This is a genomic window from Streptomyces sp. NPDC006197 (assembly GCF_040613865.1).
In the GTDB taxonomy this organism is placed as follows: domain Bacteria; phylum Actinomycetota; class Actinomycetes; order Streptomycetales; family Streptomycetaceae; genus Streptomyces.
In genome coordinates this window covers 1-46,559 of the sequence record NZ_JBEXSZ010000056.1, presented here as the reverse complement: position 1 = coordinate 46,559, position 46,559 = coordinate 1, and the positions used below count along the sequence as shown (strand labels likewise).

Below are 46,559 nucleotides of genomic sequence, written 5' to 3'. Positions count from 1 at the left end.
CAGCCAGTTGCGCCGTGACCGGCCGGTCGCATCGAGCGCTCGCACGGTGCAGCGCAGCCCGAGGGCGGCGCCGATGCAGGCCATCGCGTACGACAACGCTCCGCGTTGCCTCCCTCCTCCGCCTTGCGATCCACGGCACCAGACGCCGCTCCCTGATCCGGCCTGATCGACAAGACACCCCCTAGCCCTTCTTCAGACCCAGCACCTCCGTCGCCGCGAAGGTCTCGCCCGCCGGGCGGGACGCGTAGTGCGGGGTCAGGAGGGAGTCCAGTTCCTCGTACGTGAACGCCTCCTTGGCCGTGTCGAACTTGGCCGCGACCTTCGGCCGGTCCACGACCGCCACCATCCCGCCGTGCACGACGAGCAGCTGTCCGTTGACCCCGGCCGCCGCCGGGGACGCCAGATAGCCGACGAGCGGGGCCACGTGGTCCGGTGACAGCGGGTCGAGCTCGCCCTCCCCCGGCTCTCCGAAGCCGGCGAAGACGTCCTCGGTCATCCGGGTCCTGGCCCGGGGGCAGATCGCGTTCACCGTGACCCCGTACCGGGCGAGCGCGAGCGCCGACGAGGTGGTCAGGCCCACGATGCCGCCCTTGGCCGCCGCGTAGTTCGGCTGGCCGGCCGAGCCCGCGAGGAAGGCCTCCGAGGAGGTGTTGACGATGCGGCCGTAGACGCCGGACTCGCCCGCCTTGGAGCGGCCCCGCCAGTGGACCGCCGCGAAGTGGGTGGTGTTGAAGTGGCCCTTGAGGTGGACGCGTACGACCGAGTCCCACTCGTCCTCGCTCATCGAGAAGACCATCCGGTCGCGCAGGATGCCCGCGTTGTTGACCAGGACGTCCAGCTTCCCGAACTCGGCCACCGCCAGGTCGACCAGGGCCCGCGCCGTCTCGAAGTCGGAGACGTCGCCGAGGTGGGCGACCGCCCGGCCGCCCGCCGCGCGGATCTCCGCCGCGACCTCCTCGGCGGGCGCGGCGGAGGCCTCGCCCGAGCCGTCGCGGCCGGGCTGCCCGTAGTCGTTGACGACGACGGCAGCGCCGAGCCGGGCCAGTTCGAGGGCCTCGGCGCGGCCGAGTCCGCGCCCGGCGCCGGTGACGATCGCGCTCAGCCCCTCAAGAGGCAGTGACATGACCGGAGTCCTCTCAGATCTCGATGCAGGTACGGAGGGCCGCGCCGGTCCGCATCTGCTCCAGGGCCTCGTTGATGCCCGCCAGCGGCACCCGGTGGGTGATCAGCGACTCCAGGTCGATGCGGCCGGCCCGCCAGAGCGCGATGGCGCGCTCGTACGAGCGGAGCACGTCCCCGCCCCCGTACATGGAGGGCAGGATCCGCTTCTCGTCGAAGAACAGCTCGAACATGTTGAGCTGGAGGAAGTCGTCGAGGGCTCCCGCGCCGACGACGCAGAGGGTGCCGCCGCGCCGGGTCGTCTCGTACGCGGTGCGGGCGGTGGCGGACCTGCCGACGACCTCGAAGACGTAGTCGAAGCCCTCGCCGCCGGTGATCCGCTGCCTGGCGTCGGCGAGCGCCTCGGGGGCGACCGCCTCGGTGGCGCCGAACCTCAGGGCGGCCTCGCGCCGGGACTCGACGGGGTCGACGGCGACGATCTGGGCGGCGCCCTGAAGCCTGGCGCCCTGGATCGCGGAGATGCCGACGCCGCCGCAGCCGATGACGGCGACCGACGAACCGGCCTCCACCTTGGCGGTGTTGATGGCGGCGCCGAGGCCGGTGGTGACGCCGCAGCCGATGAGGGCGGCGATGTCGAAGGGCACGTCGTCGGGGATCGGGACGGCGCAGCCCGCGTCGACGACGACCTCCTCGGTGAAGGTGCCGGTGCCGGCGAAGCCGAAGACGTCACCGCCGGGGCGCTTGAAGTTGGGCGTGCCGGCGTTCATGAAGCCGGCCAGGCACAGCTGGGTCTGGCCGCGCCTGCAGGCGGGGCAGCTGCCGCAGGCGGGCAGCCAGCAGAGCAGGACCCGCTGGCCCCGGGTGAGCCCGGTGACGCCGTCGCCGACGTCGAGGATCTCGCCGGCGCCCTCGTGGCCGGGGACGAAGGGGGCGGGCTGCGGGAGGACGCCGCTCATGGCGGAGACGTCGGAGTGGCACAGGCCGGTGGCCCTCACCCGGATCCGCACCTTGCCGGGGCCGAAGCCCACCGCCTCGACGTCGTCGAGGACTTCGAGTTTGTCCTGGCCGATCTCGTGCAGTACGGCTGCGCGCATGGTGCGGCTCCAATCGGGCGATCAGGCGATCAAGCGGTCAGGAGTGCTCGACGAGGGTGTCGGCGAGGACCGGGGCGTCGTCGCGCTCCACGGCCGTCACCGCCACCTGGACGCGGCCGTCGCCGGCCCACATCCGGATGCGCAGGGTCTCGCCGGGGAAGACGATCCCGGCGAAGCGCGTGCGGTACGAGCGGACGCGGGTGACGTCTCCGCCGAGCAGCGTGTCCACCACCGCCTTGAGGGTCATGCCGTACGAGCAGAGGCCGTGCAGGATCGGCCGGTCGAAGCCGGCGAGCTTGGCGAACTCGGGGTCGGCGTGGAGCGGGTTCCAGTCCCCGGAGAGCCGGTAGAGCAGGGCCTGTTCCTCGCGGATCGGCCGCTCGACGTCGGCGTCGGGCGCGCGGTCCGGGAGCGGGAGGCGCTCGGAGGGGCCGCGGTCGCCGCCCCAGCCGCCCTCGCCGCGTACGAAGATCGAGGCGTCGCTGGTCCAGAGCGGGCCGTCCTCGTCGGCGGCCTCGGAGCGCAGGACGAGGACGGCGGCCTTGCCCTTGTCGTACACGGCGGCGACGCGGGAGGTGGAGACGGCCCGGCCGGCGGTGGGCAGGGGGCGGTGGAGGGTGATCGACTGGCCGCCGTGCAGGACGGCGGCGAGGTCGATGTCGATGCCGGGGGCGGAGAGCCCGCCGACGACGCCCATGCCGGCGCCCGCGACGGTGGCGAAGCTGGGCAGGACGTGGAGCCGGGACTCCAGGGTGTAGCGGAGCTCGTCGGGGTCGGTCGCCGGGACGCCGGCCCCGAGGCCCAGGTGGTAGAGCTGGACGTCCTTGTGGTCCCAGGAGATCTCGGCGCTGCGGGGTTCGGCGGCGACGGCCTTGGCGGGGTCGATGGGCATCGGGCTGCTGCTCCTCGTTCCATGGAAGACCTCGGCGCGGCCGTCCGCACCGTCGGCCGCACCGAGGCCGTGCGGGGACCGTCCCGTACGCGCCCGTTCTAGAACGCGTTCTAGGTCGGTGGACCCCATGTATAGCCGAGGCGACAGGAGTTGTGAACCCTCCTGACGGCATGTCAGAAATGCTTCGGGGCAAGGCACCCGGGACATTTGTCACGGCCGGGTCCGTACATCCGCGCCTGCCGGGCCGTGGCCCCCGCTCCGTAGCGTCGTCCCCATGAAGAACGAGACAGCGGTCGCCTTCACCGGAGTCACCCGGTCCTTCGGACCGGTCCGCGCCGTGGACGGCATCGACCTCACCATCCGGCGCGGCGAGACCGTCGCCCTGCTCGGCCGCAACGGCGCCGGCAAGTCCACCACCATCGGCCTGCTCCTCGGCCTCGACGAGCCCGACGGCGGCGAGGTGCGGCTCTTCGGCGACACCCCGGCCCGCGCCGTCGCGGCCGGCCGGACCGGCGCGATGCTGCAGGACGGCCGTCCGGTCCCCCGGGTCACCGTCCGCGAGCTCGTCACCTTCGTCGCCCGCACCTACCCCGAGCCCATGCCGGTCGCCGAGGCCCTCGCACTCGCCGGCCTCACCGAACTCGCCGACCGCCGGGTCGACCGCCTCTCCGGCGGCCAGGTCCAGCGCGTCCGCTTCGCCGTCGCCCTCGCCGGCAACCCCGAACTGGTCGTCCTCGACGAGCCCACCGCCGTCCTCGACGTCGAGGCCCGCGAGGTCTTCTGGGACTCGATGCGCGGCTACGCCCGGCGCGGCAACACCGTCCTCTTCTCCACCCACTACCTGGAGGAGGCCGACGCCCACGCCGACCGGATCGTCGTCATCGACTCCGGCCGCGTCCTCGCCGACGGCACCGGCGAGGAGCTCAAGCGCGCGGCCGGCGGCGGCTTCGTCGTCTTCGACCTGGCCGGCGGCCCCAGCGAGGGCCTGGACCTGCTCCCCGGAGTGACCTCCGTGGAGATCCGCGGCGACCGCGCCCGGCTCCGCACCGCCGACTCCGACGCGACCGTCCGCGCCCTCGCCGAACGGAAGGCGATCCGGGGCCTCGAAGTCGCCCCCGTGTCCCTCAACGACGCCTTCCTCGCCCTCACCACGCACGCCCGACCCCTGGAGACGGCCCGATGATCACCGCGTACGTACGCCTCGAAGTCCGCCGCACCCTGCGCGACACCGGCTTCGCCGTCGGCACCATCGCCGTCCCGGTGATGATGTACCTCCTCTTCACCAACCTCGGCGGCCAGAACGAAGAGGAGTGGAAGACCGCCTCCATGGTCGGCATGGCGGCGTACGGGGCGCTCGGCGCCGCCCTGTCGATCGGCACGGGCGTCGCCGAGGACAAGGGGTCCGGCTGGCTGCGGCAGCTGCGGATCACACCGATGAGCCCGCGCCAGGTCGTCACCGGCCGCGCCCTCACCGGCTCGGTGGTGGTGCTGCCCTCGATCGTCGGGGTCCTCCTCGCCGGCGGCCTCGTCAACGGCGTCCACCTGGCGGCCTGGGAGTGGGCCGTGGTCGCCCTCACCCTCTGGCTCGGCTCGCTCCCCTTCACCCTCCTCGGCATCGGCAACGGCTACCGGCTCACCGCGCAGACCACCGGGGTCGCGAACATCGCCTGCAACCTGGGCCTCGCGGTCCTCGGCGGCCTGTGGTTCCCGGTGAGCCTCTTCCCCGACTGGCTGCGCTCCCTCTCCGCGTACACCCCGACCAACCGCTTCGCCGAGCTCGGCGTCTCGGTGGCCGGCGGCCACGCCCCCGGCGCGGCTGCGCTCGCGGTCATCGCCGTCTGGGCGGCCCTGTTCGGCGCGTACGCGGCGGTCTCGTACCGTCGTTCGGCGAGGACGGCGTAGGGAGTGGGCATGGAGAAGCGGCAGCGGTGGAGAGACTGGGCGCGGGCACGCGACGAACGGGGGCCGACCGGAGCGAGCCTCCTCCCCTGGCTCCTCATGGGCCTCGGCGCCCTCTCCCACCTCCTCGGCGGGGAGGCGCCGAACCCGTGGCTCGGCGGCCTCGGGCTGCTCGCCTTCAACACCCTCTACATCGCGATCGTCTTCCGGGCCTTCGACCGCGGCCGCCGCGAGGCCCCGCTGACCTGGGTCCTCCTCGCCGCCCTCGGCGCGCTCACCTTCGCCCTCGCCATCGGCTACGGCCGGGGGTGGCTGCTCCTCTTCCCGCTCCTGGGCCTCGCGGTCGGCGCGGTGGTCCGGCGGGGCAGGCGACTGCCCCTGATCGCGTTCCCGCTGGTCGCCGCGGCCGGGGCGGTGACGCTCTGGAAGGACGACTGGAGCTCCATCGGCGTCGTGTACGGCACCTTCATCTCGGTCATGGTGACGGCGGCGATCCTCGCGCTCGACGAGACGGTCCGGGAGCTGCGGGCGACCCGGGAGGAGCTGGCCCGTACGGCCGTCGAGAAGGAACGGCTGCGGTTCTCGCGCGACCTGCACGACCTGCTCGGCCACACCCTCTCGGTGATCGTGGTGAAGTCCGAGGTCGTCCGCCGGCTCGCCCCGCACGACCTGGACGCGGCCCTGGCACAGGTCGCGGACATCGAGTCCGTGGGCCGTCAGGCGCTCACCGAGATCAGGGAGGCGGTGACCGGCTACCGCGAGGGCAGCCTCGCCACCGAACTGGACCGGGCGCGCGACGCGCTCTCCTCGGCCGGCATCGAACCGGTCGTGCGCCGCTCGGGCCCGCTCCTGGAGCCCCAGACGGAGGCCCTGCTGAGCTGGGTGGTGCGGGAGTCGGCGACCAACGCGGTACGGCACAGCGGCGCGTCCCGCTGCGAGATCGACCTCACCGGCTCCGCCGACCGGGTCCGCCTCACCGTCACGGACGACGGCCGCGGCCCCTCCGACACCGCGCCCGGCAGCGGCCTGCGCGGCCTGCGCGAGCGGGTCGCCGCGGCAGGCGGCACTCTTGACTCGGGACCGGCTCCGCGGGGCGGGTTCCGGGTCACCGCGGAGCTCCCCGTGGAGACCCCCGCACCGCACGAGGGGGAGCCCACGGAATGATCAGACTGCTGCTCGCCGAGGACCAGGGCATGATGCGCGGGGCGCTGGCCCTGCTGCTCGGGATGGAGCACGACATCGAGGTCGTCGCGCAGGTCGGACGCGGGGACGAGATCGTCGACGCGGCGCTCGTCGCGCGCCCGGACGTGGCCCTGCTCGACATCGAACTCCCGGGACGATCGGGCCTGGACGCGGCGGCGGACCTGCGGGACGAGGTCCCGGACTGCAAGGTCCTGATCCTCACCACCTTCGGCCGCCCCGGCTACCTGCGCCGGGCGATGGAGGCGGGCGCGGCGGGCTTCCTCGTGAAGGACGGTCCCGTGGAGGACCTGGCCGAGGCGGTCCGGCAGGTGCTGCGGGGCGAGACGGTGATCGACCCGGCCCTCGCGGCGGCGGCCCTCAGCGCGGGCCCGAACCCGCTGACGGCCCGTGAGCGGGACGCCCTGGCGGCCTCGGTGGACGGCGCGACGATCGCGGACATCGCCGCCACCCTCCACCTCTCGGAGTCCACCGTCCGCAACTACCTGTCCTCCGCGATCGGCAAGACGGGCACGCGCAACAGGATGGAGGCGGTGCGGGCGGCGCGTCAGCAGGGCTGGCTCTGAGCCCCGGAGTTCCGCTTCGGCAGCCACACCAGCATCAGCAGGGCCGCGCCGACGAGGATGGCCGTCGAGACGCGGAAGGCCGCCGCGTAACCGGCGGTGAGGCCGACGGGGGTCGCGGTCGGGCCCGTGACGGCGGTCGCGAGCGTGGTCAGGGCCGCGATGCCGAGGGCGCCGCCCATCGTGCGGGAGGTGTTGACGAGGCCGGAGACGAGGCCCGCGTCGCCCGGGGCGGCACTGGACGTGGCGAGGGTGGCCAGCGGGGTGGTCGCCAGGCCGATGCCGCCCATCATCAGGATCCCGGGGCCGAGGATCGTCGCCAGGAAGCCGCCGTCGACGGTCATCGTCGACTGCCAGGCGAAGCCGGCGGCCCCGACGAGCGCGCCGGTCGCCGCGAGGTTCCGGGCGCCGACGGCCGGCATCAGGCGCGGGGCCAGTTTCGAGCCCAGGACGACGCCGAGGGAGCTGGGGACGAGCGCGAGACCGGCCTGGAGCGGGGTGTAGCCGAGGACGCTCTGCGCGTACGTCGTCATGAAGAACCACATGCCGAAGGAGCTCGAACCGCACAGCAGGATCCCCACGTTGGCCGCCGACACCGCCCGCGTGCGGAAGAGCTTCAGCGGCATCAGCGGGGCCTCCGTGCGGGCCTCGACGGCCACGAAGACCGCGAGGAGCCCGAGGCCGCCGAGGAGCGCCGTCAGGGTCGCCGGGTCCGTCCAGCCGGCCGCCTCGGTCTGGACGATGCCGTACGCGAGGGTGGCGAGGCCCGCGGTGACGAGGACGGCGCCCGGCAGGTCGAGGCGGCGGCCGGCGCCGGTGCGGCTCTGGCGGATCAGGAGCAGCGCGCCCGCCAGGACGACGACGCCCACGGGGACGTTGACCAGGAGGACCCAGCGCCAGGAGAGCAGGTCGACGAGGAGCCCGCCGACGAAGCCGCCCGCCGCGCCGCCGGCCGCGCCCACCGCCGTCCAGGTGGCGATGGCCCGGGTCCTGGCGGAGCCGGCCGGGACGGCGCCGGTGACCAGGGTCAGCGTGGCCGGGGAGAGGAGGGCCGCGCCGAGGCCCTGGACCGCGCGGCCCGCGACGAGCTGCCAGCCCTCCTGGGCGAGGCCGCCGGCGACCGAGGCGGCGGTGAAGAGCCCGAGCCCGAGCAGGAACATCGCCTTGCGCCCGTAGAGGTCGGCGGCCCGCCCGCCGAGCAGCATGAACCCGGCGAAGGCGATGGCGTACGCGCTGATCACCCACTGCAGGCCGGCCGCCGAGAGCCCGAGGTCGGACCGCATCGACGGCAGTGCGACGTTCACGACGGAGACGTCGAGGACGACGAGGAACTGTCCCGCACAGGCGGTCAGGACGACCGCCCAGGGGCGGGGGGAGCGTCGGACGGCGGAGGACCCGGTCGTGGCGGCGGAGTCGGTCTGCGGCATGAGCGTGATGGTCGCAGACCGGTTGCGCCCCGTACATACGCCGTGAGTCCTACGGCTTGCGGCCCGTGCGGTGTCACGCCTTCCGCAGCAGCGTCACCACCGCCGCCCCGCCCAGGCCGATGTTGTGGGCGAGTCCGACCCGTGCCCCCGTCACCTGCCGGGCTCCCGCCTCGCCGCGCAGCTGCCAGACCAGCTCGGCGGCCTGGGCCAGGCCGGTGGCGCCGAGCGGGTGGCCCTTGGAGATGAGGCCGCCGGAGGGGTTCACGACCCAGCGCCCGCCGTACGTGGTGGCGCCGGACTCGACGAGTTTGCCGGAGGCGCCCTCCTCGCACATGCCGAGCGCCTCGTACGTCAGCAGCTCGTTGATCGAGAAGCAGTCGTGGAGTTCGACGACGTCCACGTCCTCGATGCCGAGGCCCGAGCGCTCGTACGCGAGGCGGGCGGCGGCCCGGGACATGGGGCGGCCGACGGCGTCGACGCAGGAGCCGGAGGCGAAGGAGTCCTCGGTGTCGGTGGTCATCGCCTGGCCGGCGATCTCCACGGCCCGGTCCTGGAGGCCGTGCTCCGCGACGAAACGTTCCGACACGACGACGACGGCGGCCGCGCCGTCGGAGGTGGGCGAGCACTGGAGCTTGGTGAGGGGCCGGTGGACGGTCTTCGCGGCGAGGATCTCGTCGACCGTCCGGACGTCCTGGAACTGGGCGTTGGGGTTGTTCGCCGAGTGCCGGTGGTTCTTGGCGCCGACGGCCGCGAGCTGCACCTCGGTCGTCCCGTACCGCTCCATGTGCTCCCGGGCGGCGTTGCCGAAGATCTGGGCGGTGGGCGGGGACGCCTCGAAGCCGTGGGCGGCGGCCATGATGCCGTAGTGCCGGGCGACGGGCGAGGTCGAGAAGTCTCCGGCCCCCGCCCCACCGCCCAGCGAGCCCCGGCTCATCTTCTCGAAGCCGAGGGCGAGGACGCAGTCGGCGATGCCGCCCTCGACGAACTGCCGGGCGACCATGAGGGCGGTGGAGCCGGTGGCGCAGTTGTTGTTGAGGTTGTGGACGGGGAGGCCGGTGAGGCCGAGTTCGTAGACGGCGCGCTGGCCGGCGGTGGAGGGCTGGAAGCAGTAGCCGACGGCGGCCTGCTCCACGCGCGCGTAGGGGACGCCCGCGTCGGCGAGGGCGGCGGTGCCGGCCTCGCGGGCCATGTCCCAGTACTGCCAGTCCCGGGTCTCCGGCTTCTCGAACTTGGTCATTCCGACGCCGACGACGTACGCCTTGGTGGTCATCGTGCTTCCCCCTCAGTCCCTCGGCAGGCCGAGCAGGCGCTCGGCGACGACGTTGAGCTGTACCTGGGTGGTGCCGCCCGCGATGGTGAGACAGCGGGACATGAGCAGTCCGTGGACGGCCCGCTCGCCGGGGCCCTCGCGCACGGCGCCCTCGGGGCCGAGGAGTTCGAGGGCGAGTTCGGCGAGTCTCTGCTGGTGGAGGGTCTGGACGAGTTTGCGGACGCTGGCGCCCGCGCCGGGTTCGAGTCCGGACACCTGGAGCAGGGTGGTGCGCAGGCCGATGCACGCGAGCGCGTGCGCCTCGGCGAGCAGGGCCCCGATCCGTACGCGTACGGAGCTGTCGACCCCGTCCGCCTGCGTGATGAGCGCTTCGAGGCCGGTGTCGAAGGCGACCTGGTCGGCCATGTGGACGCGCTCGTTGCCGAGGGTGTTGCGGGCGACCCGCCAGCCGTCGTTCACCTCGCCGACGACGGCGTCGGCGGGGAGGAGGACGTCGTCGAACCAGACCTCGTTGAAGAGGGAGTCCCCGGTGATCTCCTTGAGCGGCCGGACGTCGATTCCGGGGGTGTTCCGCATGTCGACGAGGAAGTAGGTGAGCCCCTGGTGCTTGGGGGCGGCGGGGTCGGTGCGGGCGAGCAGGATGCCGTGGTGGGCCCACTGGGCGGCGCTCGTCCACACCTTCTGGCCGTTGATCCGCCAGCGCCCGTCCTCGGTCCGCTCGGCGCGGGTGCGCAGGGAGGCGAGGTCGGAGCCGGCGCCGGGCTCGGAGAAGAGCTGGCACCAGAGGCGTTCGCCGCGCAGGGTCGGGCCGAGGTGCTCGGCCTGCTGCTCCGGGGTGCCATGGGCGAGCAGGGACGGCACCACCCAGGTGGCGATGCCGAGTCCGGCGACGGTGATTCCGGCCTCGTCCAGCTCCCGCTGCACGGCGAGCTGCTGGAGGGGGCCCGCGCCGAGCCCGTACGGCTCCGGGAGGTGCGGGGCCGCGTAGCCGGTGGGGGCGAGGACGCGCCGGGCGGCGGCCGGGTCGAGCCCGACGGCGGGAGCGATGGCTTCGCGGGCCGCGCGGCGGTACGCGTCGGCCTCGGGCGGCAGGTCGAGGCGGAGGCCGCGCCGGACGCCGGCGGCGGCGTGCCGGAGGGCGGCGAGCCGGTGGTGGTCGCCGGTGCCGAGGAGCTGGCGGGCGACGAGGGCGCGGCGCAGCAGCAGGTGGGCGTCGTGCTCCCAGGTGAAGCCGGTGCCGCCGAGGATCTGGATGCAGTCCTTGGCGCAGGTGTACGCGGTGTCGAGGGCGGTGGCGGCGGCGAGCGCGGCGGTGAGGGAGCGGACTCCCTCTTGACTGTCCTGGCCGGCGCGGGCGGCGTCCCAGGTGAGGGCGCGGGCCTGTTCGAGCCGGACGAGCATGTCGGCGCAGAGGTGTTTGACGCCCTGGAACCGTCCGATGGGCTGCCCGAACTGCTCGCGGGTGCGGGCGTGTTCGGCGGCGGTCTCGACGGCGCGGGCGGCGGTTCCGCAGGCGTCGGCGGCGAAGAGGACGGCGGCGAGGTCGTGGACGAGGGCGGTGTCGAGATCCAGGGCGTGTGCGGCGGGCACGTGGACGGCGCGGGCGGCGATCTCGGCGGTGGGGCGGGTCGGGTCGGCGCTCTCGTGGGGCCGGGCGGCGAGGCCGTCGGTGTCGGCGGCGAGCCAGACGGAGCCGTCGGAGGTGGCGGCGCGGAGGAGCACCAGGTCGGCCTGGGCGCCGCCGAGGACGGGGGGCGCGGTGCCGTCGAGGAGGTATCCGCTCGCGGTGCGGACGGCGGTGAGGGTGCCGGTGCCGCCGAGGGCGACGGCCCCGATCCGCTCCCCCCGCGCGAGCGTGCCCGCCGCCTCGCGCCGCCCGCACCGGTGGAGGAGTTCGGCGGCGAGTACGGAGGGCAGGTAGGGCCCGGGCAGCAGGGCCCGCGCCGCCTCCTCCACGACGACGGCGAGGTCCCCGAGGTCGCCGCCCCCGCCGCCGCACTCCTCGGGGAGGTGCGGCCCGAGGAGCCCCTGTTCGGCGGCGGCGTCCCAGTACGAGGGCCGTCCGGTGGCGGTGTCGGGGACGTCCAGGTGCTTGCGGACCTCCTCGGGGGGTACGGCGCGGGTGAGCCAGCCCCGGACGGACCGGGCGAGCTCCCGCTGTTCGTGCGTGATGGCGATGCCCATGCTGATGCCCATGCGCGGCAGACTAGAACACGTTCCATTCTGACGGAAGGTCAGAAACGAAGTCGATGACGACGCCCCTCCACTAGAGTCGGGATCTTCGGCCGGCGAAAGCCGCCCGGAGTCCCCTTGAGGATGCACCGGCCATGACGCACGCCGACGACACCCCCGCACCTCTGAGGGCGAGGGGCGTTGTCAGTGGTGTCTGCCACGCTGTCGGTACAGGTGAGCAACAGCAGAGAGCGAGCACCCCATGGGTACGTGGGACATCGGCCCCTTCGACAACGACACCGCCGCCGACTTCTCCTACCGGGTGGACGAAGCCCCGGAGGAGAAGCGGGCCGAGGTGCTGCTCGCGGCCTTCCGCGAGGTGACCGCGACGGGCGGGGAGTACCTCGACTCGGACCTCGCGGTGGAGGCCGTCGCGTCGGCGGCCCTGGTCGCGGCCCAGTGCCCGGGCGGCGCCCCCGTCACCACCTCGTACGGCCCGAAGAAGCCGCTGCCGCCGCTTCCGGCGGAGTTGCGCCCGGCGGCCGTGGAGTCCCTGGACCGGATCCTCACCGAGCCGTCCGAACTCCTGGAACTCTGGGAGGAGTCGGACGGCGAGGAATGGAAAGCGGGGATACGGAGACTGCGGGCTGTCCTCGCGGGGGCCTGACCCGTCAGTCCTCGGGCTCCGGCAGCGTGTCGTCGACGTGGTCCGGACTGTAGCCGAGTCGTTCGGCGAGCTCCCGGTAGCGGGCCCGCCGGACGTCGGTGACGGGGACGTCGTACGTCGCGAGGAGCTGGAGGAGCAGGCGGAAGCCCAGATCCGGGTCCATGGTCGTGACGACGCCCTCAAGGACCCCTGACACGGCCCGCACCTCGGCCACGTCGGTGCGCATGGCCTCGCGGACCTCCCGCAGCACGGCTTCCGCCGACTCCGCACGGGCCGGGGACACGTACGGCACGTAGCAGGGATCGACCTTCGCCAGGTGCTCCAGGCACATCCCGGCGACCCGCTCCAGCCAGGCCCGTACGTCGACGTCGAACTCGTCCTCGCCGACGACGTGCACACGCCGGGACACGGCCCGCCACAGCGCGGTGAGTTCCGCGTCGGACAGCGCGGAGTCGAGGAGCCGCCGTGCGTCCTCCAGGAGCACCGCCGCGTACGACCCCGGCACGTCCCCGTAATCGCCCTCGATGACGCGCAGGACGTTCCCCCGCACGGTTCCCAGGTGGTACCAGTCCGTCCCCCGGAAGGCGGCCGCCAGCATCTGCACGCCGAAGCGACCGATGCCGAGGTCCCGCCGACCGGGGTCGACGGGCGGCCAGCGCACCTCCAGTCCCCCGGCAACAACCTTCCACGGATAGGTCAGCCGGTCCCCGAGCGCCACCAGCCGGTCGTACGCCTCCTTCCCGAACGTCACGGAGTACGCCTTCGCCGCCCGCAGGAACAGCCGGAGGCCGAGGTCGGCGTCCACCTCCCGCACCACCCGCAGCAGCGCCGGCACGACGTCCGGCACCGCGACCGTGCGGGCGAGCCCGGCCGTGGCCGACTCGATCTCCGCCACGACCGCCGCGCACAGCTCCTCCTCCGGCACCACCGGCCGTACCTCGTCCAGGCTCTTCACCTCGTACGGATCCCGTTCCAGGACGCACGGCGGGCACACCGCGGAGACCCGGCGCAGCCATCCACGGATGTCCGTACCCTCCTCGACGGGGTCGAAGCGGCGTCGTACGACAGCCAGCCACACCGTGTGCAGTACCTCGTCCGCGAGCGTGGAGTCGAGCAGGAGCCTTACGTCTGCGCCCAGTTGCACGTCCTCGGTTTCCGCCAGAGCCCCGGCGAGCGCGAGGGTGACGCCCTCGTCGACGCGGAGCCCCGTCCGGGCAACCAGCTCCCCGGCGAACCCGCTGAGCCCGAAGTCGTCCTCCCCGTAGTCGTAGTAGTAGACCTCGCGCACGCGTGTCATCGCCCCTCCTGTGTCCTCGTCCGTTCCGTCCGACGCCTCACGGCGAGGACGACGCTCGTGACGGTCGCGGCGACGGCGGTGACCGCGAGGACGAGGAGCCCGGGGTTGACCCACCACGGGACGATCTCCTCGCCCGCGCACACCAGGCTCACGGGCAGCGCGCTGCTGGAGTCGGGCACCGCCATGTGGCCCGCGTTGAACCAGCACGCGTCCTCCGGCTGGAGGAAGGGCATGTACGAGAGCCCGTACACGTGCAGCGCCCCGCCCCCGACGAAGGCCAGCGCGGCGATCCAGGCGGCCTTCTTCGCGGGTGTACGGCGGGGCCGGGGCGGCGGGGGCAGTGCGGCGTTCTCCCGCCGGGCCCGTGCCAGCCCCACGTACGTGATCCCCGCCCACGTCGGCAGGACGAGGGCGAGAATCACCATCCCTATGAGGGTTGCCACGGTCAGCGCCCGATGCGCCCCTCGGCGGCGGCGCTCACGAAGGCCGTGAAGGCGGCGGGGGCGGCGAGGAAGGCGGGGCCTTCGGGGTTCTTGGAGTCGCGGACGGCGATGTGGGCGGCGAGGTCGGCGACCTCGATGCAGTTGCCGCCGGTGTCACCGCTGTACGAGGACTTCTGCCAGGCGGCGGTGCCGAGGGGGGCGCACTCGATGCAGTCGCCGCCGGTGTCACCGCTGTACGAGGACTTACGCCAGAGCGCTCCCGCCAGATTCTGGTTCGTCTCCATAGTGTTCCTCCATGACGCGGGTGATCAGCGCGGACGAGTCTTCCACCGAGAGAGCGGCCGCTCGAAGGTGATCGTAACGGAGCGACCCTCGCCTGAACGCGGCTGAATCCACGGTCATATGTCCCTGGACGAAGTCTTCGGTATAGACGAGATCCGGGTCGTCCTCGAAGCGGAGGAGGTTGAAGGAGCCCATCTGTCCCCCGTGCGCGCCGACCTCGAACGGGAGGATCTGGATCTTCACCCACTCACGCTCCTGCATCCCCAACAAGTGGGCCAGTTGGTCTCGCATCACCTCTCGCCCACCGGTTTCCTGGCGCAGCACCGCCTCACTCATGACGACCCAGAGCAGTGGCGGGTTCTCGCGATCCAAGATCCGCTGACGCTCCATGCGGGCGGCGACCAGCCCGTCGAGGTCACTCTCGAACCCGGCGCCCAAGACGGCCCGTGCGTATCCCTCCGTCTGGAGCAGGCCGTACACCAGCTGCGCCTGGAACGAGCAGAGGTACGTCGCCTTCGCCTCCATCTCCGCGTACGGTCTGAACCACGACGGCAGTTGGCTCTTCAGTACCAGCCCCACCAGCCGCGTGAAGAACCCGCCCGTCAACAGCGCCGCGTCGAGCCGCTCCGAGAACTCCCTGGTCGGGACCTTTCTCGCCGTCTCGATCTGGCCCACGAGGGAGCCCGTACAGAAGAGGATGTCTCCGAGCTGCGACTGACTGAGTCCGGCTCCCTCTCTCAGCCGGCGGAGTTCGAAACCGTAGTAGTCCAGCGGCGAGGCGCTCGGATCCAGGTTGCGGATGTTGACCACGGCGAGGTCACCCCCCAAGCAGACGCACCAAGGCGTTGTGTTCGGTCCGTAGCCGAGCGTAACGAAACCGCTCCATCCTGGTGGCATGAATCACGCAACTGACCTCTATCCCCCAGCACTTGCCACCAGCTACCGCATGGGGTTCACCGTCGGTGAGCACTCCGCCGGTCACATGCGTCGCATCCTGCGCATGTTCCTCACCCGTTGGGAGCTCGACCACCTCGCCGACCCGACGACGCTCGCGCTCACCGAGCTCGTCGCGAACGTCGTACGGCACGTGCCCGGCCGGCGGTGTTCCGTGCTGATGCTGCGGGAGCCGCACGGGCTGCGGGTGGAGGTCGCGGACGGTGTGCCCGGGACCGTGATCGCCAAGGCCGCCGATCCGATGGACGAGGACGGGCGGGGGCTCGTCCTGGTGGAGGCCGTGACGGACCGGTGGGGGGGTCGACGGGACGGCCGACGGGAAGACGGTGTGGTTCGAGTGCGACGCGTAGGGCACGATGGGCGCCCGTACCCGCGTACCCGCCAGTAGGAGTGACCATGTCCGTGCCCGCGCCCGAGATTCTTGCCGCCTTCGAGGCCGCGAAGGGCTTCATGCCCGTCGGGGAGGGGCTCGCGCTGTACGAGGCCGCCGCCGAGGCCGCGAAGCTCGGGCTGCCGCTCCTGGAGGTCGGGACGTACTGCGGGCGGTCGACGATCCTGCTCGCCGACGTGGCCCGGCAGGCGGGGACGGTCGCGGTGACCGTGGACCACCACCGGGGCAGCGAGGAGCAGCAGCCGGGCTGGGAGTACCACGACGCGAGCGTGGTGGACCCGGAGGTGGGGGTCATGGACACCCTGCCGACCTTCCGCCGGACCCTGCGCAAGGCGGGGCTCGAAGAGCACGTGATCGCCGTGGTCGGGCGGTCGCCGCAGGTGGCGAAGGTGTGGGGCGGGCAGCTCGGCTTCGTCTTCGTCGACGGCGGGCACACCGACGAGCACGCCACGAACGACTACGAGGGCTGGGCCCCCAAGGTCGCCCCCGGGGGCCTGCTCGTCATCCACGACGTCTTCCCGAACCCGGAGGACGGCGGCCAGGCCCCGTACCGCATCTATCTGCGGGCGCTGGAGTCGGGTGACTTCGAGGAGGTCTCGGTCACCGACTCGCTGCGGGTCCTGCGCCGCCGCTGACGCACGCACGTGACGGTTCAGAAGAGCGAGGTCACGTACAGGCAGTTGGTGTAGCTGTAGCCCGGTTCGATCTTCGTCTTGCTCGACTTGGTGTCGCCCGCCGCCGAGGTGCCGGTGGCCGCCCGCTTCTGGAGGAAGTGGTAGTCGCCGGCGGGCAGCAGCAGGGTCACCTTCGGGTACTTCGAGGACGGCCCGGAGCAGGCCTTGATCTTCGGGGAGTTCACGAGCAGCGGGGTCTTGTACTTCGTGCAGGTCCCGCACGACTTGAGGGTGACCTTGCCGGTCATCGGGCCCGTGTAGAGCAGCTCGACCTCGCCGGGGCCGTCGTTGCTCACCACCATGACCATCCGGCCGCCGCCGGGGACGTCGGACGGGGGCAGGCTCCGGCCGGCCTCCGGCTCCTCCTCGGCGATCTCGGCGGCGATGGCGATCGAGCGGGCGTGGGCGGCCTTCGGGCTGTTCGGGTACGCCTTGGCGTAGTCCGTCATGGCCGTGGCCGCCTCGCTGAACTCCTTGTCCTTGAAGTGGTCGGTCCCGCAGGCGAAGTCGCCCTTCTGGACCGCGTCCGCCGCCTCCTTCGACGCGCCCTTGAGGGACGGCGCCGGCATGTTGTCGAGGGAGGAGACCAGCGCGCGCAGCTGGCCGGTGGCGTCGCAGGGCTCGGTGCCGTCGAGGGCGGTCGTCCGGGTCCTGATCGCCGCCCGGACGGCCGGTTCGACGCGGGTCGCCTGGGAGGACTCCGGGAAGGTGTCGAGGAGCTTGTTGAGGCTGTCGCTCGCCGGCGGGTTCGCCGTCTGCACGCCGAGGGCCGCCGTGCCGCACTGGTAGAGCGACTCGGCCAGCGGTTCGTCGGTCTTGGCGGGCCGGGCGCCGAGCAGCCCCTTGTCCACGGTGGAGGGGAGCTCCCGCAGGTGCGTGAGCGGCGGGACGGCCGCGCAGTACTGCTTCTTCCCGTACGGGGCGGAGACCGTCTTGTAGTACGCGTCGAGGCGGTCGGGGACGAGCTTTCCGGCCCGCGATCCGGCGTGCTTCGTGCCGAGGTCCGCATAGGTGTCGAGCGCCTTGCGGAGTGTCGGCTCGGCCTTGTCGAAGGGGAGGCCGTCGGCCTCCTTCACCAGCGCGTCGGCCGCCGCGAGCCGTTCGAGCAGCGCCTGCTCCTTCGCCTCGTCGCGGGCCGCTCCGTACGCGAGGGAGCCTCCGGCAGGCACGGCGAGCAGCACGAGGGCGAGCGGCAGCGCCAGGCGCCGGAAGGAGGCGCCGATCCGGAGCGTGGCGCGCAGCCCGCGCCGGGCGCCGTCGGCGGCGACGGCGAGCAGGAAGGCGCCGTAGCCGGCGAGGAGGCCGACGGGCACGCCGTCGACGTCGGCGGGGAGCGCGGCCACGAGCAGGGCGGCCGTGGCGAGCCAGCAGAGCGCGGCGCCGATCCAGTTCCTCAGCAGGACGTAGCCGAGGCCGAGGCAGGAGAGGTTGAGCAGGCCGATCATGGCGGCCTGAGCCGGGTTCGCTTCGCCGGGCGGCTGCGCGGGGCCGTGCCCCGGGGGCGGGCCGTACCCGGGCGGTCCGTATCCCGGCGGCGGCCCGAAGCCGGGCGGGGCGCCGGGCGGCGGCGGCACGGTCCCGGCCCCCGCCCAGCCGGGCGCGGCCGCGGGCCCGGGCGTGGAGGCGGGCGGAACGGCGCCCGTGCCCTCAGCCCGCGCCCCGGCCCCGGCCGCGGCACCGGCCGGCGCCCCGAAGGCGAGCGTGGGTGTTCCCACACCGGGGGCGGCACCGGGGGCCGCCCCCGGTGCGGGGGCCGCCGGAGCCGCCGAAGCCCCGGAAGCCTCCGAAGCCGCTGGAGCACCCTGGCCCGCCGGGCCGCCGGGCGCCGCTGGAGCCGCAGTCGGCCGGATCGGCGTCGCAGGGGCCGGAGCGGCCCAGGGCGGTGCGTCCGCAGGAGCGTCGGAAGGCGCTCCGGCAGGCGCGCCCGGAGGAGTATCGGAAGGCGCCTCCGAAGCGCCACCGGAAGCCGCCCCGGGCGGCGCTCCCGGAGGGCCGTCGGAAGCCGCCCCGGACGGCACCCCGCTCCCCTTGATCAACCAGTCGCCGCCCTCAGGTCTGTCGTTCGGTTCGGGACGTGCGTCGTTCGGTTCTTCCCCCACCACGGTTCCCCCTCGTGGGTCCAGTGCGCGGTGGCACCCCACCGCCGCCTCGTTCCCCCCTACCCTTCACGGTTCGCCCACACGCGTCCACCGTTCCGTGACGCCGGTGACCAACCTGCTACGTACCCCTGCCACATTTCGCCCCGCACAGGGCCTAAAGTCGCGGGGTGCCGTACGACCACCGGAACACCGCCCGCCGTACCCTCGCCCTCGTCCTCGCCGCCGCGGGCTGCTGCGCCGCGCTCGCCGGGTGCGCGAGCTCCCAGGCCTCGCCACCGAGCGGGAAGGGCCAGGGAGCCCAGGCGACCGGGGCGACCCAGGGCGCGAGCGGGGCGCAGTCGCGTCCGCCGTTCGCCTCGCCCTCCGCCTCCCGGCCCACCCGCTCGCCGCTCCCCGCCTCCCAGGCGAGCCGTTCGCTCGCCGGGAAGACCGTCGTCATCGACCCCGGCCACAACTCCGGCAATTTCCGCCATTCCACCGAGATCAACCAGAAGGTCGATATCGGGACGGTTCGCAAGGAATGCGACACCACCGGCACCTCCACCAACGCCGGTTACACCGAGGCCTCCTTCACCCTCGACGTCTCCCACCGGCTGCGCGACCTCCTCACCGCGCGCGGCGCCAAGGTGGTCCTCACCCACGACGGCGACCGCCCCTGGGGCCCCTGCATCGACGAGCGGGCCAGGATCGGCAACGCCGCCCGCGCCGACGCCGTCGTCTCCGTCCACGGGGACGGTTCGGCCGCCGGCAACCGCGGCTTCCATGTGATCCTTCCCGCAAAGGTGCGGGCGGGCTCCGCCGACACCGCGAAGATCGTCGCCCCCTCCCGCGCCCTCGGCGAGCGGATCGCGGAGCGCTTCGCGCGTGCCACCGGGACCTCGCCCGCCAACTACATCGGCTCCGGTACGGGGTTGGACGTACGGGACGACCTCGGTGGCCTCAATCTCTCGACCGTCCCCAAGGTCTTCGTCGAATGCGGCAACATGCGTGACCCGAAGGACGCACAGCTGTTCACGTCGTCGACGTGGCGGCAGAAGGCGGCCCAGGGTCTGGCGGACGGCATCGCCACCTATCTCCGGGGGTAGTACCGGCGGGCGATAGATTCGCTCCGTACGATGGGGCCACCCCCTGTCATGAACCTGAGCGCCACCCCCGACGCGACGACCGACGACCCGACGAAGGACTCTTACGTGAATATCCGCTCCCTCACCCGAGGCGATGGCGTGCTGATCGGTGCAGCGGTGGTGCTGTTCATCGCCTCGTTCCTGGACTACCTCTCCTACAAGGGCCTGCTCGCCGACAACCCGAGCGCCTGGGACTCCCTGGGGAACGCCTTCGGCGTCTATCTGGTGGGCGTGATCGGCGCGGCTCTGGTCGTCCTCACCCGTGCGCTGCCGCAGCCGCGCAAGGTCCTGGGGCTGGACATCGGCCAGTTCGGCGTCGCCGCCACGGTCATCACCGCCTGGTCGCTGTTCTGGACGATCATCGACCTCAACGGGGCCGACGCCGGCGCGGGTCTGATCCTCGGCCTCATCGCCTCCCTGGTGCTGGCCGGTGCCGCCGTCGCCGGTCCGATGGTCCCCGCCCTCAAGGCCCCGCTCGTCGGCGCGCCCAAGCCGCAGACCCCCTCGCCGTACGGCATGCACGGCCAGCCGGGTCAGCCGGGCGTCCCCGGCGGTTACGGCTACCCGGGTGCGCAGCAGCCGCCGTACGGCGGGCCGCAGGACCCCTCGCAGGGTGCGGGTCAGCCGTTCGGCGCGCAGGCCGTCGCCCCGCAGCCGCAGGCCGCTCAGCAGCCCGAGCCGCAGGCGGCCGCGCAGCCGGCCTCGGACTTCTCGCCGTTCTGGTTCGCGGTCCCGGTGGCGCGTCCGCTGTACGCGGAGGACGGCTCGCAGGCGCCGATCGCCGAGCTGGCCCCGGGTACCTGGTACCTCGCGGTCGAGCAGCGCGGTCCGGGCCTGGTGGCCCAGACGCAGGACGGCCGTCGCGGTGTCCTGCAGGACACGACCGGCATCCAGCGCGGCTAACGCCTCCGTACGCCTCGCGCACACGGCCCCCCGACCGGAATCCCTTCCGGGCGGGGGGCCGTTGCCGTACAGTCCCCGCAACGCACCTGACGGACCGTCAGAAAGGATGTGGGGCATGCGACTCGGACTCGCCCTCGGCTACTGGGGCCGCGGCCCCTCCCCCGACCGCCTCGACCTCGCCCGCGAGGCCGAGCGGCTCGGCTACGACTCCGTGTGGACCGCCGAGGCCTGGGGCTCCGACGCCTTCACCGCGCTGACCTGGATCGCCGCCCACACCAGCCGCATCAGGCTGGGCACCGCCGTCGCGCAGATGGCCGCCCGCGCCCCCACCACCACCGCGATGCACGCGCTCACGCTCGACCACCTCTCCGGCGGGCGCGTGCTGCTCGGGCTCGGCCTGTCCGGGCCGCAGGTCGTCGAGGGCTGGTACGGGCGCCCCTTCCCCCGCTCCCCGCTGACCGCGACCCGCGAGTACGTGGACGTGGTCCGCCAGGTGCTGCGCCGCGAGGCCCCCGTCCGGCTCGACGGACGCCACCACTCCCACCCGTACAACGGCCCGGACGGCACCGGCCTCGGCAAGGCCCTCAAGCCGATCACCCATCCGCTGCGCGCCGACGTCCCCGTCCTGCTCGGCGCCGAGGGCCCCAAGAACATCGCGCAGACCCTCGCGATCGCCGACGGCTGGCTGCCCCTCTACTGGACGCCCGACCGCTGGGCCGAGGTGTACGCCCTGCCGGAGACGCTCCCCGAGGGCTTCCTCGTCGCCCCCATGGTCCGGGCGCGGCTCTGCGAGGACGTGACGGCCGGGCTGCTCCCGGTCAAGGCGATGCTCGGCTTCTACATCGGCGGCATGGGGCACGCGGCCCGCAACTTCCACGCCGACCTGATGGGGCGCATGGGGTACGAGAAGGAGGCCCGCCGCATCCAGGAGCTGTTCGCGGCGGGCCGGCGCGAGGAGGCCGTGCTCGCCGTACCGGACTCCTTCGCGGACGAGATCTCGCTCGTCGGCCCCCGGAGGCGGATCGCCGGGCGCCTGGAGGAATGGCGGCGGGGCCCGGTGACGGACCTGCTGGTCACCTCACCGGACCCCGCCACGCTCCGCCTCCTGGCGGAGCTCAACTCGTAGCCCGACTAACTGGCTCGGCTCCTGGCTCGGCTCCTAGCTGCCGCCGCTCAGCTGCGAGGCGCTGGGGACCTTGTCCACGACGTTCGCGCCGGCGCTCTTGCCCGCGTCCTTCACGCCGTTGATGACCTTCTCGAAGGCGCCGACGTCCGCGTCGCCCGCGTCGCCCTTGCGCAGCTTCGTCCCCAGGTCCTTGAGCGAGTCGATCCCGGCGGAGAGCGGCGCGACCGCCTTCGAGAGCAGCGGGTCGCCCTTGGCGTTGTTCACCGCCGCCTTGAGCCGGTTGTACGTGAACGCGCCCGCGAGGCCCGCCTTCACCAGGGCGATGGTCCGGCCGTCCGCGCCCTTCTTGAACTTCCCCGCGCGGTACGGCTTCACGATCCACTGGTACGTGGCGCCCGCGGCCAGACCGGCGTTGGCCACGAACCGCGTCTTCGCCAGCTTCTGCCGCTCGAAGCTCGCGGAGGCCGAGGGGGCGGAGGCCGCGCTCGCGCCCTGCGTGTCGTCGTTGCTGCAGGCGGCGGTGGGCAGGAGCAGGGCGCAGGACAGCAGCAGCGCCACGACTCCGCGCGAAACACTTCTGGGCACGACGGGACCTCCCTGGTGGCTGTGCCGCCAGCCTCGCCCGGGCCAGGAACGCCCGCCACCCGGGCGGCTCCGTACGGGTCCGGCCGCCACCCCCTAGGCGCAGCAGTCGGGCTCCAGGCCGCTCGGGAGCCGTTCGCCGCCGAAGACGGCGACGGTCGCCTCCTCGCCGCCGAGGGCCGCGACCGCGAGGAGGAGGGAGCCCGCCGTCCAGGCGGTCTGCTCCTCGGGCCACACGGCCTTGTCGCTCTCCGTGGCGCCCTCGAAGACGTACCCCGTCCAGTACATGCCGTTCCCGGCGCGCAGGTGCCGGATGTCCTGGAGGATCGCGAGGGCCCGGTCGGACTCCCCCATCGCCCAGAGGGTGAGGGCGAGTTCGCAGCTCTCGCCGCCGGTGACCCACGGGTTGGGGACCACGCAGCGCACGCCGAGGCCGGGGACGACGAACCGGTCCCAGTCGGCCTCGATCCGGGCCTGCGCGTCGGCTCCGGTGACCGCGCCGCCGAGGACCGGGTAGTACCAGTCCATCGAGTAGCGGGACTTGTCGAGGAAGCGCTCGGGGTGCCGGCGGATCGCGTGGCCGAGGGCCCCGGCGGCCAGCTCCCAGTCGGGCTGCGGCTCCTCGCGGACCTCGGCGATGGCGAGGGCGCAGCGCAGCGCCTGGTGGACGGAGGAGCTGCCGGTGAGCAGCGCGTCGTGCACCGGCGTGCCGTCGGGCTCGCGCTTCCAGCCGATCTGGCCGCCGGGCTGCTGGAGTCCGAGGACGAACTCGACGGCCGCGTAGACGACGGGCCACATCCGGTCGAGGAAGGCGTCGTCGCCGGTGGACAGGTAGTGGTGCCAGACGCCGACCGCGACGTACGCGACGAAGTTGGACTCCAGGCTCCGGTCGGTGACCTGGTCCGGGTCGCCGTCGTGGTAGGCCGCGTACCAGGAGCCGTCGGTGTTCTGGTGGCGGGCGAGCCACTCGTAGGCGCGGGCCGCGGCGGCGTGCTCGCCGGCCGCGTCCAGGGCCATGGCGGCCTCGGTGTGGTCCCACGGGTCCAGGTGGTGGCCGCGGAACCAGGGGATGGCACCGTCCTCGCGCTGCACGGCGAGTATCCCCGCCACGGTCTCGGCGGCCTGCTCGGCGGTGAGCACCCCGGGCAGGACGAGGTGCTCCGCGATCCGCTCGGGAGACGTCACTTGGCCGCGTCCACGGTGTCGGTGGAGTCCGCGGCGGCGTCGGCCTTCGGGAGGTGGGGCTTGGTCGCGTACGCCACGAAGCTCTTGCCGACGACCGGGTTGAGCAGCTGCTCGGCGACCCGGGTCAGGGCGGGCTTCTTCATGATGTCCCAGACCAGGAGCTTGTGGTACGCGCGGACCGGCAGCGCCTTGTCGTTGTCGACGCCGAAGGCGCACTTCAGCCACCAGTACGGCGAGTGCAGCGCGTGCGCGTGGTGGGTGCCGTACGGCCTGAGGCCGGCCTGCCGGATCTTGCCGAGCAGCTCGTCGGCCTTGTAGATGCGGATGTGGCCGCCCTCGACCTCGTGGTACGCGTCGGAGAGCGCCCAGCAGACCTTCTCGGGGCCGTACCGGGGCACGGTGATCGCGATCCGGCCGCCCGGCCTGAGGACGCGGACCATCTCGGCGAGCACGCCCTTGTCGTCGGGGATGTGCTCCATGACCTCGGAGATGATGACGACGTCGAAGGACTCGTCGGGAAACGGCAGGTTGAGGGCGTCGCCCTCCATCGCGGTCGCGGTCGCGCCGGCGGGGGCCTCGCCGGCCTCCTTCATGGCGGCGAACCACTTGGCGACCTCGCGGATCTCCTCGCCGTTCTGGTCGAGGGCCACGACCTGGGCGCCGCGCCGGTAGCACTCGAAGGCGTGCCGGCCCGCACCGCAGCCCAGGTCGAGCACGCGGTCGCCGGGGGCGAGCGGAAAACGAGTGAAGTCGACGGTCAGCACGAGGTCTGCCTTTCGGGGTTGAGGAGGGTTGCGGGCACGGACCGCCGGGAGGTTGTGGGCATTCGTTCCGCCGGGGCGGAACGGGTGGGCACAACCGGACCACCGGGCCGCACCCGGCAATGACAGCGGGGTGTCACCGGCGGACTCCGGCGCCCTGCCGGACCACGGCCTCGCGGTACAGCTCGGCGGTGCCCTGCGCGGCCCGCGCCCAGGTGAACCGGGCCAGAACCCTGGCACGCCCCGCCGCACCGAGCCGCGCCCGCAGCTCGGGATCGCCCAGTACCCGCCCGAGCGCGGCGGAAAGCGCCCCCGCGTCACCGGGCGGCACGGCCAGGCAGGTCTCGCCGTCGGGCCCGGCGACCTCCGGGATGGCCCCGCCGGTCGTGGCGACCAGCGGAGTCCCCGTCGCCATGCCCTCCGCGGCCGGCAGCGAGAACCCCTCGTACAGCGAGGGCACGCAGGCGACCTGCGCGGACCGGTAGAGGTCGACGAGTTCGGCGTCGCTGATGCCCTTGACGAACTCGACGGCGCCGTCGAGTCCGTACCGCTCGATGGCCTGCGCGACCGGGCCGTCCTCGGCGCGCTTGCCGACCACGACCAGGTGCGCGTCGGGGTTCTCGGTGCGGAGCTTGGCGAGCGCCTCGACCAGGTGGACGAGGCCCTTGAGGGGGACGTCGGCGCTGGAGGTGGTGACGATCCGGCCGGGGACCTCGGCGACGGACGGGTCCGGGGACCAGAGGTCGGTGTCGGCGCCGATGTGGACGACCTTGATGCGGTCCTCGCGGACGCCGAGGTGCTCGACGATCTCCTGGCGGGAGGTGCCGGAGACGGTGAGCACGGACGGCAGCCGGCGGGCGACCTTCTTCTGCATGCCGGTGAAGGCGTACCAGCGGCGGACGGAGGCGCGGCGCTTCCAGTCGGCGGCGGCGTCGAGTTCGAGCTGCCGGTCGACGGTGATCGGGTGGTGGATCGTCGTGACGAGCGGCGCGCCGATGGCGCGCGGGCCGCCGAGGAGTCCGTACCCGAGGGTCTGGTTGTCGTGGACGACGTCGAAGTCGCCGCGGCGGGCGGCGAGCAGGCGCCGGGCCCGCAGGGAGAAGGTGAGCGGCTCGGGGAAGCCGCCGGTCCACATGGTGGCGACTTCCAGGGCGTCGATCCAGTCCCGGTACTCGTCGCGCTTCGGGGTCCGGAAGGGGTCCGGCGAGCGGTACAGGTCGAGGCTGGGGATCTCGGTGAGCGGCACGCCCTCGTCGAGCGTCGGGTACGGCTGGGAGCCGATGACCTCGACGGTGTGCCCGAGGCGGGCGAGCTCGCGGGAGAGGTGCCGGACATAGACGCCCTGACCCCCGCAGAACGGATTCCCCTTGTACGTGAGGAGAGCGATCCGCAACGGACCGTCACCGGCCGCGGTGACGCCCTGCCGGGGGCTTGCCTCTATGGCCTCAGCGGTCATGCGCGACCCCCTTCGAGCGTGCGTTTCGCGGGAGCGTAACCGCTCGCGCTAATCTAGAACAAGTTACAGACTTGATCGCGCAAGATCGTGCTTGATCGTTCAAGGAGGACAGAATCTACCGGCAGGTAGCTCGGCCGTGAGAGCCGGAACAGGTGATTCGCGCCACGGCGGCCGCACCGCCATACTGTCGCTCCCCACCGCACGGAACGGGACCTCATGACCGCAGACCACAGGGCGGACCACAGACCCGCGTCACCGCCCCTCACGGAGCGCCAGGAGGCGCGGCGCCGCCGCATCCTGAACGCCAGCGCCCAGCTCGCCGCCCGGGGCGGCTTCGACGCCGTGCAGATGCGGGAGGTCGCCGAGGCCGCGGGGGTCGCCCTCGGCACGCTCTACCGCTACTTCCCCTCCAAGATCCACCTGCTCGTGGCGACCATGCAGGACCAGCTCCAGCACATGCACACCACGCTGCGGAAGCGGCCGCCCGCCGGCGCGGACCCGGCGGAACGGGTCGCCGAGACCCTGATGCGCGCCTTCCGGGCGCTCCAGCGGGAGCCGCAGCTGGCCGACGCCATGGTGCGGGCGCTGACCTTCGCCGACCGCAGCGTGAGCCCCGAGGTGGACACGGTCTCCCGGCTGACGACCGCGATCATCCTGGACGCGATGGGGGCGGAGCACCCGACCCCGAGCCAGCTGTCGGCGGTCCGGGTGATCGAGCACACCTGGCACTCGGCGCTGATCACCTGGCTGTCCGGACGCGCCTCGATCGCACAGGTGAAGATCGACATCGAGACGGTCTGCCGGCTGATCGACCTGACGGCACCGGCGCGGACGCCGGAGCCGACGGTCTGAGCGGTGCCGTCGGCGCCCCGGTGCGGGGCGCGGGCGGCACCGGTGCCTCAGGGCTTCTTGTGCTTGGCGTTCTCGGCCTCCATGACCGCCTGGCACTCCGGTCCCGCGTCGGTGGCGACGAACATCACGATCTTCAGCGGGCCCTGCGCGTGGTTGCTGGCCTGGAGCTGCCAGGTGCCCTTCGTCAGGGACTTGATCTGAGAGCCCATCTGCTCGACGCTCTTCCCCTCCGTCCAGCCGCCGCCGGTCAGGTTCACGACCGTGTCCGCGTAGGACTTCTTCGGGTCGGCGGCCTTCTCGGCGTCGGCCGTCCAGGAGACCATGCAGTCCTTCAGCGCCTCCGGCACCGCCTCGCCCGAGGGGTCCTGCGTGAAGCCGGCCTCCGTCGCCGCGTCCGCCAACTCCTTGCCGACCGCGGCCGCGTCCAGCTTCCGGTCGCTCGAACCGCCCGCGCCGGAACCGCCCGTCGCGGCCGAACCGGCCGAGGAGGAACCGCCCTTGTCCGTACCGCCCTCGCTGCCACAGCCCGTGACGAGCAGCGCCACACCGGCGGCCGCGGCCACCCACATCGCCTTGCGCACAACACTCCCGAATCCGCACGCACGAAGGCCCGTTGCCCCCGTTTCCACGGGGCACAGTTTTGCATGCGGGAACGACAGCGCCGTCGGTCCGACTCACTCCTCCGGCGGGAACACCGGCTCCCCTCCGTCCGCCAGGGTGATCAGGATCGCCTCCACCGGGCAGCCCTCCGCCGCCGCGAGGAGGCGCTCGCCCGCGTCCGTCTCCGGTTCCACCGGGTGGGACTGACGGGCCGTGTCGAGGCGGAAACCGGCCGGGGCGTGGTTGACGCACATGCCGGAGCCGATGCAGACGCTCCGGTCGACCTCCACGTGCCAGCGGTCGCCCATCACGCGTCCCCGTAGCCGGCCGGCAGGTGGATCATCTTGTGCTCCAGGTACTCGCCGAAGCCCTCGGGGCCGAACTCCCGCCCCAGGCCCGAGTTCTTGTAGCCGCCGAAGGGGCCGAGCATGTCGAGGCTGAAGGTGTTGACGTTGAAGGTGCCGGTGCGCACGGCCCGGGCGAAGTCGACGCCGTGCTCCACGTCCCCGGTCCAGACGCTGCCGCTGAGCCCGAAGTCGGAGTCGTTCGCGATCCGCAGGGCCTCGGCCTCGTCCCCGTACGGCAGGAGGCAGACGACCGGGCCGAAGATCTCCTCGCGGGCGATCCGCATGGAGTTGTCGACGTCGCCGAAGAGGGTCGGTTCGACGTACCAGCCGCGGTCGAGACCGTCCGGGCGGCCGCCGCCGGTGAGCAGCTTCGCGCCCTCCGCCTGGCCGATCCCGATGTAGTCGAGGGAGCGCTGCTGCTGGCGCCGGGCGACGAGCGGGCCGACCTGGGTGGCCGGGTCGAGCGGGTCGCCGACGACGAGCGCGCCGGCCGCGGCGGCGAAGGCCTCGGCGATCTCCTCGTACCGCGAGCGGGGGGCGAGGATGCGGGTCTGGGCCACGCACGCCTGCCCGTTGTTCATCCAGGCGGCGGGGACGATCCCGGCGACGGCGGTCTCCAGGTCGGCGTCCGGCAGGATCACGGCGGCTGACTTGCCGCCCAGTTCGAGGGTGACGCGGGTGAGGTTGCGGGAGGCGACCTCCATGACCCGCTTGCCGGCGGCGACCGAGCCGGTGAAGGAGACCTTGTCGACGCCGGGGTGGCCGACGAGGTACTCGCTGACCTCGCGGTCGGCGGGCAGGATCGACAGGACCCCTTCCGGGAGGCCGGCCTCGGCCGCGATCTCGCCGAGGACGTACGAGTCGAGGGGCGACTCCGGCGAGGGCTTGAGGACCGCCGTGCAGCCGGCGAGCAGCGCGGGGCCCAGCTTGGCGGCGGCGGTGAACTGCGGCACGTTCCACGGGACGACGGCCGCGACGACGCCGACCGGCTCGCGCCGCACGAGCAGCGGCCCGAGGACGCCGGCGCGCCGCTCCTCGTACGGGAAGTCCCGGGCGACGGTGATCGCCGCGTCCCAGACCATCATCGCGCCGAGCGCCTGGGCGAGGACGGACCAGGAGTACGGGGAGCCGTTCTGCGCGCTGATGGCGCGGCCGATCTCCTCGTACCGCGCGGCGATCGCGTCCTTGATGCGGCTGACGACGGCGATCCGCTCCTCGACCGTCGTCCGGGGCCAGGGCCCTTCGTCGAAGGCCCGGCGGGCGGCGGCGACGGCCCGGTCGACGTCGGCCTCGGAGGCGTGCGGGACCCGGCCGATGACCTGCTCGGTGTGCGGGGAGATCACCTCGATCGTCCCGCCGCCCGGGGAAGGGTCGGTCCACTCCCCGCCGATGAACAGCTTTCCGTGCTCCACAAGCTCGGTCATGACCGCTGCCTCCCGAGGAGATGGAATTGCCCACTGGTTTTCTGACGATGCTTCAGAACTGATACCAGTTCTAGTTATGGTGGGCAATGGTCGTACCGGTACCGCAGAGACGAGGACGCTCATGACCCAGGTGACCGAGCACGGCGGAGGCGTCTGGTCCCTGCGGGTGCCCATCCCGGACAATCCGCTGGGCCACACCCTGGTCCACGTCCTCGACACCGGCCGCGGCCCGGTCCTCGTCGACACGGGCTGGGACGACCCGGCCTCCTGGACCGAACTCACCGACGGGCTCACCGCCCTGGGGCTGTCCGTACGGGAGATCCACGGGATCGTCGTCACCCACCACCACCCCGACCACCACGGCCTCTCCGGCCGGGTCCGCGAGGAGTCCGGGGCCTGGATCGCCATGCACGCCGCCGACACGGCCGTCGTCCGCCGCACCCGCGAGTCCGAACCCGGCACCTGGCTCGACTACCTCGCCCGCAAACTCGCCGCCGTCGGCGCCCCCGAGGAGCACATCGCCCCGCTGCGGGCCGCCCGCGCCTCCGGACGGACACGGACCCTGCCCGGCCTCCGCTCGGCCCTTCCCGACCGCGAGATCGTCCCCGGCGAGCTCCTCGACCTGGCCGGACGGCGGCTGCGCGCGATCTGGACGCCCGGCCACACCCCCGGGCACGTCTGCCTCCACCTGGAGGAGGAGCACCCCTCCCGGCTGCCCGGCCACGGCCGGCTCTTCTCCGGCGACCACCTGCTGCCCGGGATCTCCCCGCACATCGGCCTGTACGAGGACCCCGACGAGCTCACCGGGACCGATCCCCTCGGCGACTACCTCGACTCCCTGGAACGGATCGGCCGCCTCGGCGTCGCCGAGGTCCTCCCCGCCCACCAGTACGCCTTCGCCGACGCCGCCGGCCGGGTCCGTGAACTCCTCGACCACCACGAGGAGCGCCTCACCGGCCTCCTCGCCCTCCTCGCGACCCCGCTCACGCCCTGGCAGCTCGCCGAGCGCATGGAGTGGAACCGCCCCTGGGAGCAGATCCCCCACGGCTCCCGCAACATCGCCGTCAGCGAGGCCGAGGCCCATGTCCGCCGCCTGGTGAAGCTCGGACGCGCGGAACCGGTGGCGGGCACGGACCCCGTCACGTACGTCGCGGTGTGAGGGCCCGGCCCCGGACCGTCATGGCCCCCGTCCGCCCGTTCACGCGTGAGCGCGACCGTCCCACCCCCCCGGGGCGGCGGGTGTACGGGCCGGTAGAGTGAGCGGGTCGTCATCATGCCCGTACGGGGGGAAGCCGGTGCGAATCCGGCACTGACCCGCAACCGTGAGCCACCCCTGAAGAGTGGCGAGTCGGAATGCCCCGCCCGGGACGTGACCGCCGGCACCGTCGAGGAATACGGAGCCGGAGCCTGGTGCCCCTGAGGCGTGCCGGTGCCCGGCCCCAGGAGAGGGCCCCATGAACACCGTCCGCCGCGGCGCCGCCGCGCTCGCCGCCGCCGCAGTCGTGCTCGGCACCGGAGCAGCCGGGGCGGCCTCCGCCGCGCCCTCGCCGTCACCCTCCACGGGCACGCTCCCGTCCGGCCTGTACGGCACGAAGGACCCGACGTACGACGGTGTCTGGCGTCAGTCGCTCGCCTTCCTCGCCCAGCGCGGCACCGGCTACCAGCCCGCCGACCGGGCGGTGGACTGGCTCCTGGGCCAGCAGTGCGCCGACGGCTCGTTCGCCTCGTACCGCGCGGACGTGTCGAAGCCCTGCGACGCGAAGACGATGCGGGACACCAACGCCACCGCCGTCGCCCTCCAGGCGCTCCACGCCGTGCGCCGCCAGGCCGCCGCCCCGGAGACGATCGACAAGGCCGTCAAGGCCGGCTCCGACTGGCTGCGGAGCGTGCAGAACAAGGACGGCGGCTGGGGCTACGGCGTCGGCGGCGCGAGCGACGCCAACTCCACCTCGGTCGTCGTCGGCGCGCTCGCCGCGATCGGCGTGCGGCCCGTCTCGTTCACCTCCGCCGAGGGCCGCACCCCGTACGACGCGCTCCTCACCTTCGCCCTGCCCTGCTCGGACAAGGACGGCGCCGGGGCGTTCGCGTACCAGCCGGACAAGACCGGCAAGCTCCTCGCCAACGCCGACGCCACCGCGGCGGCCACCCTCGCCGGGCTCGGCAAGAGCGTCGTCGCCACCAAGGCCTCCCCCGAGCAGCCGACGACCTGCACCGACCTGTCGAAGCCGACCGTCGAGCGGGCCGCGCTGAACGGCGCCTCCTACCTGTCGAAGGCGCTCGCGAAGACCGGCCACCTCACCCTGCCGCCGATGCCGGGCGCCACCGACACCACCGAGCAGCCCGACATCGGCAACACCGCCGACGCCGTCGTCGCGCTCGCCGCGTCCGGCGCCGTGAAGGAGGCCGGGCCGGCCCTGGCGTGGCTGGAGAAGAACTCCGCCGCCTGGGCGAAGGAGGGCGGCCCGGCCGCCTACGCGCAGCTGATCCTGGCGGCCCGCGCGACGGACACCGACCCGCGCGAGTTCGGCACGGCGGACCTGGTCGAGCAGCTCAACGCCACCGGCCCGGCGCCCAAGACGCCGGACACCTCCGCCTCCTCCACCAGCGACGAGGCCGAGTCCGGCTTCGACGTGTGGTGGATCATCGGCATCGGCACGCTCGTCGGCGTCGGCGTCGGCTTCCTCGTGAGCGGCCGCAAGAAGTGACCGCACGGATGCCGGCGCGGGTCACGGGCGCCGCGGCCGGAGCGCTCCTCGCCCTGACCGCGGTCGCGGCGGCCCCGGCGCAGGCGGCCGGCTACCGCTACTGGTCGTTCTGGGAGAGCGACGGCGGGAAGCCGTGGACGTACGCCACACAGGGCCCGGCGACCGCCCGGCCCGCCGACGGCGACGCCCTCGGCTTCCGCTTCGCGATCAGCAACGGCACGGACGACACCTCCCTGCCCTCCGTCGCCCCCGACTTCCCGGGGATCTGCGGGGGCGTGGAGAAGAAGGACGGCACCAAGCGGATAGCGGTCGTCGTCGACTTCGGCGGCCCCGCGGACGCGCCGCCCGGGGAGGCCCCGCCGAAGAAGCTGATCAAGGTCGGCTGCGCGGAGGTCCGCGAGGACGCGACGGGCGCGGAGGCGCTGGCCGCGGTGGCGAAGCCGCTGCGGTACGACGGCTCGGCCATGCTGTGCGGGATCGCGGGCTACCCGGCGCACGGCTGCGGCGAGCAGGTCACGGAGAAGACCCCGGCCTCGAAGACCCCGGCCTCGGCCGGACCCACCGCCTCGACCGCCGCGGAGGGCTCGGGCGGCGGCCCGTCCTTCGGCGTGCTCGTCGGCGGGGCGGCCGTCCTGGCCCTCGGCGGGGCGGCGATCTGGAAGGCCCGCCGACGCGCATGAGTGCGGCTCGTGGCGTCCCCCGTGGCCTCCGGGCGTTCACGGCCTCCGTGTTCACGGCCCCCGAGGCGAGCCGGGCCAACGCCCTGCACGCGGGCGCGTGGTGGCTGTGGGCGCTCGGCCTGGCCGTCGCCGCCTCCCGGACCACGAACCCGCTGCTGCTCGGGCTGCTCGTCGGGGTCGCCGGGTACGTCGTCGCGGCCCGGCGCACGGACGCGCCCTGGGCCCGCTCGTACGGCGCGTTCGTGAAGCTCGGCCTGTTCGTCGTGGCCCTGCGGGTGGTGTTCTCGCTGCTGCTCGGCTCGCCCCTCCCCGGTACGCACGTGCTGTTCACGCTGCCCGAGGTGCCGCTGCCCGACTGGGCGCAGGGGATACGGATCGGGGGCCGGGTGACGGCCGAGCAGCTGGTGTTCGCGCTGTACGACGGCGCCAAGCTGGCGACCCTGCTGATCTGCGTGGGGGCCGCGAACGCCCTCGCCAACCCGGCGCGGCTGCTGAAGTCGCTGCCGGGGGCGCTCTACGAGGCCGGGGTCGCCGTCGTCGTGGCGATGACCTTCGCGCCGAACATGGTCGCCGACGTGGCCCGGCTGCGGACCGCCCGCCGGCTGCGGGGCCGGCCCACGGGCGGGGTGCGGGCGGTGCTCCAGATCGGCCTGCCGGTCCTGGAGGGCGCGCTCGAACGGTCGATCGCGGTCGCCGCGTCCATGGACGCGCGCGGGTACGGGCGGACGGCGCGGGTCCCGGCGGCGGTGCGGCGCACCACGAACGTCCTGACCCTGGGCGGGCTCCTCGGCGTGTGCGCCGGCTCGTACGGACTGCTGGCGGCGGAGGGCGCGGGGTACGGGCTGCCGCTGCTCGGCGCCGGGCTCCTCGCCGCGATGGCCGGGCTCCGGCTCGGCGGCCGCCGGACCGTCCGTACGCGCTACCGGCCCGACCGCTGGGGCGCACGGGCCTGGCTGGTCGCGGGCTCCGGGGTGGCGGTCGCCGTCCTGATGATCCGGGCGAACGCGTACGCCCCGGAGGCGCTGCACCCGGGGGTCGTCCCCCTTGCGGCGCCGGAGCTGCCGCTGTGGCCGGCGCTGTCGGTCCTGGTGGGCCTGATCCCGGCGTTCGTGGCGCCCGTACCCCCACCGAAGGAGAGGAACACGTGATCCGGTTCGAGAACGTCTCGGTCAGGTACGAGGAGGACGCCGAGCCGATCCTGCGGAACGTGGACCTCACCGTCCCCGAGGGCGAGCTCGTGCTCCTCGTCGGGCCCTCGGGCGTCGGCAAGTCGACCCTCCTCGGCGCGGTCTCCGGTCTCGTCCCCCACTTCACGGGCGGCACCCTGACCGGGCGGGTGACGGTCGACGGCCGCGACACCCGCACGCATCCGCCGCGCGAGCTCGCCGACCTGGTGGGCACGGTGGGGCAGGACCCGTCCGCGCACTTCGTCACCGACACGGTCGAGGACGAGCTCGCCTACGGCATGGAGTCCCTGGGGCTCGCGCCCGGCGTCATGCGGCGCCGCGTCGAGGAGACCCTCGACCTCCTGGGCCTCGCCACGCTGCGCGACCGCCCGATCGCCACGCTCTCCGGCGGCCAGCGCCAGCGCGTCGCGATCGGCTCCGTCCTGACCCCGCACCCCAAGGTCCTCGTCCTCGACGAACCGACCTCCGCGCTCGACCCGTCGGCGGCGGAGGACGTCCTCGCGGTCCTCCAGCGCCTGGTCCACGACCTGGGCACGACGGTCCTCCTCGCGGAGCACCGCCTGGAGCGGGTGGTGCAGTACGCGGACCGGGTGCTGCTGCTGCCGGAGGGTGTCATGGGCCCGCCGGCCGAGATGATGGCGATCTCACCGGTCCACCCGCCGGTGGTGGCCCTGGGCCGCCTGGCGGGCTGGGACCCACTGCCGCTGACGGTACGGGACGCGCGGAGGAGGGCTGCCCCGTTGAAGGCGAGGCTGGAAGGGCGGGGCCCTGCGGGGCTTTCAGCCCCCGGACGGGCTGAATTTTCAGCCCCGCCGACGTTCGAGGCGCGGGGGTCCGGGGGCGGAGCCCCCGGTTTCGGGAAGGGGTGGGGTGGGGGAATCAACCTCTTCAAGCGGCGCCGCCCCCAGCCCGCGCCTGCCCCCACCACCCCCCTCGTCCTCACCGAACGCCTCGCCGTCCGCCGCGCCCGCGTAGAAGCCCTCCGCCGCATCGACCTGACCGTCGCCCCCGGCGAGACCATCGCGCTCATGGGCCGGAACGGCGCCGGCAAGTCCACCCTGCTCTCCACGCTCGTGGGCATGATCGAGCCGACGGGCGGCACCGTCCGGGTCGCGGGCCGCACCCCGCACACCACCGACCCCCGCGACCTGATCCGCCAGGTCGGCCTGGTTCCGCAGGAGCCGCGGGACCTGCTGTACGCGGACACCGTCGCCGCCGAGTGCGCGGCGGCCGACGCGGACGCGGGCGCGGCGCCCGGGACCTGCCGGGCGCTGGTGGAGGAGCTGCTGCCGGGGGTGGCGGACGACACGCACCCCCGCGACCTGTCCGAGGGCCAGCGGCTGGCGCTCGCGCTGGCCGTGGTCCTGACCGGCCGCCCGCCGCTGCTCCTGCTGGACGAGCCGACGCGCGGCCTGGACTACGCGGCCAAGGCCCGTCTGGTGGCCCGTCTGCGGACGCTCGCGGCGGAGGGGCACGCGATCGTGCTGGCCACGCACGACGTGGAGCTGGCGGCGGAGCTGGCGCACCGCGTGGTGATCATCGCGGAGGGCGAGGTCGTCGCGGACGGCCCGACGGCCGAGGTCGTGGTGTCCTCGCCGGCGTTCTCTCCGCAGGTGGCGAAGATCCTGGCGCCGCAGCCGTGGCTCACGGTCGAGCAGGTGGAGGCGGCGCTGTGAGCACCCGCACCGTCCGTCCGATCCGGCTCGGGCCGCGCTCGGTGGCCGCGCTCCTCCTCGTCTCCCTCATCGGTCTGGTCGGGATCGGCTGGCCGCTCTTCGCCGACGGGGCGGCGGCGGTCACGAACCACGCGGCCGACGCCCCCTGGCTCTTCGCCCTGCTCCTCCCCCTCCTCATCGCGGTCGTCGTGGCGACGATCGCCGACTGCGGGATGGACGCGAAGGCGGTGGCGATGCTGGGCGTGCTCGCCGCCGTGGGCGCGGCCCTGCGGCCGCTGGGGGCGGGGACGGCCGGCCTGGAGCCGATGTTCTTCCTGATGCTGCTGAGCGGCCGGGTCCTCGGGCCGGGCTTCGGTTTCGTCCTGGGCGCGGTGACGATGTTCGCGTCCGCGCTGCTCACAGGTGGTGTGGGGCCGTGGATGCCGACGCAGATGCTGGCGATGGGCTGGTTCGCGATGGGCGCGGGGCTGCTGCCGGGCCCGGGCCCGGGCGGGCTGCGGGGGCGGGCCGAGCTGCTGATGCTGTCCGCGTACGGATTCGTGGCGGCGTTCGCGTACGGCACGGTCACCAACCTCTACGGATGGGTGACGATCGGCGGCCCCGGCGACCAGGCGATCTTCTTCGTGCCCGGGGATTCCGTGCACGACAACCTGGTCCGCTTCCTCGCCTACCTCCTCGCCACCTCCCTCGGCTGGGACCTCGGCCGGGCCGCTTTCACCGTCGTCCTGACCCTCACGGTCGGCGGCGCGCTCCTGAGGGCGCTGCGGCGGGCCACGCGGCGGGCGAACTTCGAGGCCCAGGTCACATTCGAGGCCCCAGAAGCCCCCTCCCCGGGTGAGGCGCCCCACAGGACCTACGTCACGTACGAGCTGGAATAGTAGACCGGCAGACCCGCCCAAACTGCCCCACACCCGGGCATGACCTGCGGAAACACCACGCACCCGGCTGCGGCCGGAGGCCCTCCGGGTCCGAACCTCCCTCGTACAGGGGGTCGTTGCATCGGGGTTCCGGCCCTGCTTCTCTGGTGGACGTCGCCAGGCAGCCGGTGCTCGTCGCAGCGCCTCGGCCGGCCGGTTCCCCCCAGCTCCCGGGCTTCCCGGGCTCTGGTTCCGGCTTGCCGAAAACGCCTGGCACGCCCTTTGTTCCCGACGTTAGGTAAATGCCTTGCTCCGCTCGCTCACCACTCGTGTCTCCGCCCGCAACAAGAAGATCGCCGTTTCCGCAGCCGTGCTGCTGGGTGCGTCGGGTGCGGTGCTGGGCACGACGGGCCCGGCCTCGGCCGCCAGCCCGCAGGAGCTCGCTCGCAAGATCGTCCCCGCCTCGCAGTACGCGTCCTTCAGCAAGATCGTCGAGCACGAGTCCGGCTGGAACCCCAGCGCCACCAACTCGTCCAGCGGCGCCTACGGCCTGGTCCAGGCCCTGCCGGGCTCGAAGATGTCCTCGGCCGGTGCCGACTGGAAGACCAACGCGGCCACCCAGATCAAGTGGGGCCTGAACTACATGAACGAGCGCTACGGCTCCCCGAACGCCGCCTGGGCGTTCTGGCAGGCCAACGGCTGGTACTGAGAAGCACCACTGCCGCACATCGCGCATCCGCAAGGCCCCGCCCTCCTCACGGAGGGGCGGGGCCTGCGGCGTTTCCGCGCGGAGGGCCCCGTCAGAGCCGCTGGATGATCGTCCCGGTCGCGAGCGCCCCGCCCGCGCACATGGTGATGAGCGCGAACTCCTTGTCGGCGCGTTCCAGCTCGTGCAGGGCGGTGGCGGTGAGCCGGGCGCCGGTGGCGCCGACGGGGTGGCCGAGGGCGATGGCGCCGCCGTTGACGTTGACCTTTTCCAGGTCCTGATCGAAGACCTGCGCCCAGCTCAGCACGACCGAGGCGAAGGCCTCGTTGATCTCGACGAGGTCGATGTCCTTCAGGCTCATCCCGGCCTTGCCGAGGACGGCCCGGGTCGCGTCGACGGGCCCGTCGAGGTGGTAGTGCGGGTCGGCGCCGACGAGGGCCTGGGCGACGATCCGGGCGCGCGGGCGGAGCTTGAGGGCGCGGGCCATGCGCTTGGAGGCCCACATGACGGCGGAGGCGCCGTCGGAGATCTGGGAGGAGTTCCCGGCGGTGTGGATCGCGGTGGGCATGACGGGCTTGAGGCGGGCCAGGCCCTCCATGGTGGTGTCGCGCAGGCCCTCGTCGCGGTCGACGAGCCGCCACATGCCCTGTCCGGCGGCCTGTTCGGCTTCCGTGGTGGGGACCTGGACGGCGAAGGTCTCGCGCTTGAAGCGCTCCTCGGCCCAGGCGGTCGCGGCCCGTTCCTGGGAGAGCAGGCCGAGGGAGTCGACGCGCTCGCGGGTGAGTCCGCGGCGGCGGGCGATGCGCTCGGCGGCCTCGAACTGGTTGGGCAGGTCGACGTTCCACTCGTCGGGGAACGGCTTTCCCGGGCCGTGCTTGGAACCGGAGCCGAGCGGGACGCGGGACATGGCCTCGACGCCGCAGGAGATCCCGATGTCGATGACGCCGGCCGCGACCATGTTGGCGACCATGTGGCCGGCCTGCTGCGAGGAGCCGCACTGGCAGTCGACGGTGGTGGCGGCCGTCTCGTAGGGCAGGCCCATGGTGAGCCAGGCGGTGCGCGCCGGGTTCATGGACTGCTCGCCGGCGTGGGTGACCGTACCGCCGACGATCTGTTCGACGCAGTCGGCGGGGATGCCGGTGCGGCCGAGGAGTTCGCGGTAGGTCTCGCCCAGGAGGTAGGCGGGGTGGAGGTTGGCGAGCGCGCCTCCGCGCTTGCCGATGGGGGTGCGTACGGCTTCGACGATGACGGGTTCCGCGGCCATGGGCTCGTCCTCTCCTCGACCGGACGGGGTGTCCCGGCACCCCGGTCGGTCGGCGTCACGGGGAACTAGTACGCGTTCTAGTTCTGACTGCAGTCTTATGACTGCTACCGCCGGTACGCAAGGGTCCGGGACGCAACAGTTCCCGCTCCGCCCCTTGCTACTTGTAGAACTCGTTACTAACTTTCCCGGCAACTTCTGATGGTCCATCAGATATGGAGAGTGTTGCCGATGGCCTGCCCCCACCTCCCCGACGGGTTCGACGCCACCGACCCCGATCTGCTCCGCGACCGCGTCCCCTTCCCGGAGTTCGCCCGGCTGCGGCAGACCGCACCCGTGTGGTGGTGCCCCCAGCCGGCCGGCGTCACCGGCTTCGCGGACGGCGGGTACTGGGCGGTCACGCGCCACGCGGACGTCAAGTACGTCTCCACCCACCCCGAGCTGTTCTCCTCGAACGAGAACACCGCCGTCATCCGCTTCAACGAGCACATCACCCGGGACCAGATCGAGGTCCAGAAACTGATCATGCTCAACATGGACCCGCCCGAGCACACCCGGGTCCGCCAGATCGTCCAACGCGGCTTCACCCCCCGCGCGATCCGGAACCTGGAGACCGCCCTGCGCGACCGCGCGCACGCCATCGTCGACGAGGCGCGACGCGGCACGGACGCCGACGGCACCTTCGACTTCGTCACCCGGGTCGCCGTCGAACTCCCCCTCCAGGCCATCGCCGAACTCATCGGCGTCCCCCAGGAGGACCGTTCCCGGATCTTCGACTGGTCGAACAAGATGGTCGCGTACGACGACCCCGAATACGCCATCACCGAGGAGATCGGCGCCGAGGCCGCCATGGAACTCATCGGCTACTCGATGAACATGGCCGCCGCCCGCAAGGAGTGCCCCGCCCAGGACATCGTGTCGCAGCTCGTCGCGGCCGAGGGCCAGGGCAACCTCTCCTCCGACGAGTTCGGCTTCTTCGTGCTGCTGCTCGCCGTCGCCGGGAACGAGACCACCCGCAACGCCATCAGCCACGGCATGCACGCCTTCCTCACCCACCCCGACCAGTGGGAGCTCTTCAAGCGCGAGCGGCCCGCGACCACGGCCGAGGAGATCGTGCGCTGGGCGACCCCCGTCGTCTCCTTCCAGCGGACCGCGACCCAGGACACCGAACTCGGCGGACAGAAGATCCGCAGGGGCGACCGGGTCGGCCTCTTCTACTCCTCCGCCAACAACGACCCCGAGGTCTTCACCGACCCCGAACGCTTCGACATCACCCGCGACCCCAACCCCCACCTCGGCTTCGGCGGCGGCGGACCCCACTTCTGCCTCGGCAAGTCCCTCGCGATCAAGGAGATCGAGCTGATCTTCAACGCGATCGCCGACGCCCTGCCCGACCTCACCCTCGCCGGCGAACCACGCCGGCTGCGGGCCGCCTGGCTGAACGGCGTGAAGGAACTCCGCGTCCGCGCCGCATGACCCCTACGGCACAACCCCTACGGGGGCCCTCGGCAGGACGCCCCCTCCCGGCGGGCGGAACCGGATCTTCCCCGGACACGTCTGAGCTCCCATGCGGGGGACACACAGCAGAATCCTGACCATCGTCATCGCGCTGCTCGCGCTCCAGCTCGGCTCGCTCGTCGCACCGGCGTACGCCTGCGGCTGCGGCGCCATGATCCCGGACAAGGCCGAGCGCATCGGCGTCGACCGGGAGGAGTCGGCCGTCCGCTGGGACGGGCGCGCCGAGACCGTCGTCATGCGCTTCAACGTCCACGGGAACGCCCGCCGGGCGGCCTGGATCATGCCGGTGCCGGGCCGCGCCGACGTCCGTCTCGGCGACCCCGCGCTCTTCGACGAGCTCGACCGGCTCACCGAGCCCGAGCAGCGCGACCGCCACTACTTCTGGCCGCGCGAGGGCGACTGGCCCTTCGACAGCGGCTACGGCGACGGAGCCGCCGCCGCCCCGCCCGGCGCGGGCTCCGGCGTCGGCGTCGTCGGACGCGAACGGCTCGGCCCCTTCGACGTGGCCCGGCTCACCGCCACCGACCCCGGGGCCCTCGGCGACTGGCTGCGCGCCAACGGCTTCGAGCTGCCCGAGCGGCTCACCGACGCGCTCCGGCCGTACGTCGAGCGGAAGTGGGAGTACGTCGCCGTCCGCCTGGCCCCGCAGGAGAAGGGCGCGACCCTCTACGGCGAACTGACCCCGCTCCGGATCTCCTTCTCCTCCTCCGAACTCGTCTACCCCATGCGGCTCTCCCGTCTCGCGCGGACGCCCCAGACCCTCGGGCTCTACGTCCTCGCCGAGCACCGGATGGAGCCCCGCTCCCCCATCGGCGGCGACCGCCCCGAGGTGACGTTCGCGGGCCGGATCGAGCGCCCCGAGGGAGCGGTGGCGGGCCTCACGGGCGACGCGCCCGTCCGCCTGACGGTCCTGGAACAGCGCTTCCCCCACCCCGAACGGATCGACGACGACCACCACCTGCGGGCCGTCGCCGACACGCCGTACCGCGAAGTCGAGTACACCGACCGGCTGATGACCGTGGGCGGCGGCATCCCCGTCTGGCTCCTGACGGTCGGCGGCGGTCTGCTGCTCGCGGTGCTGTTCGCCGTGCGGGTGAAAAGGCGCCGCTCCGGCAGGACCGCAGGTGTACGTTCGCCCGCATGACGAACCCTCAGGAAAACCGGTGGGCCGCGGTCGACCAGTACATCACCGAGACGATCGCCCCCGCCGACGAGGCGCTCACGGCCGCGCTCGCCGACTCCACGGCGGCGGGCCTCCCGGAGATCGCCGTCGCCCCCAACCAGGGCAAGCTGCTCCACCTGCTCGCCGCGATGCAGGGCGCGCGGAACGTCCTGGAGATCGGCACCCTCGGCGGCTACAGCACGATCTGGCTGGCCCGCGCGCTGCCCGCCGACGGCAGGCTGATCACCCTGGAGTACGACCCGGCCCACGCGGACGTCGCCCGCGCCAACATCGCCCGCGCCGGCCTCGACAAGATCGTCGAGGTCCGGACGGGCGCGGCCCTGGACAGCCTGCCGCGGTTGGAGGCGGAGGGCGCGGGCCCCTTCGACCTCGTCTTCATCGACGCCGACAAGGCCAACAACCCGCACTACGTGGCCTGGGCGCTGAAGCTCTCGCGCCCGGGCACGGTGATCATCGTCGACAACGTGGTGCGGAACGGCAGGGTCGCCGCCCCGGACCCGGACGACCCGGCCATCACGGGCACGCGCGAGATGTTCGACCTGATCGCCGGCGAACCCCGCCTGGACGCGACGGCCCTGCAGACGGTCGGCACGAAGGGCTACGACGGCCTGCTGCTCGCCCGCGTGGTCGCATAGGACCTGGCGGGGGCACCGGACCGCCGGCCGATGAAGAGCGGCAGCTCCCCCGCCCCGTCGAGCGCCACGACCCCGAGCCCCAGCCACAACCCGACGGGCGAGACGACGAAGTCGTCGTCCCCGAGCAGGGGCAACCAGCGCCCGGCCAGGTCCCGTATCGCGTCCGCTTCGGGGACGCCGGGGCCGTGCGTCATATCCTGCCTTTCATGAGCATCGTGAAGATCAACGTCCTGACCGTGCCGGCCGAGCAGCGTGAGGTGTTGGAGCAGCGTTTCGCCTCCCGGGCCGGGGCCGTGGAGGGGTCCGACGGGTTCGAGTGGTTCGAGCTGCTGCGCCCGGTGGAGGGCACCGACCAGTACCTGGTGTACACCCGCTGGCGCAGCGAGGAGGACTTCCAGAACTGGATGAACGGTTCCATGAAGGCCGCCCACCAGGGCGGCGAGGGCGGCGAGCGGCCGAAGCCCGCCGCCTCCGGCTCGACCCTCTGGTCGTTCGAGGTCGTCCAGCAGGCGTCGCCGAAGTAATTCGTCGGCGGGGCCGGTCGTGCGGGTCGCACAATGGCCCGCATGACCTGGACCTTCTCTGCCGAGCGCGTCGACACCCCGGACGCGACCGCCCTCCGGCGCGACTACTACGACGACGTGGCCAGCCGTTACTGGAAGCGGCCCGCGACCGAGGCCGAGATAGACGAGGGCCTGACGAACGACGGGGTCGAGCTGCTGACCCCGCCGACCGGGCAGTTCCTGGTCGCGCGGTTCGAGGGGAAGCCGGCCGGCTGCGGCGGGGTCCTGATGCGGGACGGCGAACGCGCCGAGCTGACCCGGGTCTTCCTGCGGCACGCCTTCCGCGGGGCGGGCGGCGCGGGTGCCCTGCTGCGGAGGCTGGAGGAGGAGGCGCGCGGTCTCGGCGCGCGCCGGATGGTCCTCAACACGCGCCTCGACCTGGTCGAGGCGCGTGCCCTGTACACGCGGCACGGGTACGCGGAGATCCCCGCGTACTGCACCGGGCCGTACATGGAGATCTGGTACGGCAAGGAGCTCTGACCGGCCGGTCTAGGGGTGGCGGTCCCGCGGCGACCCGGGCCCGTGGGGTCGCTCCCCGTCCGAGCCGCACAGCTCGGCCGTCAGCTCCTCCACCAGTTGCACGAGGTCGGTCGGCCGGTCGGGTCCCCACCAGTCGCCGAGGAGTTCGGCGAGCGAATCCTCCCGGGCCCTGGCCAGGAGCGTCGCCGCCCGTACGCCGTCCTCGGTGAGGACCAGCTGGACGCCCTCCCGGGCCGCGAGCCGCCGCTCCTCCACCTGCCGGGACGCCTCCGTGATCGCCCGCAGCGGTACGGGGGTGACCTCGGCGAGCCGGGCGGGTTCGACGGTCCCGTGGCGGCGGATGCGCAGCAGCAGCCAGCTCGCGGCGGGCAGCAGGTCGAGCCCGGCACGCTTGGTGATCTTCACGTAGATCGCCTTGCGGCCCTCTCTGGAGCCGAGGACGGACAGGGCGCGGGCGCACTCCTCGTACGAGGAGCGTTCGACCGGGTTGGAGGCCAGGGTCTGGCTGGTGTCGGGCGCGGTGACGGAGGCGCGCAGCTTGTCCTCCTTCAGGAACCAGGCGATGACGAAGGCGACGAGGACGACCGGCGCCGCGTACAGGAAGACGTCCGTGATGGACGTGGCGTACGCGTGCAGGACGGCCGGCCTCAGCCCGGGCGGGAGTTGGTCGATGGCGCGCGGGTCGGCGGCGAGCCGGCCGGGACCGGTGCCGGGCGGGAGCTCCTGGGCGGGGACGCTCGCGAACACGTCGGCGAGTTTGCCGGTGAGCCGGTTGGTGAAGACCGTGCCGAAGACGGCGACGCCGAACGAGGCGCCGATGGAGCGGAAGAAGGTGGCCCCGGAGGTGGCGACGCCGAGGTCCTCGTACGAGACGGCGTTCTGCACGACCAGGACGAGGACCTGCATGACGAGGCCGAGTCCGGCGCCGAAGACGAAGAAGCAGACGCTCATCGACCAGGTCGAGCTGGTCTCCGTGAGCCGGTGGAGGAGGAGCAGGCCGAGGCAGGTGAGGGCGGTGCCGGCGATGGGGAAGACCTTCCAGCGGCCGGTGCGCGAGACGATCTGCCCGGAGGCGGTAGAGGTGATCAGCATGCCGAGGACCATGGGCAGCATGTGGACGCCCGACATGGTCGGGGTGACGCCCTGGACCACCTGGAGGAAGGTCGGCAGGTAGGTCATCGCGCCGAACATGGCGAAGCCGACGACGAAGCTGATGACCGAGACGAGGCTGAAGGTCCGGATCCGGAACAGTTTGAGCGGCAGGACGGGTTCGGCGGCCCGCCGCTCGACGTACAGGAACCAGACGAGGAGTACGGCTCCGAGGACGGCGAGGCCGATGATCTGCGCCGATCCCCACGCCCAGGTGGTGCCGCCGAGGGAGGCCACCAGGACCAGGCAGGTGGCGACCGAGGCGATGAGGAGGGTGCCGAGGTAGTCGATCGTGTGCCGGGTGGAGCGCACCGGGATGTGCAGCACGGCGGCGATCACGAAGAGCGCGACGACGCCGATGGGAAGGTTGATGTAGAACACCCAGCGCCAGGAGAGGTGCTCGGTGAAGAGGCCGCCGAGCAGCGGGCCGAGGACGCTGGTGGCGCCGAAGACGGCGCCGAAGAGGCCTTGGTACTTGCCGCGCTCCCGGGGTGAGACGAGGTCGCCGACGATCGCCATCGACAGGACCATGAGGCCGCCGCCGCCGAGGCCCTGGATCGCGCGGAAGGCGATGAGCTGCGGCATGTTCTGGGCGATGCCGCAGAGGGCGGAGCCGACGAGGAAGACGACGATGGCGCCCTGGAAGAGCTTCTTGCGCCCGTACTGGTCGCCGAGCTTGCCCCAGAGGGGGGTCCCGGCCGTGGACGCCAGCATGTAGGCGGTGACCACCCAGGAGAGGTGCTCCATGCCGCCGAGCTCGCTGACGATGGTCGGCAGGGCGGTGGAGACGATGGTCTGGTCGAGCGCGGCGAGCAGCATCCCGAGCAGCAGCGCGCCGATCGCGACGAGGACGGTGCGGTGGCTCTGCCCCGCTCCGGGCACGGGGGCGTCGCCGAGCTGGGACGGGCTTGTGTCCTGGGCCATGAGGTCTCCGTCTCCGTATCCGTATCCGTTTCCGTCTCCATCTCCGTGAGCGGCTCCTCCATCCTGGTCCGAATGTCCCGTTATGGCCTGCGGAAGGGCACGGCCGTTCGCCCGACATACAGGGGCGGGCTGCATAATCGCTCGCAGTTGTATCGGGGAGGGGACCCATCATGACCGGACACGTATGTCCTGAATGCGGTGTACACAGACCTGGCTGCGCCTGCGCCCGGGCGGCGGAGACGGCGGCGGCCGAGGACTTCGACCCGCTCCGGATCAGGCCGTACGTGACCCTGGAGGGGCCCGAGGGGTCGGACGGGTCGGACGGGCCGGACGGGCAGCCGACCGCGCATCTGCCTGCGTACGCGACGGAGCCGACGTATTCGGCGTATTCGACCGAGCCGACGTACCCGACCGAGCCGGCGTACCCGACGGAGGACCCGCCGACCGCCCAGCTGGCGGCGATCCGGCCGGGGAGCGACCTCACGGCACCGATGCCGGCGGTGCACCCCACAGGGCCGGGGGCACACCCAACGGGACCGGGGGCGTACCCCGAGGGCGGCCGCCCCGGCGCCGCGGGCGACCCCTCCGAGACGATGCCGCTGCTGCTGCGCGGCGTCGGCGAGGTGCCGCCCGCGCACGAGCAGGAGCGGGCGCGGGGCCGGGGCCGCAGGCGCGGCGTGGTGGTCGCGGCGGTGGCCGCCGTCGCCGTGGCGGGCACCGCGGCCCTGGCGGCGGCCGTCCTCGGCGGCGCGGACGAGACCGACGACCGGGCGGCCGTTCCGGAGGTGACCACGAGCGCGTCCCTGAACGTCGCCGTGTCGGAGGCGCCGTCCCCTTCCTCGGAGACCCCTGAGCCGACCACGTCCTCCCCGACCCCGCAGCGGACGTCCGCGTCCCCGTCCCCCACCCCTTCCCCGAGCCGCACCACCGCGAGCCCGAGGGCGTCTACGAGCCCGACGACCCCTCCGGCCGCCGCCCCCTCCCCGGCCCCGACGACCGCGGCGCCGACGACGGCCACGCCGTCCGCGCGGCCGACCGAGGAGACGGCGGTCACGCTGAGCCTCGGCTCGACGGGCGAGGAGGTGGTCGAACTCCAGGCTCGGCTGACCCTGGCGGGGGCGTACCACGGGGACGTGGACGGGGAGTACGACCAGGAGGTCTGGCGCGCGGTGAAGAGCTACCAGTCCTGGATGTTCATCGAGGGCGACCCGAAGGGCGTGTACGGCCCCCACACCCGCGAGGCCCTGGAGCGGAGCACCTGGCTCTAGAGCCGGCGCGACGGACGGGCGGCCGACAGCGGGCAGCCGACAGCGGGCTGACGGCGGTCGGCGGCGGGGCTGCGAAGGCCGCGGGGTTCCAGCACGCGGACCGGTTGGCCAAGACGACCCCCGGTTTTGTATCGTGGAAGAACAAAGTGGCCCCGCCCGCACTCCCTGACCGGTGGGCGGGACCACTTCGTTCTCCGCGCCACCCCCTCTGGAGACCCGATGCCTGCCAGCACCCCGGCAACGCTCACCGCCCGCGCCCTCCTCCTCGACATGGACGGCACCCTCGTCAACTCGGACGCCGTCGTCGAACGCTGCTGGCGCCGCTGGGCGGACCGGCACGGGCTCGACCCGGACGAGGTGCTCAAGGTGGTGCACGGCCGCCAGGGGTTCGCGACGATGGCCGTCCTCCTCCCCGACCGCCCGATGGCGGAGAACCACGCCGACAACCGGGTGATGCTGGCCGAGGAGACCGCCGACCTCGACGGAGTCGTCCCCGTGCCCGGCGCCCCCGCCTTCCTGGCCGCGATCGCGGACCTCCCGCACGCCCTGGTGACCTCGGCGGACGAGGCCCTCGCCCAGGCCCGGATGGGTGCGGCGGCGCTCCCCGTGCCCGAGATCCGGGTCACCGCCGAGAGCGTCGGCGCCAGCAAGCCGGATCCCGAGGGCTTCCTCAAGGGCGCGGCGGCGCTGGGCTTCGCCCCGGCGGACTGCGTGGTCTTCGAGGACTCCGAGGCGGGCATCCAGGCGGGCCGCGCGGCCGGCATGCGGGTCGTGGGCGTGGGTCCGCGCGCGGCGGCCTTCGCGCCGGACGTGCACGTCGCCGACCTCACCCGGCTGCGGGTGGAGCGCGCCGAGGACGGCTCGATCACGCTGACCGCACTGCCGTAGACGCGGTCGAGATCGAGGCGATCGGCCTCTACACCAACAACCCGCCCTGCGGCGCCATGCGCGGCTTCGGCGCGGT

General features: G+C 73.1%; 46 protein-coding genes and 1 riboswitch. Of the genes, 25 read left to right on the top strand and 21 right to left on the bottom strand.

The genetic code is table 11. The features are described 5' to 3' along the window. Positions 1-181 precede the first annotated feature (181 nt). From ABZ318_RS19340 to ABZ318_RS19330, 3 genes are read right to left on the bottom strand one after another with little or no spacing between them, the layout of a single operon-like run. Positions 182-1,123: a 3-oxoacyl-ACP reductase gene (locus ABZ318_RS19340; protein ID WP_356903673.1), complete on the bottom strand. Its 942-nt coding sequence runs from the start codon at positions 1,121-1,123 to the stop codon at positions 182-184. Positions 1,124-1,136: 13 nt separating this feature from the next. Continuing rightward, the gene (locus ABZ318_RS19335) at positions 1,137-2,213 is read right to left on the bottom strand and encodes a Zn-dependent alcohol dehydrogenase (RefSeq protein ID WP_356903672.1); all 1,077 of its coding nucleotides are present in this window, start codon (positions 2,211-2,213) and stop codon (positions 1,137-1,139) included. A gap of 37 nt (positions 2,214-2,250) precedes the next feature. Next, positions 2,251-3,105, bottom strand: a complete 855-nt coding sequence (locus ABZ318_RS19330) for a MaoC/PaaZ C-terminal domain-containing protein (RefSeq protein ID WP_356903671.1) — start codon at positions 3,103-3,105, stop codon at positions 2,251-2,253. A 274-nt stretch (positions 3,106-3,379) separates the two neighbouring features. Here ABZ318_RS19330 and ABZ318_RS19325 point away from each other — a divergent pair, with 274 nt between their 5' ends. From ABZ318_RS19325 to ABZ318_RS19310, 4 genes are read left to right on the top strand one after another with little or no spacing between them, the layout of a single operon-like run. After that, complete coding sequence (locus tag ABZ318_RS19325; RefSeq protein ID WP_356903670.1) at positions 3,380-4,288, top strand: ABC transporter ATP-binding protein; 909 nt, start codon at positions 3,380-3,382, stop codon at positions 4,286-4,288. Then, positions 4,288-5,007, top strand: a complete 720-nt coding sequence (locus ABZ318_RS19320) for an ABC transporter permease (protein WP_356903676.1) — start codon at positions 4,288-4,290, stop codon at positions 5,005-5,007. Before ABZ318_RS19325 ends, ABZ318_RS19320 begins: the two co-directional genes overlap by 1 nt. Positions 5,008-5,016: 9 nt before the next feature. Then, positions 5,017-6,168 carry a sensor histidine kinase gene (locus tag ABZ318_RS19315; RefSeq protein WP_356903669.1) on the top strand — a complete coding sequence of 384 codons (1,152 nt, stop codon included), beginning with the start codon at positions 5,017-5,019 and terminating at the stop codon, positions 6,166-6,168. Beyond that, a complete protein-coding gene (locus ABZ318_RS19310; protein WP_356903668.1) occupies positions 6,165-6,770 on the top strand; it encodes a response regulator transcription factor in 606 nt (201 codons plus the stop codon). The genes ABZ318_RS19315 and ABZ318_RS19310 overlap by 4 nt, the downstream gene beginning before the upstream one ends. Here the strand turns inward: ABZ318_RS19310 and ABZ318_RS19305 are convergent. The 3 genes from ABZ318_RS19305 to ABZ318_RS19295 form a co-directional block, all read right to left on the bottom strand. Next, positions 6,752-8,194: an MFS transporter gene (locus tag ABZ318_RS19305; RefSeq protein WP_356903667.1), complete on the bottom strand. Its 1,443-nt coding sequence runs from the start codon at positions 8,192-8,194 to the stop codon at positions 6,752-6,754. The two genes, ABZ318_RS19310 and ABZ318_RS19305, sit on opposite strands and share 19 nt — an antisense overlap. Positions 8,195-8,267: 73 nt before the next feature. Further along, entirely contained in the window at positions 8,268-9,464 is a 1,197-nt protein-coding gene (locus ABZ318_RS19300; RefSeq protein WP_356903666.1) for a lipid-transfer protein, read from the bottom strand. Between the two features lie 12 nt (positions 9,465-9,476). Next, positions 9,477-11,648: an acyl-CoA dehydrogenase gene (locus tag ABZ318_RS19295; protein ID WP_356903675.1), complete on the bottom strand. Its 2,172-nt coding sequence runs from the start codon at positions 11,646-11,648 to the stop codon at positions 9,477-9,479. A 250-nt stretch (positions 11,649-11,898) separates the two neighbouring features. On the opposite strand from ABZ318_RS19295, the gene ABZ318_RS19290 reads away from it, so the two are divergent. Beyond that, positions 11,899-12,303, top strand: coding sequence for a DUF4259 domain-containing protein (locus ABZ318_RS19290; protein ID WP_356903665.1), 405 nt, complete (start codon positions 11,899-11,901; stop codon positions 12,301-12,303). A gap of 4 nt (positions 12,304-12,307) precedes the next feature. On the opposite strand, the gene ABZ318_RS19285 is transcribed toward ABZ318_RS19290, so the two are convergent. From ABZ318_RS19285 to ABZ318_RS19270, 4 genes are read right to left on the bottom strand one after another with little or no spacing between them, the layout of a single operon-like run. Beyond that, positions 12,308-13,600: a hypothetical protein gene (locus tag ABZ318_RS19285; protein WP_356903664.1), complete on the bottom strand. Its 1,293-nt coding sequence runs from the start codon at positions 13,598-13,600 to the stop codon at positions 12,308-12,310. Beyond that, a complete protein-coding gene (locus ABZ318_RS19280; protein WP_356903663.1) occupies positions 13,597-14,025 on the bottom strand; it encodes a hypothetical protein in 429 nt (142 codons plus the stop codon). Before ABZ318_RS19280 ends, ABZ318_RS19285 begins: the two co-directional genes overlap by 4 nt. Positions 14,026-14,045: 20 nt before the next feature. Then, positions 14,046-14,327 (bottom strand): DUF397 domain-containing protein, encoded by a 282-nt coding sequence (locus ABZ318_RS19275; protein WP_356903662.1) that lies wholly within the window; start codon positions 14,325-14,327, stop codon positions 14,046-14,048. Then, positions 14,287-15,135 carry a helix-turn-helix transcriptional regulator gene (locus ABZ318_RS19270; protein WP_356903661.1) on the bottom strand — a complete coding sequence of 283 codons (849 nt, stop codon included), beginning with the start codon at positions 15,133-15,135 and terminating at the stop codon, positions 14,287-14,289. The genes ABZ318_RS19275 and ABZ318_RS19270 overlap by 41 nt, the downstream gene beginning before the upstream one ends. An 85-nt stretch (positions 15,136-15,220) precedes the next feature. Between ABZ318_RS19270 and ABZ318_RS19265 the strand changes: the two genes are divergently transcribed. Both ABZ318_RS19265 and ABZ318_RS19260 read left to right on the top strand, forming a co-directional pair. Beyond that, positions 15,221-15,667, top strand: coding sequence for an ATP-binding protein (locus ABZ318_RS19265; protein WP_356903660.1), 447 nt, complete (start codon positions 15,221-15,223; stop codon positions 15,665-15,667). A gap of 8 nt (positions 15,668-15,675) precedes the next feature. Further along, positions 15,676-16,305: a class I SAM-dependent methyltransferase gene (locus tag ABZ318_RS19260; protein WP_356903659.1), complete on the top strand. Its 630-nt coding sequence runs from the start codon at positions 15,676-15,678 to the stop codon at positions 16,303-16,305. 17 nt (positions 16,306-16,322) lie between these two features. Here the strand turns inward: ABZ318_RS19260 and ABZ318_RS19255 are convergent, their stop codons facing one another. Then, complete coding sequence (locus ABZ318_RS19255) at positions 16,323-18,059, bottom strand: hypothetical protein (protein ID WP_356903658.1); 1,737 nt, start codon at positions 18,057-18,059, stop codon at positions 16,323-16,325. Between the two features lie 551 nt (positions 18,060-18,610). Between ABZ318_RS19255 and ABZ318_RS19250 the strand changes: the two genes are divergently transcribed. The 3 genes from ABZ318_RS19250 to ABZ318_RS19240 all read left to right on the top strand — a co-directional run bounded on the left by ABZ318_RS19250 (position 18,611) and on the right by ABZ318_RS19240 (position 21,596). After that, a complete protein-coding gene (locus ABZ318_RS19250) occupies positions 18,611-19,528 on the top strand; it encodes an N-acetylmuramoyl-L-alanine amidase (RefSeq protein ID WP_356903657.1) in 918 nt (305 codons plus the stop codon). A gap of 105 nt (positions 19,529-19,633) precedes the next feature. Then, positions 19,634-20,470: a DUF5336 domain-containing protein gene (locus tag ABZ318_RS19245; protein ID WP_356903674.1), complete on the top strand. Its 837-nt coding sequence runs from the start codon at positions 19,634-19,636 to the stop codon at positions 20,468-20,470. A gap of 115 nt (positions 20,471-20,585) precedes the next feature. Next, positions 20,586-21,596: an LLM class F420-dependent oxidoreductase gene (locus tag ABZ318_RS19240; protein WP_356903656.1), complete on the top strand. Its 1,011-nt coding sequence runs from the start codon at positions 20,586-20,588 to the stop codon at positions 21,594-21,596. Between the two features lie 33 nt (positions 21,597-21,629). Here ABZ318_RS19240 and ABZ318_RS19235 read toward each other — a convergent pair whose 3' ends face one another. The 4 genes from ABZ318_RS19235 to ABZ318_RS19220 form a co-directional block, all read right to left on the bottom strand. After that, positions 21,630-22,181 carry a hypothetical protein gene (locus ABZ318_RS19235; protein ID WP_356903655.1) on the bottom strand — a complete coding sequence of 184 codons (552 nt, stop codon included), beginning with the start codon at positions 22,179-22,181 and terminating at the stop codon, positions 21,630-21,632. A 93-nt stretch (positions 22,182-22,274) separates the two neighbouring features. Next, entirely contained in the window at positions 22,275-23,363 is a 1,089-nt protein-coding gene (locus ABZ318_RS19230; RefSeq protein WP_356903653.1) for a prenyltransferase, read from the bottom strand. Then, positions 23,360-24,127 carry a class I SAM-dependent methyltransferase gene (locus ABZ318_RS19225; RefSeq protein ID WP_356903652.1) on the bottom strand — a complete coding sequence of 256 codons (768 nt, stop codon included), beginning with the start codon at positions 24,125-24,127 and terminating at the stop codon, positions 23,360-23,362. The genes ABZ318_RS19230 and ABZ318_RS19225 overlap by 4 nt, the downstream gene beginning before the upstream one ends. Positions 24,128-24,260: 133 nt before the next feature. Beyond that, complete coding sequence (locus tag ABZ318_RS19220; protein WP_356903651.1) at positions 24,261-25,580, bottom strand: glycosyltransferase family 4 protein; 1,320 nt, start codon at positions 25,578-25,580, stop codon at positions 24,261-24,263. A 216-nt stretch (positions 25,581-25,796) separates the two neighbouring features. Between ABZ318_RS19220 and ABZ318_RS19215 the strand changes: the two genes are divergently transcribed. Next, positions 25,797-26,432 (top strand): TetR family transcriptional regulator, encoded by a 636-nt coding sequence (locus tag ABZ318_RS19215; protein WP_356903650.1) that lies wholly within the window; start codon positions 25,797-25,799, stop codon positions 26,430-26,432. Between the two features lie 47 nt (positions 26,433-26,479). Here the strand turns inward: ABZ318_RS19215 and ABZ318_RS19210 are convergent, their stop codons facing one another. The 3 genes from ABZ318_RS19210 to ABZ318_RS19200 form a co-directional block, all read right to left on the bottom strand. Beyond that, positions 26,480-27,013: a hypothetical protein gene (locus tag ABZ318_RS19210; protein WP_356903649.1), complete on the bottom strand. Its 534-nt coding sequence runs from the start codon at positions 27,011-27,013 to the stop codon at positions 26,480-26,482. Positions 27,014-27,106: 93 nt separating this feature from the next. Beyond that, positions 27,107-27,340: a ferredoxin gene (locus ABZ318_RS19205; RefSeq protein WP_030688175.1), complete on the bottom strand. Its 234-nt coding sequence runs from the start codon at positions 27,338-27,340 to the stop codon at positions 27,107-27,109. After that, positions 27,340-28,803: an aldehyde dehydrogenase gene (locus ABZ318_RS19200; protein WP_356903648.1), complete on the bottom strand. Its 1,464-nt coding sequence runs from the start codon at positions 28,801-28,803 to the stop codon at positions 27,340-27,342. The genes ABZ318_RS19205 and ABZ318_RS19200 overlap by 1 nt, the downstream gene beginning before the upstream one ends. Before the next feature lie 121 nt (positions 28,804-28,924). On the opposite strand from ABZ318_RS19200, the gene ABZ318_RS19195 reads away from it, so the two are divergent. The 7 genes from ABZ318_RS19195 (at position 28,925) to ABZ318_RS19165 (ending at position 36,617) form a co-directional block, all read left to right on the top strand. Next, on the top strand, positions 28,925-29,962 hold the full coding sequence (locus ABZ318_RS19195; RefSeq protein ID WP_356903647.1) for an MBL fold metallo-hydrolase: 1,038 nt from the start codon (positions 28,925-28,927) through the stop codon (positions 29,960-29,962). Between the two features lie 86 nt (positions 29,963-30,048). Continuing rightward, positions 30,049-30,184, top strand: a riboswitch (cobalamin riboswitch). 73 nt (positions 30,185-30,257) lie between these two features. Next, on the top strand, positions 30,258-31,508 hold the full coding sequence (locus ABZ318_RS19190; RefSeq protein ID WP_356903646.1) for a prenyltransferase/squalene oxidase repeat-containing protein: 1,251 nt from the start codon (positions 30,258-30,260) through the stop codon (positions 31,506-31,508). A gap of 8 nt (positions 31,509-31,516) precedes the next feature. Next, positions 31,517-32,188: an SCO2322 family protein gene (locus tag ABZ318_RS19185; RefSeq protein WP_356903645.1), complete on the top strand. Its 672-nt coding sequence runs from the start codon at positions 31,517-31,519 to the stop codon at positions 32,186-32,188. Beyond that, entirely contained in the window at positions 32,185-33,336 is a 1,152-nt protein-coding gene (locus ABZ318_RS19180; RefSeq protein WP_356903644.1) for an energy-coupling factor transporter transmembrane protein EcfT, read from the top strand. Before ABZ318_RS19185 ends, ABZ318_RS19180 begins: the two co-directional genes overlap by 4 nt. Beyond that, positions 33,333-35,051, top strand: coding sequence for an ATP-binding cassette domain-containing protein (locus ABZ318_RS19175; protein ID WP_356903643.1), 1,719 nt, complete (start codon positions 33,333-33,335; stop codon positions 35,049-35,051). Before ABZ318_RS19180 ends, ABZ318_RS19175 begins: the two co-directional genes overlap by 4 nt. After that, complete coding sequence (locus ABZ318_RS19170) at positions 35,048-35,929, top strand: ECF transporter S component (protein WP_356903642.1); 882 nt, start codon at positions 35,048-35,050, stop codon at positions 35,927-35,929. The genes ABZ318_RS19175 and ABZ318_RS19170 overlap by 4 nt, the downstream gene beginning before the upstream one ends. A gap of 286 nt (positions 35,930-36,215) precedes the next feature. Then, positions 36,216-36,617, top strand: coding sequence for a transglycosylase SLT domain-containing protein (locus ABZ318_RS19165; protein WP_356903641.1), 402 nt, complete (start codon positions 36,216-36,218; stop codon positions 36,615-36,617). A 91-nt stretch (positions 36,618-36,708) separates the two neighbouring features. On the opposite strand, the gene ABZ318_RS19160 is transcribed toward ABZ318_RS19165, so the two are convergent. Next, positions 36,709-37,878 carry a steroid 3-ketoacyl-CoA thiolase gene (locus ABZ318_RS19160; protein ID WP_356903640.1) on the bottom strand — a complete coding sequence of 390 codons (1,170 nt, stop codon included), beginning with the start codon at positions 37,876-37,878 and terminating at the stop codon, positions 36,709-36,711. Between the two features lie 228 nt (positions 37,879-38,106). Here ABZ318_RS19160 and ABZ318_RS19155 point away from each other — a divergent pair, with 228 nt between their 5' ends. The 3 genes from ABZ318_RS19155 (at position 38,107) to ABZ318_RS19145 (ending at position 41,211) form a co-directional block, all read left to right on the top strand. Then, a complete protein-coding gene (locus ABZ318_RS19155; RefSeq protein WP_356903639.1) occupies positions 38,107-39,351 on the top strand; it encodes a cytochrome P450 in 1,245 nt (414 codons plus the stop codon). A 91-nt stretch (positions 39,352-39,442) separates the two neighbouring features. Next, positions 39,443-40,537: a DUF2330 domain-containing protein gene (locus ABZ318_RS19150; RefSeq protein ID WP_356903638.1), complete on the top strand. Its 1,095-nt coding sequence runs from the start codon at positions 39,443-39,445 to the stop codon at positions 40,535-40,537. Beyond that, positions 40,534-41,211, top strand: coding sequence for an O-methyltransferase (locus tag ABZ318_RS19145; protein ID WP_356903637.1), 678 nt, complete (start codon positions 40,534-40,536; stop codon positions 41,209-41,211). Before ABZ318_RS19150 ends, ABZ318_RS19145 begins: the two co-directional genes overlap by 4 nt. On the opposite strand, the gene ABZ318_RS19140 is transcribed toward ABZ318_RS19145, so the two are convergent. Continuing rightward, on the bottom strand, positions 41,175-41,405 hold the full coding sequence (locus ABZ318_RS19140) for a hypothetical protein (RefSeq protein WP_356903636.1): 231 nt from the start codon (positions 41,403-41,405) through the stop codon (positions 41,175-41,177). The two genes, ABZ318_RS19145 and ABZ318_RS19140, sit on opposite strands and share 37 nt — an antisense overlap. Positions 41,406-41,417: 12 nt before the next feature. On the opposite strand from ABZ318_RS19140, the gene ABZ318_RS19135 reads away from it, so the two are divergent. Together ABZ318_RS19135 and ABZ318_RS19130 are read left to right on the top strand one after the other, a co-directional pair. Continuing rightward, complete coding sequence (locus ABZ318_RS19135) at positions 41,418-41,735, top strand: antibiotic biosynthesis monooxygenase (protein ID WP_356903635.1); 318 nt, start codon at positions 41,418-41,420, stop codon at positions 41,733-41,735. 33 nt (positions 41,736-41,768) lie between these two features. After that, complete coding sequence (locus ABZ318_RS19130) at positions 41,769-42,254, top strand: GNAT family N-acetyltransferase (protein WP_356903634.1); 486 nt, start codon at positions 41,769-41,771, stop codon at positions 42,252-42,254. A gap of 9 nt (positions 42,255-42,263) precedes the next feature. Here ABZ318_RS19130 and ABZ318_RS19125 read toward each other — a convergent pair whose 3' ends face one another. Continuing rightward, on the bottom strand, positions 42,264-44,327 hold the full coding sequence (locus tag ABZ318_RS19125) for an MFS transporter (RefSeq protein ID WP_356903633.1): 2,064 nt from the start codon (positions 44,325-44,327) through the stop codon (positions 42,264-42,266). A gap of 170 nt (positions 44,328-44,497) precedes the next feature. On the opposite strand from ABZ318_RS19125, the gene ABZ318_RS19120 reads away from it, so the two are divergent. Beyond that, positions 44,498-45,595 (top strand): peptidoglycan-binding domain-containing protein, encoded by a 1,098-nt coding sequence (locus tag ABZ318_RS19120; RefSeq protein ID WP_356903632.1) that lies wholly within the window; start codon positions 44,498-44,500, stop codon positions 45,593-45,595. A 219-nt stretch (positions 45,596-45,814) separates the two neighbouring features. After that, entirely contained in the window at positions 45,815-46,483 is a 669-nt protein-coding gene (locus tag ABZ318_RS19115; protein WP_356903631.1) for an HAD-IA family hydrolase, read from the top strand. Positions 46,484-46,559 lie beyond the last annotated feature (76 nt).

Coding starts and splice junctions, on each gene's coding strand:
- ABZ318_RS19145 (WP_356903637.1), top strand. CDS start 40,534: ATGACGAACCCTCAGGAAAACCGGTGGGCCGCGGTCGACCAGTACATC.
- ABZ318_RS19285 (WP_356903664.1), bottom strand. CDS start 13,600: ATGACACGCGTGCGCGAGGTCTACTACTACGACTACGGGGAGGACGAC.
- ABZ318_RS19195 (WP_356903647.1), top strand. CDS start 28,925: ATGACCCAGGTGACCGAGCACGGCGGAGGCGTCTGGTCCCTGCGGGTG.
- ABZ318_RS19325 (WP_356903670.1), top strand. CDS start 3,380: ATGAAGAACGAGACAGCGGTCGCCTTCACCGGAGTCACCCGGTCCTTC.
- ABZ318_RS19310 (WP_356903668.1), top strand. CDS start 6,165: ATGATCAGACTGCTGCTCGCCGAGGACCAGGGCATGATGCGCGGGGCG.
- ABZ318_RS19295 (WP_356903675.1), bottom strand. CDS start 11,648: ATGGGCATCGCCATCACGCACGAACAGCGGGAGCTCGCCCGGTCCGTC.
- ABZ318_RS19180 (WP_356903644.1), top strand. CDS start 32,185: ATGAGTGCGGCTCGTGGCGTCCCCCGTGGCCTCCGGGCGTTCACGGCC.
- ABZ318_RS19155 (WP_356903639.1), top strand. CDS start 38,107: ATGGCCTGCCCCCACCTCCCCGACGGGTTCGACGCCACCGACCCCGAT.
- ABZ318_RS19185 (WP_356903645.1), top strand. CDS start 31,517: ATGCCGGCGCGGGTCACGGGCGCCGCGGCCGGAGCGCTCCTCGCCCTG.
- ABZ318_RS19290 (WP_356903665.1), top strand. CDS start 11,899: ATGGGTACGTGGGACATCGGCCCCTTCGACAACGACACCGCCGCCGAC.
- ABZ318_RS19140 (WP_356903636.1), bottom strand. CDS start 41,405: ATGACGCACGGCCCCGGCGTCCCCGAAGCGGACGCGATACGGGACCTG.
- ABZ318_RS19160 (WP_356903640.1), bottom strand. CDS start 37,878: ATGGCCGCGGAACCCGTCATCGTCGAAGCCGTACGCACCCCCATCGGC.
- ABZ318_RS19315 (WP_356903669.1), top strand. CDS start 5,017: ATGGAGAAGCGGCAGCGGTGGAGAGACTGGGCGCGGGCACGCGACGAA.
- ABZ318_RS19215 (WP_356903650.1), top strand. CDS start 25,797: ATGACCGCAGACCACAGGGCGGACCACAGACCCGCGTCACCGCCCCTC.
- ABZ318_RS19300 (WP_356903666.1), bottom strand. CDS start 9,464: ATGACCACCAAGGCGTACGTCGTCGGCGTCGGAATGACCAAGTTCGAG.
- ABZ318_RS19335 (WP_356903672.1), bottom strand. CDS start 2,213: ATGCGCGCAGCCGTACTGCACGAGATCGGCCAGGACAAACTCGAAGTC.
- ABZ318_RS19200 (WP_356903648.1), bottom strand. CDS start 28,803: ATGACCGAGCTTGTGGAGCACGGAAAGCTGTTCATCGGCGGGGAGTGG.
- ABZ318_RS19330 (WP_356903671.1), bottom strand. CDS start 3,105: ATGCCCATCGACCCCGCCAAGGCCGTCGCCGCCGAACCCCGCAGCGCC.
- ABZ318_RS19265 (WP_356903660.1), top strand. CDS start 15,221: ATGAATCACGCAACTGACCTCTATCCCCCAGCACTTGCCACCAGCTAC.
- ABZ318_RS19240 (WP_356903656.1), top strand. CDS start 20,586: ATGCGACTCGGACTCGCCCTCGGCTACTGGGGCCGCGGCCCCTCCCCC.
- ABZ318_RS19135 (WP_356903635.1), top strand. CDS start 41,418: ATGAGCATCGTGAAGATCAACGTCCTGACCGTGCCGGCCGAGCAGCGT.
- ABZ318_RS19150 (WP_356903638.1), top strand. CDS start 39,443: ATGCGGGGGACACACAGCAGAATCCTGACCATCGTCATCGCGCTGCTC.
- ABZ318_RS19275 (WP_356903662.1), bottom strand. CDS start 14,327: ATGGAGACGAACCAGAATCTGGCGGGAGCGCTCTGGCGTAAGTCCTCG.
- ABZ318_RS19125 (WP_356903633.1), bottom strand. CDS start 44,327: ATGGCCCAGGACACAAGCCCGTCCCAGCTCGGCGACGCCCCCGTGCCC.
- ABZ318_RS19190 (WP_356903646.1), top strand. CDS start 30,258: ATGAACACCGTCCGCCGCGGCGCCGCCGCGCTCGCCGCCGCCGCAGTC.
- ABZ318_RS19340 (WP_356903673.1), bottom strand. CDS start 1,123: ATGTCACTGCCTCTTGAGGGGCTGAGCGCGATCGTCACCGGCGCCGGG.
- ABZ318_RS19305 (WP_356903667.1), bottom strand. CDS start 8,194: ATGCCGCAGACCGACTCCGCCGCCACGACCGGGTCCTCCGCCGTCCGA.
- ABZ318_RS19220 (WP_356903651.1), bottom strand. CDS start 25,580: ATGACCGCTGAGGCCATAGAGGCAAGCCCCCGGCAGGGCGTCACCGCG.
- ABZ318_RS19130 (WP_356903634.1), top strand. CDS start 41,769: ATGGCCCGCATGACCTGGACCTTCTCTGCCGAGCGCGTCGACACCCCG.
- ABZ318_RS19280 (WP_356903663.1), bottom strand. CDS start 14,025: ATGGTGATTCTCGCCCTCGTCCTGCCGACGTGGGCGGGGATCACGTAC.
- ABZ318_RS19205 (WP_030688175.1), bottom strand. CDS start 27,340: ATGGGCGACCGCTGGCACGTGGAGGTCGACCGGAGCGTCTGCATCGGC.
- ABZ318_RS19115 (WP_356903631.1), top strand. CDS start 45,815: ATGCCTGCCAGCACCCCGGCAACGCTCACCGCCCGCGCCCTCCTCCTC.
- ABZ318_RS19260 (WP_356903659.1), top strand. CDS start 15,676: ATGTCCGTGCCCGCGCCCGAGATTCTTGCCGCCTTCGAGGCCGCGAAG.
- ABZ318_RS19120 (WP_356903632.1), top strand. CDS start 44,498: ATGACCGGACACGTATGTCCTGAATGCGGTGTACACAGACCTGGCTGC.